Consider the following 57,083-nt stretch of genomic DNA (forward strand, 5'->3'; position numbering starts at 1 on the left):
GAGTCGGGCGACCCGGGTCAGGCCGGCGCGGAGCGCGGTCCACTGCCGGGCGGCGCCGACCAGCGCCAGGGCGATCTCCACCGCGGCCAGCGTGCCGACCGCCAGGACACCGACGAGCACCCCGCCCACTCCGGCGCGGAGCGCCACCAGCACCACGGCGGCGGCGGTCAGCCCGGCCACCAGTACCCCGGCGGCGTCGACGGCGAAGCCGCGTAGGGCGAGCCGGCGTTCCAGCCGGGCCAGCCGCCGGGCGCGGCGTCGGGCCGCGTCGAGGGCGTCCCCGGTCGCGCCGAAGGCGGCCAGGTCGGCCGCACCGTGGGTCAGGTCGACCGCGTCGGCGGCGAGCGCACCGCGCAGCGGCGCCACCTCGTCGGCGGCCCGTCGGGTCAGCGCGGTGGCCAGTGCCGGCAGGGCCACCCCGGCCACCAGCAGACCGACGGCGAGCACGAGCGCGGCCGGCGGCGAGACGAGCGCGGTCAGCCCGACCGCCAGGACGCTCACCAAGCCGGCCGCCGCGCCGGGCACCACGACCCGCAACAGCAGGTCCTGGACCGCCTCCACGTCGGAGACCAGCCGGCTCAGCGCGTCGCCGGTGCGTGGCGGGGCGCCGCGCCGGGCGGCCAGGGTGGCGAAGACCCGGGTCCGGACGTCGGTGACGAGGCGGAGCACCGCGTCGTGGCCGGCGAGCCGTTCGGTGTAGCGCAACACGCCCCGGCTGACGGCGAGTGCCCGCACCGCGACGATCGCCACGGTGAGCCGGTCCAGCGGAGGTTGACCGGCAGCCGCCATCAGCAGCCAGGTCGCCGTGGCCATCAGGGCCAGCCCGGCGAACTCGGTCGCCGCAGCGAGCAGCCCGGCACCGATCAGCCGCTTCAGATAGGGCCGGGCCAGACGCAGCACGGTCCGTTCCGGCGCCTCGTCGGGCGGCCGGGAGCCGGTCAGCTCGGGCCGCTCGTCGCTCATCGGCCCTCCCCGGTTGGTTGTGGTGTCAGCTCGGTCACCCGGCCGTCGTCCACCCGCAGGATGCGGTCGGCGTCGGCGAGCAGCGCCGGCCGGTGCGCGACCAGCAGCGCGGTGCGACCGGCCACCAGGCGGTGGGTGGCCGACAGCACCACCGCCTCGGCGGCGGTGTCGAGGCGGGCGGTGGGCTCGTCGAGCAGGACCACGGGGGCGTCCCGCAGGAACGCCCGGGCCAGCGCGACCCGCTGCCGTTGCCCGCTGGACAGGCCATGGCCGCGCTCACCGAGCAGGGTGTCCAGGCCGTCGGGGAGGGCGGCGATCACGTCGTCCAGGGCGGCGTCCCGTACCGCTGTGGCGACCGCGGTCGAGGACGCCTCGGGGGTGCCGAGCCGGATGTTGTCGGCCAGTGAGGCGGCGAACAGGTGGGCGCGCTGTGGCACCCAGGCCAGCTGCCGGCGCCAGCCGTCGAGGTCGGCCCCGGCGAGGTCGACCCCAGCCACGGTGACCCGGCCGGCGGTCGGGGTGACGAAGCCGAGCAGCAGGCCGAGCAGGGTGCTCTTGCCGGCGCCGCTGGGGCCGATGATCGCGATCCGTTCACCGGGCCGGATGGTCAGCGAGACGTCCCGCAGCGCGACGGTGCGGTCGTAGGCGACGGTGACCGCCTCGAACCGGATCTCGCCGCGCCCGTCCGGTAGCGCCCCGGTACGGGCTGTCGGGGCCGGCGCGGAGCCGGTGAGCGTGAACGCCTCGTCCAGCGCGGTGAGCCCCTCCATGCTGGCGTGGAACCTGCTGCCGGCCGCCCGCAACGGCAGGTACGCCTCCGGGGTGAGCAGCAGCACCAGCAGCGCGATCTGGAGCGTCAGCCCGCCGCCGAGCAGCCGGATGCCCACCGGCACCGCGACCAGCGCCACCGACAGGGTGGCGACGAGTTCCAGCACCAGGGCGGAGAGGAAGGCGATCCGCAGCGTCTTCATGGTGGCCACCCGGTGGCCGTCGGCCATCCGGCGTACCGCCTCGGTCTGCGCGCGGGCCCGGCCGAACGCGCGCAGCGTCGGCAGCCCGGCCACCATGTCCAGGAAGTGCCCGCCGAGCCGGGACAGCCGGCGCCACTGGCGTTCGGTGGCGGCCTGGGCCTGCCAGCCGAGCAGCGCCCCGAAGATCGGGATGAGCGGCAGGGTCAACGCGATGATCAACGCCGAACTCCAGTCGGCGAAGAGGATCCGGCCGAGCACCGCGACCGGCACGGTGACGCTGAGTATCAACTGCGGCAGGTAGCCGGTGAAGTAGGCGTCCAGGGCGTCCAGCCCGCGACCAGCGAGGGTGGCCAACTGCCCGGCCCGCTGCCCGGCGACCCAGCCGGGCCCGTGCCGGCCGACCGCGCCGAGCAGGTCGGCCCGCAGCTCCGCCTTGACCGTGGCGGCCAGCCGCGCCGACACCGTGCCCTGCGCCCAGACCAGCACCGAGCGGGCCGCGACGGCGGCGACGAAGCCGGCCAGAGCGGCCCGGTCCAGTCGCCCGCCGAACGCCGTGGCCAGCAGGGTGGCCAGGGCCGTGGCCTGCGCCACGATCAACCCGGCGGCGAGCACACCGAGCAGCGCGAGCAGGGCGAGGTCACCCCGCGCCGCGGGAACCCGGCGCAGTAGGCGCGGGTCGAAGGGGCGGCGATTCACCAGTACACCAGCGCCCTGCCGTCAGTCCGTCCCCGGAAAATCCACCAGCACATCGCCTGGAAGCCTAGTAGGGCCGGCAGCAGCGGCACCGCCAGCCAGCCCAGCAGGCGCAGCGTCGGGGCGCTGGCCGCCGCGTCGGTCACGGTCAGTGACGCGGCGGGGTCGACCGTCGAGACCAACACGTACGGCCAGAGGGTCGCCCCGACCAGCACGACCGGCAGGGCGAGCGCGGTGGCGGTGGCGACGAAGGCCATGCCGGCCCGCCGTCGGTGCAGCGCCGCCCATGCCACCAGCAGCGCCGCGACCAGCACCACGGCCAGCAGTACGCCGACCGCCGGTCGCTGCGCGGCGGCGCGTACCCGGTCGGAGAGCAGGCCCACGACGGCGGCGGTGCCGACCGCACCGACTGCGGCGAGGAGCAGTCGGCGGGCCAGCGGCCGGAGTTGGTCGGCTTCGGCGTCCGGCAGCCGCAGCGTGAGGAAGGTCGCGCCGTGCGCCGCGACCAGCGCGACCAGTGCCAGCGCCGTGGCGGCGGCGAACGGGCTGAACAGGTGCGTCACCCCGACGACGTGGCCGTCCGGGTGCAGCGGTACGCCCTGCAACAGCCCGGCCAGCACGACACCCCAGCCGAGCGCGGCGAGCAGGCTGCCGACCACGATCACCCGGTCCCAGCCGGCCCGCGCCCATCCGCTGGCCGGCCGGCTGCGCAACTGCACCCCGGCAGTGACCAGGATCACTCCGGCCAGTGCGCCGAGTACCGCCGGATAGCTGCCGGCGAGCAGTTCCCCCTCCAGGACGGGAAAGGCGCCGAACAGGATGCCGACGGCGGCCACCAGCCACACCTCGTTGCCGAGGAAGAACGGGCCGACGGCGTTCAGGGCCGCCCGTCGCCGGGCCGGGTCGGCGCCCCGGGCGAGCAGCAGCCCGACACCGTAGTCGTAGCCACCGAGCACCAGGTAGCCGGCGAAGAAGAGGCCGAGCAGGGCGTACCAGGCGAGTTCCATGAGGGTCTCCCTCTACACGAAGGCGGGCTCGGAGCGGCTGTCGTCGGCCGGTGGCTGGGTCGGCGGGCGACCGAGAGCGGGATCGGCCGCGCCTCGGGCGGCGTGCCGGGCCAGCAGCACCCAGTTGCTGACGGCGAGGGCGCCGAGCAGCAGGGTGAAGCCGGTCAGCGAGATGGCCATCAGCCACGGGCTGATCGGGGAGACCGCCTGCTCCACCGGCAGCAGGCCGTACGCCACCCAGGGTTGGCGGCCCACCTCGCGGGCGATCCAGCCGAGGATCAGGGCCACGAACGGCAGCGGCAGGGCGAGCATGAGCAGCCAGAGCGGGAACCGGAGCCGGATGATCCAGTCCCGCCAGAGCAGCGGGAGCAGGAGCCAGAGCAGTCCGAGGCCGAAACCAATGAGGATCATGAAGCCGAGCCCGACGTTGGCCAGTGTGGGCGGTAGGTAGTCACCCGGGCCGAACTGCTCGGTCCAGCCGGCGATCATCGCGTCGGCCTCCGGACCGCTGCCGAACTTGGTCGGCTGGATCGCACCCACCGACCCGAACTGGGCGAAGCCGAAGCCCTGGACGAAGGTGATCGCCAGGGCGGCGGTGACCACGCCGATCCGCAGCGAGGTGCGGAACAGGGCGAAGTCGGGGGTGCGCCGGCTCAGGTGCCAGGCGCTGACGGCGGCCATCAACAGCCCACCGGTGAGCAGCGCCGCCGACACCACGTGCCCGAGCGCCATCCACAGCGCCGGGTTGGTCAGCAGCGCGGAGAAGTCGGTCAGGTGGGCGATGCCGTCGCGTACCTCGTAGCCGACCGGGTTCTGCAACCAGGAGTTCGCCACCATGATCCAGAACGCCGAGGCGTACGCGGTGAGTGCGACCCCGTACAGCAGCGCGAGGTGTACGCCCCGCCGCAGCCGGTGCCAGCCGAAGATCCACATGCCGAGGAAGGTCGATTCCAGGAAGAAGGCGACCAGCGTCTCGATGGCCAGCGGGGCGCCGAAGACGTTGCCGACGTAGCGCGACAGCCCGCTCCAGTTCAGCCCGAACTGGAACTCCATCACGATGCCGGTGGCGATGCCGAGCACGTAGTTGATCACGTAGAGCTGGCCCCAGAACCGGGTGAGCCGCTCGAAGCGTGGGTTGCCGGTGAGCACCCAGGCGGTCTGCAACCCGACCAGCAGGGTGACCAGGCCGAGCGTGACCGCCACGAAGAGGAAGTGGACCGAGGCGGTCGCGGCGAACTGCAACCGGGCGAGGAGCAGGGTGTCCATGAGGCGGCTCCTGGGACGGGATCAATGCCTCAGGGAGCCTACAGGTAGCGAACCTACATATCAGGCCGTGCGGGGACGCAGCGGCCAGGATCAGGGTTAGATCAGGGTGCTCAGGTCGTCGGCTCGGTGGCCGGGTGGCTAGCTCAGGAACAGCGAGATGGGCAGGGCGGCGGCGGTGGTGGTCACCGCCAGTGCGACCGCGCCGAGCAGTCGCGGCGGGCGCTCGGCGACCAGCAGCCGCTGCACCCGTACGTCCAGATCCCGGTCTCCGAGGCCGAGCGTGCCGGCCGGGGTGATCCGGTGACCGGCGGCGGCGAACCGGCGCAGCGCACCGGCCAGCGGCACCTCCGCGTGCAGTTCCCGGGCCTTGTCGTCGGCGCGCATCTCGACCAGCAGGCCGACCCGTTCGTGCGCCTCCCGCACCCAGCGCAGCCAGGGCAACGCCCGGCACAACGCGGTGAACGGCAGCAGCACCAGGTCGTGCCGCTCCTGTGCGTGTGCCCGCTCGTGGGCGAGCACCGCCTCCAGTTCGGCCCGGTCGAGCAGGTCGAGCGTGCCGGCGCTGACCACCACCCGGGGCTTGACCCCGGGCAGGCAGTACGCCGCCGCACTCGGATGATCGAGCACCAGCGCGCCGGGCACCGCCGGATCGCGCCGGGCCACCAGGGTCAGCAGCTCCCGGTGCCGGCGCTGGGCGCGTACCGTCCCGTGGATGCTGCGTACCGTCGTGGTGAGCAGCACCGCGCCGATGCCGAAACCGACGCCGACCAGCCCCAGGTGCACCGCGCCCAGACCGGCCGGCAGGGTGCCGTGCCACAGGTCGTTCGTCAGCGCCAGCAGGGCGCTGCCGGTGCCGAGTCGGTACGGCGCCAGTCCGAGCGCGATCGGCAGGCCCATCGCGGACAGGCCGACCCCCAGGCCGATCGCCTGCCAACAGAGGATCGCCACCCGAGGGCTGCGCCATGTCCAGGTGGAGCCGGCCAGGATCTGCGCGATCAGCCAACAGGCCAGCATCGCGCCGGCGAAGTGCAGGGTGTGGGCCACGGCGTCGCCCCTACCGCTCCGCCGCCTCGCCAGCCCGGTCCGGGCGGGACGCCCGGTCGGCCGGCGGCGCAACCCGGTCGGTGAGTGCACCAGACCCGGCCGGATCGGACCGGCGATGATCACCATGCTGGCGGTGGCGCTGCTCGCCGTCGTCCCCGACACCGGGGCCGTCCGCACCCGGCGTCATCGCGGCCTCCGCCGCCAGCGCGGCGCGCAGCACGTCCGCCTCGGTGCCGGTGACCGACCGGGCGAACCGGACCAGCGCCGCGTCCCGGCTGCCGCCGAGGTCGAGCGCGTCGAGCATCAGCTGGGCGATGTGCGCCTCCCGGCTGGCCGCCGCCCGGTAGCGCCAGGCCCGGCCCGCCCGCTCGCGCTGCACCATGCCCTTGCCGGCGAGCCGGTCGAGCACCGTCATCACGGTCGTGTACGCCAGCTCGCGCCCGGCCAGGGCGTCGGCCACCTCGCGCACCGTGACACCGTCCGACGTGGCGGGCACCGTGTCCCACAACACGTCCATCACCGCACGCTCAAGATCCCCCAGCCGAGTCACCCCTGAATCCTACCCCCCGTAGTAGACCCACCCCACCCCCACCGCACCCACCAACCCACCCTCCGCCAGCCCCACACCCACCCCCTCACCAACGCCCGCCCCCGCCAGCCACCCAACACCTTCACGGATGTCCCGGCGTCACGCCCGCCCCACCCAGCACCTTCACGGATGTCCCGGCGTCACGCCCGCCCCCACCCAGCACCTTCACGGATGTTGCGGCGTCACGCCCGCCCCCACCCAGCAAGTTCAGGGATGTTGCGGCGTCACGCCCGCCCCCACCCAGCAACTTCACGGATGTTGCGGCGTCACGCCCGCCCCCACCCAGCAAGTTCAGGGATGTTGCGGTGTCACGCCCGCGCGAGGCAGCAAGTTCGGGGATGTTGCGTTGTCACCCTCGCGCCGCGCAGCAAGTTCAGGGATGTTGCGGTGTCGCGCCCGCGCGAGGCAGCAACTTCGGGGATGTTGCGGTGTCACGACCCGCGTCACCCCGTCGAGCGAGGAGCCGACGCTGGGCAGTACCCCGTGAGCCGTAACTCACGGGCGGGGCACGCGCGGGTCAGGGGTTCCGGGGGAGCCCACTCGCGCAGGGATCAAGCCTGACCGCCCGGAGCGAGTGGGCTCCCCCGGAACCCCCCAAGAGCGCCCCAAAAAACCAAGAAACCGAACTCAGATCCCCTTCGGATGCCACACGGTCTTCGTCTCCAGGAGGGCAGTCATCCGCCCCACCCCGGGATCCGAGGACCAGTCGTGATCATCCGGCACCGGCCGGAGCACCCGCTTGAGGTTCTCCGCCGCCCTGACCTCCAGGTCGGCCGCCAGCTCCGGGTCGGCGACCCCGGTCAGGTCGATCGCGTTGACGTCCATGTGCGCGGCCAGCGTCGGCACGGTCTCGGGTAGCCGGCCGGTGAGGATGTTGACCACCCCACCCGGCAGGTCGGAGGTGGCCAGCACCTCGGCCAGGGTCACCGCGGCCAGCGGCGCGGCCGGGGAGGCGGCCACCACCACCGTGTTGCCGGTGACGATCGCCGGGGCGATCACGCTGACCAGGCCGAGCAGCGCCGGTGCCTCGGGGGCCACCACCGCCACCACGCCGGTCGGTTCCGGCGCGGACAGGTTGAAGTACGGCCCGGCGACCGGGTTGGCGCCGCCGTACACCTGCGGCAGTTTGTCCGACCAGCCGGCGTACCAGACCCAGCGGTCGGTGGCGGCGTCGACCTCGTCGCCGGGTACGCCCAGGGCGACGAACTGCTCGCGCCGGCCCTCCAGCATCTCGGCGACCCGGTAGAGGATCTGACCCCGGTTGTACGCGGTCGCCCCGGCCCAGCCCTTCACGGCGGCGCGGGCGGCGACGACCGCGTCCCGCGCGTCCTTCCGGGAGGCGAGAGACACGTTCGCGGATTGCACGAGATACGACCGTCCCGACTCGCTACGCGGGAACTTCCCGCCGATGAAGAGCTTGTACGTCTTGCGTACCGCGACCCGCTCAGACATTGAGGTACGCCTCCAGCCCGTGCCGGCCGCCCTCGCGGCCGTAGCCCGACTCCTTGTAGCCGCCGAACGGCGAGGTCGGGTCGAACTTGTTGAACGTGTTGGCCCAGACGACTCCGGCGCGCAGCCGGTCGGCCATCCACAGGATCCGGGAACCCTTCTCGGTCCAGATCCCGGCCGACAGCCCGTACGGCGTGTTGTTTGCCTTCTCCACCGCCTCGGCCGGAGTGCGGAAGGTGAGCACGGAGAGCACCGGGCCGAAGATCTCCTCGCGGGCGATCCGGTGCGCCTGGGTGACGCCGGTGAAGATGGTCGGCGCGAACCAGAAGCCGCGGTCGGGCAGCTCGCACGGCGGCGACCAGCGTTCCGCGCCCTCGGCGGCGCCGGCCTCGGTCAGCTCCCGGATCCGGGCGAGCTGGGCGGCGGAGTTGATGGCACCGATGTCGGTGTTCTTGTCCAGCGGGTCGCCGACCCGGAGCTGGGCCATCCGGCGCTTGAGCGAGTCGAGCACCTGCTCGGCGACGGACTCCTGGACCAGCAGTCGGGAACCGGCGCAGCAGACGTGCCCCTGGTTGAAGAAGATGCCGTTGACGATGCCCTCGACGGCCTGGTCGACCGGGGCGTCGTCGAAGACGATGTTGGCGGCCTTGCCGCCGAGTTCCAGGGTGAGCTTCTTGCGGCTGCCGGCGACGGCGCGGGCGATGGCCCGGCCCACGTCGGTGGAGCCGGTGAAGGCGACCTTGTCCACGCCGTCGTGTTCGACCAGCGCCCGGCCGGTCTCACCGGCACCGGTGACGATGTTGACCACGCCGGCCGGCAGTTCGGCCTGCTGGCAGATCTCGGCGAAGAGCAGCGCGGTCAGCGGGGTGGTCTCGGCGGGCTTCAGCACCACCGTGTTGCCGGCGGCGAGCGCCGGGGCGATCTTCCAGGCCAGCATCAGCAGCGGGAAGTTCCACGGGATGACCTGCGCGGCCACTCCGAGCGGCTGCGGGTTCGCGCCGAAGCCAGCGTGCGGCAGCTTGTCGGCCCAGCCGGCGTAGTAGAAGAAGTGCGCGGCGACCAGCGGCAGGTCGACGTCGCGCGACTCCTTGATCGGCTTGCCGTTGTCCAGCGACTCCAGCACGGCCAGCTCGCGGGAGCGCTCCTGGATGATCCGGGCGATCCGGTACAGGTACTTGGCCCGGTCCCGGCCCGGCATCGGACCCCAGACCTTGTCGTACGCCTTCCGCGCGGCGCGGACCGCGCGGTCGACGTCCTGCGCGCCGCCCTCGGCGATCTCGGCGAGGACCTCCTCGGAGGACGGGTTGATCGACTTGAAGCTGCCGCCGTCGGCCGGGTCGACGAAGGTGCCGTCGATGAACAGGCCGTAGGACGGTTTGATGTCCACCACCGAGCGCGACTCGGGGGCGGGGGCGTATTCGAACATCGCGGTCAGTCCAGGGTGAAGTAGTCGGGGCCGGCGTAGACGCCGGTCGTCAGCTTGGTGCGCTGCATCAGCAGGTCGTTGAGGAGGCTGGAGGCGCCGAAGCGGAACCAGTCCGGGTCCAGCCAGTCCGGCCCGACGGTCTCGTTGACCATGACCAGGTACTTGATGGCGTCCTTGGTGGTCTTGATGCCGCCGGCCGGTTTCACGCCGACCTGCCGCCCGGTGGCGGCCCGGAAGTCGCGGACCGCCTCCAGCATCACCAGGGTCACCGGCAGGGTGGCGGCGACCGGGACCTTGCCGGTGGAGGTCTTGATGAAGTCGCCGCCGGCCAGCATCGCCAGCCAGGAGGCGCGGCGCACGTTGTCGTACGTGGCCAGCTCGCCGGTTTCCAGGATCACCTTGAGGTGGGCGTCCCCGCAGGCTTGCTTGGTCGCCACGATCTCGTCGTAGACCTCGGCGTAGCGGCCGGCCAGGAACGCGCCCCGGTTGATCACCATGTCGATCTCGTCGGCGCCGGCCTCGACGGCCGCGCGGGTGTCCGCGAGCTTGATCTCCAGCGGCGCCTGACCCGACGGGAACGAGGTCGCCACGCTGGCCAGGTGGACCTTGCTGCCGCGCAGCACCTCGGCCACGTACGGGACCATCGCGGGGTAGACGCAGACCGCGCCGACGTGCGGGCAGGACGGGTCGGCCGGGTCGGGGCGCAGCGCCTTGGCGGCGAGGGCCCGTACCTTGCCGGGGGTGTCCGCGCCTTCCAGCGTGGTGAGGTCGACCATTCGGATCGCGAGGTCGATCGCCTGTGCCTTGGCGGTGGTCTTGATGGATCGGGTGCCGAGTTGGGCTGCCCGCTGCTCCGCGCCGACCTGGTCCACGCCCGGTAGGCCGTGCAGGAAGGTCCGCAGAGCGGTCTCGGATCGTCCCAGCTCGGAGAGGTCCGACCGGGCCGACGTCGCTGTCGCCGTCATGCCCCGAAGTCTACGCAGACGAACGGCGAGTGATCTTGAGCACGGTGCCGGGTCGGAGCGCTCACGGGTGAGCGACGTCGCTGGTCCGGGCCGTGGTCCGCGCGCCGACACTCGGGCGGGGTAGGTTGACCGATCGTGGACGTACTCGTCATTGACCACCCGCTCGCCCAGTCCCGGCTGACCGCCATGCGGGACGAACGGACCGACTCCGCCTCGTTCCGGGCGGCACTGCACGAACTCACCACCATGCTGGTGTACGAGGCCGCGCGCTCCTTCCCGATCGAGACGTACCCGGTGCAGACCCCGGTGACCGCCACCGAGGGCACCCGGCTGGCCAACCCGCCGCTGCTGGTGCCGGTGCTGCGGGCGGGCCTCGGCATGGCGGACGCCGCGCTGGGGCTGCTGCCGGAGTCGTCCATGGGCTTCGTCGGGCTGGCCCGCGACGAGGAGACGTTCGAGCCGCGCGCCTACATGGAGTCGCTGCCCCGGGATCTGAGCGGTCTGCCGGTGCTGGTCCTCGACCCGATGCTGGCCACCGGCGGTTCGCTGGAACACTGCTGCCGGCTGCTCGCCGAGCGCGGCTGCACCGACATCACCGTGCTCTGCGTCCTCGCCGCCCCGGCGGGCATCGAGCGGCTGGAGCGTTCCGGCCTGCCGTTGCGCCTGGTCACCGCCGCCATCGACCAGGAACTCAACGACAGCAAGTTCATCGTGCCGGGGCTCGGTGACGCCGGTGACCGGCAGTTCGGCGGGATGCCCCGGTTCTGAGCCGCGATGCCGGTCCCAGGTCCGGGGCGCGCGTTTGTGCTGCGGGTGGTGGCGTCGAGCCACTAGCGTCTCGGGCCATGACTGGTGTTCCGCTCGCCGAGGAGCTGCTCCTGCTCGCGTACGACGACGAGACCGGCAAGGCGACGATGCCGCGGATCAGCCTCGACCTGGGGATGGCTGCGGCGGTGCTGATCGAGCTGGCCCTGGCCGGGCGGCTCGCGTACGCCGACGGGGCGTTGACGGTGGTCGACCCGACGCCGACCGGCGAGCCGGTCACCGACGACGTGCTCGCCCGGATCGCCGCCGACACCCCGCACAGCCCTTCGTCCTGGGTGCAGCGGCTGCGGCACGGCCTGCGCGACAAGATCCTCGGCGACCTGTGCGAGCACGGTGTCGTCCGCGACGTCGACGAGACGGAACTGGGCTTCATCCACGTGCACCGCTATCCGGTGGTGGACCGGTCGGTGGAGGCGGACACCCGGCAACGGCTCGCCGCCGCGCTGACCGGGACGGCCCCCGACGAGCGGACGGCGGCGCTGGCGACCCTGGTCGCCGTACTCCGGATGGAGTCCGCCCTCGGTGTCACCGGGGAGGCCGCCGAGCAGGCCCGCCGCCGGCTGGAGGAGATCGCCACCGGCGCCGGCTTCTCCGGTGAGGTCAGTCTGGACGACTCGGTGGTGCGTCCCTCGGTCGGCCTGGTGGTGGCCGCCCTGGGCCGGGCCGTCCAGGCCGCCCTCGGTCCTCGCCGCTGACCCGCCCACGTTCCGCTACGGCGTGCCCCGGCCCGGCGGCGCGGGGTGTGCGGACGTCAGTGGGGGAGTCGGTCGGTGCGGACGGCGGTGACGAAGGCGGACCAGGCGGCGGGGGTGACGGTCAGGGCCGGGCCGCGCTGGTCCTTGCTGTCGCGGACGCCGACGATGCCGGGCAGGTTGTCGGCGACCTCGACGCATTCGCCGCCGTTGGTGCCGCTGCGGGTGCTGGTGCGCCATCGGGCGCCGGTCAGGTCACTCATAGCACTCTCCCAGGATGGCGTCGATCAGCTCCATCGATTGTCCCTCCCCGAGCGCGGCGGACTCCAGCCCCTTCCACACCCGCTCGTAGGCGGCGATCTCGGCCGGCTGGTCGAGGTAGAGCGCGCCGGTGAGCCCTTCGACGTAGACGGTCGGTGGCTCGGACGGACCGCCGAGCGGTGACTCCGGAAAGTCGAGCAGGACGAAGGTGCCCGCCTCGGCGGCCAGCGGTGGCCCGGCGGCCAGCGGCAGGACCCGGATGTTGATGTTGTGTCGCTGGCCGACGGCGAGCAGGTGCCGGAGTTGACCGGCCATCACCGGGCGGCCGGGCACCGGGCGGCGCAGTACGGCCTCGCTGAGCATCACGGTCAGCTCCGGCGCGGGTGGGAGTCGCCGGACCAGCAACCCTTGCCGCTGGATCCGGAAATTCACCACCTTCTTCCGTTCCTCCTCGCTCAACTCCGGCCGGTTGTGCAGGAACAGCGCGGTGGCGTATTCGGGGGTTTGTAGAATCCCCGGCACCAGTTCGGCGTTGTAGTACCGCACGCTGTTGGCCACGTTTTCCAGCCCGACGTAAAGTGAGAACCAGGCCGGAATGGAACGGCCGTAGGCGTGCCACCAGCCCTCGGCCCTGCCGACCTCGGCCAGCCCGAGCAGCACGCTGGCCTGGTCGGGGGTGGCTCGATACAGCTCGCAGAGGACCCGTACGTCCGGGCCCCGCGCCGGCGTCAGGCCCCGTTCGATCCGCCAGACCTTCTGCCGGGAGCAGTCCAGCTGCTCGGCCGCCGCCTCGATGCTGACCTGCGCGTCCACCCGAAGTTGGGTGAGCAGCCTGCCGAGTTGCCGTCGCGGCACCGTCGAGCCGTTCGTTGCATGCACCGTGCAACACCCCTCTGTTCCAAAATGCAACCACTGGGCATCGGAGAGGAAACATCTCCCGGCATTTCCCGCTCGAAAGCGGGAAATGCCGTTGGTTGATGAGGTGATGCTATTTCCCGGCGCGCGGGGTGAGCAACCGTGAGCTGTTAATAGGGGGCCCTTCCTATACCGCAGGCGTTAATAAGGTGCCCTTCCTTACACGCCCAGGGCGTGCGCTGTCTCGGTGCGGAGCGCTGCTACGGCGAGCGCCGCGCGGGAGCGCGCCGCCGCGACGTCGCCGTCCGCGACCGGCTCCACCACTTCGAGGTACGCCTTGAGTTTCGGCTCGGTGCCGGAGGGGCGGATCACCACCCGGGCGGTGTCGGTGCGCAGGATCACCACGTCCGCCTCGGGGAGCAGGTCCTGTGCCTCGGTGACCGGCTGGCCGAGCAGGCTGGTCGGGGTGGCGGCGCGGATCCGGGCCATCGCGTCGGCGATCAGCCGCAGGTCGTCCACGCGCACCGAGAGCTGGTCGGTGTGGTGCACGCCGAACTCGGCGGCCAACTCGTCCAGCCGGTCGGTGAGGGTGCGGCCCTGTGCCTTGAGGCCGGCGGCCAGCTCCGCGATGGTCAGCGCGGCGGTGATGCCGTCCTTGTCGCGGACGTGTTCGGGGGCGACGCAGTAGCCGAGCGCCTCCTCGTAGCCGAAGACCAGCGGCTCGGCTCCGCCACCGGCCCGTACGATCCACTTGAACCCGGTCAGCGTCTCGTCGTACGGCAGGCCCCGGGCGGCGCACATCGCCCGCAGCAGCGACGACGACACGATGGTGGTGGCGTACAGGCCGGTCACCCCGCGTCGCATCAGGTGGTCGGCGAGGAGCGCACCCACCTCGTCGCCCCGCAGCATCCGCCAGCCGGGCCGTTCCGCCGCCGGGTCGCTGCCCGCCTCCGCTGGGCCGGCAACCCGCTCCCGGACCGCGACGGCGCAGCGGTCGGCGTCGGGGTCGTTGGCGATGGCCAGGTCGGCGCCGGTCGATTCGGCGAGCGCGACCAACCGGTCCACCGCGCCCGGCTCCTCCGGGTTGGGAAAGCTGACGGTGGGGAAGTCCGGGTCCGGTTCGGCCTGGTCGGGCACCACGCCGGGCACCGGGAAACCGGCGGCGGCGAAGGCCGCGGTGAGCACGGCCGCACCGACACCGTGCAGCGGGGTGTACGCCACGTTAAGCTCGCGCGGACCACCCACCGGCAGCACCTCGACCGCGCGGGCCACGTAGCCGGCGACCAGGTCGTCGCCGAGCAGCTGACCGGCCGGGCCGAGCGGCACCTTGGCGAGCGGCCCGACGGCCCGGATGGCGGCCTCGATGCCGGCGTCGGCCGGCGGCACGATCTGCGCCCCGGCGCCCAGCGCGCCACCCAGCTCGGTGCCGAGGTAGACCTTGTAGCCGTTGTCCTGCGGCGGGTTGTGGCTCGCCGTCACCATCACCCCGGCGACCGCGCCGAGTTGCCGCACCGCGTAGGCGAGCACCGGGGTGGGCAGCGGGCGGGGGAGCAGCAGGGCGAGGCGTCCCGCCCCGGTGGCCACCTGGGCGGTCCGCTCGGCGAACTGGCGGGAGCCGCGCCGGGCGTCGTACCCGATCACCAGCGGGCCGGTGCCGCCCTGGGCCGCGAGCCAGGCGACCAGCCCGGCGGCGGCCTGGGTGACCACCGCGAGGTTCATGCCGTTCGGACCGGCCCGCAGCGGGCCGCGCAGCCCGGCGGTGCCGAAGGTCAGCGGCCCGGCGAACCGGTCGGCCAGCTCCGGTGCGCTGGCCGGAAGCTGGTCGAGCACCGCCCGCAGTTCCGCCCGGTCGGCCGGGTCGGGGTCGTCGGCGAGCCAGCGCTCGGCCCGCTCGCGGATGGTGTCAAGGTCAGTGGTGTCCGCCGCCATTGGCTCTTGATAGCACGGCGACGGATCACCATGGGCGGGTGGCCTGCCTCAGCCGGCGTTGGTGAGCTGGAACGACTTGACCATTTCGTCGTAGATCGGCTTGCTCTCCGCGAACCGCGAGTCGTTCGAGGTGAGGTAGAACGAGTACATCCGTCCGTCGTGGGCCACCCCGTGCCAGACCCCGTGCCGCATCTTGTCGCCCTCGCCGCAGGTGTACTCGAACTCGGCCGACGCCTTGCCGGCCAGCTCCTTCTGCTCCATGGAGATCTGGGTGTACGGCTTGGCGCAGGAGTTCGACCTGGTCTTCAGCCCGTTCTCGGCGACCACTGCCCAGCGGGCAGACTCGCCGCGCCACGGCTCGTTGAGGATTCGTACCCGCCGGCCGCTGTCCTCCGGGTCGGTGTAGTCGACGTAGACGGCACCGTTGGGCGCGTTCTTCTTCCAGCCCTTGGGCACCATCAGCTGCACCCCGCGTCCCGAGTGCTCCTGCATCTCGATGCCGGGGCCTGCGTCGGCCGAGGTGGACGGGTCGGCGACCGGGGTGGTCTGTGGCTGGTCGTCGCCGCCGCCGGTCAGCACGACGATGCCGATCAGCAGGAGTACGACAAGGCCGCCGGCTGCGGCGAGCTGCATCTTGCGCGGCCAGCCCTTGACGGTGTCGACCAGCCGGGTGCCGGTTGCCTTCGCCTTGTCCAGCGGGCTGCCGCCGGTGGGCGTCGGTCGGGCGCCGTACGGCTGGCTGGGCGCCGCCGGCCACTGACCGCCGTAGTCACCGCCGATGCGCTGGGTGGCCTCCGGCTGCCCGGTGCCGTAGCTGAACGCCGCCGCCCCGACGCGTTGCGTCGCGTCCGCCCCACCGATGCGCTGGGTGGCCTCCGGCCCGCCGATGCGTTGGGTGGCGTCCGCGCCACTGATCCGTTGGGTGGCGTCCGCGCCGCCGATGCGGCGGGTGGCGTCGGCGCCGCCGATGCGCTGGGTGGCGTCGGCGCCGCCGATGCGTTGGGTGGCGTCGGCGTCGCCGATGCGTTGGGTGGCGTCGGCGCCGCCGTAGGTGCGGCCCACCGGCGGCGGGGACAGCGCACCGCTGTGCGCCGGCCGGGCCAGGGCGTCCGCGCTGGTGTCCTCCATCGCGGCGGCACTGGCCGGGGCGGCCTGACCGGGGCGCTCACCCCGACGCAGGGCGGCCAGCCGGTCGGTCAGCGACTCGCCGGGGCCGAGCATCGCCCGGCCGCCGATCTGGCCGGACGGCTTGGACTTGGCCGGCGTGGGCGGTGCGGTGATCGGCGCGGGCTGCGGCATCTGCATCACCGAGTACGGGTCGGTCATCGAGTTGACCGCGGCGGCGTTGCTGCTCAGTGGGCCGGCGAGCAGTTCGCGCAGCATGGCGCGGGCGGTGTGCACGTCGAGCCGGCGGGCCGGATCCTTCTCCAGCAGGCCCATCAGCACCCGGGTCAGCGCGCCGCTGCGCTGCGGCGGGGCCGGTGGGTCCTCGACCACCGCGTGCATGGTCTCGATCGGGTCACCCCGGTCGAAGGGCGGTCGCCCCTCCACCGCCGTGTAGAGCGTCACGCCGAGCGAGAACAGATCGCTGGGCGGGCCGAACTCCTGCCCCATGGCCCGCTCGGGCGAGATGAAGTGCGGTGAGCCGAGCACCATGCCCGGCGTGGTGAGCTGCACGTCGGTGGGCATCCGGGCCACCCCGAAGTCGGTCAGCACGCAGCGGCCGTCGGAGCAGATCAGCACGTTGGCCGGCTTGACGTCGCGGTGCAGCACACCGATCGCGTGGGCCACCTCCAGCGCGCCGAGCAGCGCGATGCCGATCTTGGCGACCACCCGCTGGGCGATCGGCCCGTCCTCGATCACCATGTCCGCGAGGCTGCGCGCGTCGAGCAGCTCCATCACGATCCACGGCCGGCCCGCCTCGGTGACCACGTCGTACACCTGGACCACCGCCGGGTGGGCGATGGCGGCGGCGGCGCGGGCCTCGCGCAGGGTGCGTTCGTACATCGCGTCGCGGTCGCTCGGGGCCAGCCCCGGCGGGAGGATGACCTCCTTGACCGCCACGTCGCGGCGCAGCAGCGTGTCTGTGGCTCGCCAGACCGTGCCCATGCCACCGTTGCCCACTGTCGAGCGCAACGAGTAGCGGTCACCGATGACGGTGCCGGGTGTCGCGCGTCCGTTGGTGGGAGTGCTGACTGGTCCGCCGCTCCACGTCGGGATCTGAGTCACAGAAAAGCCACCGGGGAAGTCGAGGGGGCTGGGACACAACCTCCCTATCTTGCTGGTTCAGACGCCCGATGCGAAAGCCGGCGCGACGGACGTTTACCGTACCGAACGGTACGTGTGCGGCCCCTCACCTCTCGTTGCCGCGCTGTCGACGGGGTGTGCGCCATCCCTCACCCCGCCGCCGGCCTGCGCGTCCTACCATCCGGTGATGAGTGAACGGCGGTTAAGCGAGTCCGGTTTTCCGATCAAGGACGTCTACACGGCGGACGACCTCCCCGGTGATCTGGATTCTCGACTGGGCGCGCCGGGCGAGTTCCCGTACACCCGTGGGGTCTACCCGACGATGTACACCTCCCGCCCGTGGACGATGCGCCAGTACGCCGGCTTCGGCACCGCCACCGAGTCCAACGCGCGTTACCACCAGTTGTTGCGGGCCGGCACGATGGGGCTGTCGGTCGCCTTCGACCTGCCCACCCAGATGGGCTACGACTCCGACGACCCGATCGCCTCCGGCGAGGTCGGCAAGGTCGGGGTCGCCATCGACTCCATCGAGGACATGCGGCTGCTCTTCGACGGCATCCCGCTGGACAAGGTCTCCACCTCGATGACGATCAACGCGCCGGGCTCGGTGCTGCTGCTGCTCTACCAGCTCGTCGCCGAGGAGAACGGGGTGCCGGGCGCGGCGCTCAACGGCACCATCCAGAACGACATCCTCAAGGAGTACATCGCCCGGGGGACGTACATCTTCCCGCCCAAGCCCTCGCTGCGGCTGGTCGCCGACACGTTCGGCTACTGCCGGGCCGAGGTGCCGAAGTGGAACACCATCTCCATCTCGGGCTACCACATGGCCGAGGCCGGTGCCTCGCCCGTGCAGGAGATCGCCTTCACGCTGGCCAACGGCGTCGAGTACGTGCGCGCCGCGATCGCCGCCGGGCTGGCCGTGGACGACTTCGCGCCCCGGCTGTCGTTCTTCTTCGTCGCCCGGACCACCCTGCTGGAGGAGGTGGCCAAGTTCCGGGCGGCCCGACGGATCTGGGCCCGGCTGATGCGCGACGAGTTCGGGGCGCGCAACCCCAAGTCGATGATGCTGCGGTTCCACACCCAGACGGCGGGCGTGCAGCTGACCGCCCAGCAGCCCGAGGTGAACCTCGTTCGGGTGGCGGTGCAGGGGCTCGGCGCGGTGCTCGGCGGCACCCAGTCGCTGCACACCAACAGCTTCGACGAGGCGATCGCGCTGCCCACCGAGAAGGCGGCCCGGCTGGCGCTGCGTACCCAGCAGGTGCTGGCGTACGAGACGGACCTCACCGGCACCGTCGACCCGTTCGCCGGCTCGTACGTGGTGGAGGCGATGACCGCCGAGATCGAGGCGGCGGCGGACGCGCTGATGGCCCGGGTCTTCGAGCACGGGTCGGCGGTGGACGCCATCGAGGCGGGCTTCCAGAAGCGCGAGATTGAGCAGTCGGCGTACCGGATCGCACAGGAGATCGACTCGGCTGAGCGGGTGGTGGTCGGGCTCAACCGGTTCGCCATCGACGCCGAGGAGCCGTACGAGCCGCTGCGGGTCGACCCGGCGATCGAGGCGGCGCAGGCCGAGCGGCTGGCCAAGCTGCGGGCCGAGCGCGACGGCGGCGCCGTGCAGCAGGCCCTGGCCGAGCTGCGGGCGGCGGCCACCGGCACCGGCAACGTGCTCTACCCGATGAAGGCGGCGCTGCGCGAGCGGGCCACCGTCGGCGAGGTGTGCGGGGCACTGCGCGAGGTCTGGGGGCTCTACCGGCCGACCGACCGGTTCTGACCGTCGTACCGCGCCCGTCGGCGGGCCGGCACATCCTCACCCGAGTCGGCTGACGCGCGCCGCCCGTCGCGCTGCGTGTCGGTGCGCCCGTCCGCGGGTATACCGCTCTGCGCGGTCTGCGGGCGCGATCTGGAACGCACACGGTGTCCGGTCGCGGGGTGGCCACCCGTGTGAACGTCCACGGTGCGCCCGTCGCCGGGTGTGGTCGGGTAATTGTCGTACGGTCAGTTGATCGAGCGACTAATGCGACAATTCGGAAACGGCGACGATGGTTCGCCGGACGATTTCCGGATCGTAGGCCCGATTACGCGTTGTAGGAGGTGAGGGGTGGATGACGGCGTTCAATGGCGATCTACCTGCTGTCTCGCTCCGCTACGGGCGCTCTCATCAGGGCAAATGTGACGCTGTGCGGTCTGACCATCACCGGAACGAGGTTGCGCAGAGTTACTATCGGCGGTCTACGCTGTCTGCTGTCCCCGATGATCCATCCATTTCTAGTGATCGAGAATTCGACGTGACGACTGCGTTGACGATGCCCACCGCCGAGCAGCTGGTGCCGTCCTGGCCCGAAGCGCCGCCGGCCGGCGGCCAACCCCTGCCCTCCGAGCTGGACCACCTGCTCGCCCTGCGGGTGCCGGGCCTGATCGCCACCCGCCGTCACATTCACTCGCACCCCGAACTGTCCGGCGAGGAGTTCGAGACCGCCGCGCTGATCGCCCGGGAACTCTCCCTGGCCGGGCTCAACCCGCGCATGTTGCCCAAGGGCAACGGGGTCATCTGCGACATCGACGGCCGCCCGAGCGGCCCGGTGATCGCGCTGCGCGCCGACATCGACGCGCTGCCGCTGACCGACGTCAAGGACGTGCCGTACCGCTCCACGGTGGACGGCGTCTGCCACGCCTGCGGTCACGACGTGCACACCACCGTCATGCTCGGCGTCGGCATGCTGCTCGCCCAGCTCGCCGACCTGGGTGAGCTGCCGGGCCGGGTCCGGTTGATCTTCCAGCCCGCCGAGGAGATCCTGCCCTGCGGCTCGCTGGAGGTGATCGAGGCCGGCGGTCTCGACGACGTGGTGCAGATCTTCGCGCTGCACTGCGACCCGAGCCTGCCGGTGGGGCGGGTCGGCCTGCGGGTCGGGCCGATCACCGCCGCCGCCGACAACGTCACCGTGCGGCTCACCGGGCCCGGTGGCCACACCGCCCGCCCGCACCTGACCGTCGACCTGGTCGACGCCCTCGGCCGGCTCATCACCGAGGTCCCCGCCCTGGTCAGCCGCCGGGTGCCGGCGAACAGCGGCTTGCTGCTGGTCTTCGGCCACGCCTCCGCCGGCACCCAGTACAACGTCATCCCCTCCGAGGCGTCCGCCTCCGGCACCCTGCGGGTGATGGACCGCGACGCCTGGGAGACCGCCCCGAAGATCGTTTCTCAGGTGGTCCGGGACGTCATCGCCCCGACCGGAGCCACGGTCAACGTCGAGTACCTGCGCGGCCGCCCGCCGGTCAGCAACGACGCCCAGGCCATCAGCGTGCTGACCGCGGCGACCATCGCCGCGCTCGGCCCGGAGGGTGTCGCGGAGACCCCGCAGAGCATGGGCGGCGAGGACTTCTCCTGGTACCTGGAGTACGTCCCCGGGGCGCTGGCCCGGCTCGGGGTCGGCCGTGCCGGGCCGAACGTGGACCTGCACCGGGCGTCGTTCGACGTGGACGAGCGGGCCATCCCGGCCGGCATCCGACTCATGGTGCAGACCGCGCTTCAGGCACTGGCGGCGCAGCGCTGACCGCGCCCGGCGCCGCCGCCAACCCGGGCGGTGGCGCAGCGCCCAGCGCCGGCTCCGTGGACCGGTTCCGGCGCCGCCGGTGCCACCACCAGAACAACCCCAGCGGTACGCCGAACACCAGCACCCACGGCAGGATCGCGCCGAGCACGGTGAACAGGACGGTCATCGAGGCCAGGAAGACCTTCCAGCCGCCGCTGAGCCCGACCAGGAAGCCGAGCTGACCCTCCTCCTGGGCGGTGCTCGCGTCCGGGCCGATCAGGGTGACGGTGATCGTGGACAGGGCGGTCAGGTCGGCCAGCCGCCGCTTCTTCGCCTCCAGCGAGGCGAGGTCGGCCTCCCGGCGCGCCAGTTCGTTCTCCAGGGTGATCAGATCGCCGATCGAGCTGGCCTGGGCGAGCAGTCGCCGGGCACTGTCCACCCGGGCCCGTTGGCTGGTGATCCGCGCGTCCAGGTCGATGGTCTCCTCGGTGACGTCCTGGGTGTCGATCTGCCGACGCTGCTGGCTGCCCAGCCGGGCGAGTTCCTCCACCACCGGGTAGAACCGGTCGGCCGGCACCCGTAGCTGCAATTCCGCGACCGCGTCGGCAGCGGCGCTACGGCGCTGGTCACCGCCGACGAAACCGCCGGCTCGGGTCGCGGCGGCGACGGCGTCCCGGGCCGCGGCCTCCACATCGTCCACCTTGACCTCAAGCGAGCCGGTGTAGACGATCGCCCGCTGGTCGACCCGGGTGTCCGTCGCCGTACCCGCGCCGCCCTGCGCCGGCTCACCGGCGGCATCGTTCTCGGCGAGGGCGGGCCCGGGGGCGCCACCCGCCTCGGAGGTGGCCGCCTGGTCGCTTCCGCTGCCGCTGCCGCATCCCGCCAGCATCAGCAGCGCGAGCAGTGCGCCCGCCGCCGCCGTCCGCCGCCGGGTCCTTCGCTGTCCCATCCCCGTTCCCCTTTCCTCGCCCCGCAGCGGGGTGATAGCTCGGACGTCCCGCGTCACCCCACGGGTTCCGGCAGACTGCGCTCAGGACGTCACGATTCGATATGGGAGGCATCACGATGCGGCTCACCAAGTACGCCCACTCGTGTTTGCGGATCGAGCACGACGGGGCGGTGCTGGTCGTCGATCCGGGAATGTTCAGCGAACCGGCCGTGGCGCTGGACGGCGCCGACGCCGTGCTGATCACCCACGAGCACCCCGACCACGTCGACGTCGAGGCGGTCAACCGGCAGTTGGCGCGGCGTGCCTTCGTCATCCACGGCCCGGCTTCGCTGGCCGGCACGCTGGGCGACGCCGCCGAGGCGCTGCGCCCGGTCGACCCCGGCGAGTCGTTCACCGCCGCCGGGATGGCGGTCCGCGCCTACGGCGGCCGGCACGCCGTGATCCACCCCGACATCCCGGTGGTGGACAACCTCGGTTACCTGTTCAACGACGTCGTCTACCACCCGGGCGACGCGCTCCACGTGCCGCAGGACGTGCCGGTCGACACCCTCTTCGCGCCGATCCACGCGCCCTGGTCGAAGTTCTCCGAGGTGGTCGACTTCATCCGCGCGGTGGCCCCGCGTCGGGTCTTCGCGCTGCACGACGCCCTGCTCAACGCGAATGGCTACGCCGTGCTCGACCGGCAGTACACGGCGTTGTCGGGCAGCGAGTACCGACGGCTGGAGCCGGGCAGCCGGATCGACGGCTGAGCCGATGACCGAACCGGCGCCTGACCTCGTCGAGCAGCTCTACCGGACGCCGCCGGACCGGTTCGTCGCCGCCCGGGACGCCGCCGTGGCCGAGGCACGCCGTGCCGGCGACCCACGCCGGGCTCGGGAGATCGCCCGGTTGCGTCGGCCCACCGTCGCCGCCTGGCTGGTCAACCTGCTCGCGTGGGACCGGCCCGAACTGGTGGCCGACCTGGTGCAACTGGCCGACGCCCTGCGCGTCGCCCAGCGCGAGTTGCGCGGCCCGCGCCTGCGCGAGCTGTCCGCACAACGGCGGGCCGTGGTCGGGGCGCTCGTCGCCGAGGTACGCCGGCTGGCCGCCGGAGTCGAGGGGGCGCCGTCGGCCGGGAAGCTGCCGCTGGCCGAGGTCGAGGCGACCCTGAACGCCGCCCTGTCCGACGTGCGGGTCGCCGAGCAGGTACGCGCCGGACGGCTGCTGCGGTCCGCCCACTACGCCGGGTTCGGCGAGGTGCCCCGGCCGCAACTGCGCCTGGTGACCGGCGGAGAGGAACCACCGCCCGCCGTACCGACCCGGGAACAGCCGGGTCAGCGCGGCGCGCTGCGCGCCGAACAGGCCCAGCGAGCGGCCAGTGCCGAGCGGGAGCGCCGCCGCCGTGCCCTCGCCAAGGAGCTGACGCGGGCCCGTACCGACCAGGAACAGGCCGAGAACGAGCTGGCGGACGCGGCGGCGGCCGAACGGGACGGTGCCGCCGCGCTGGACGCGATCGAAACGGAGCTGGCCGAACTGGAGCGCCGACGGGCCGTCGCCGAGCAGGAACTCAGCCGGGCCCGGCTGGCCCGCCGGGCGGCGGAACGGGCCGCCGGCGCCGCCCGACGCCGCACCGGCGAGGTCGAAGCGGCGGTCGAAGCGTTGGACGCCGAGGAGGAGGATGCCGGCGCGGGCGGCGGCGGGGCAGACTGATCCTCCATGGACGGACCTTCGGTCGGATCCCGCACCGGCGGCCCCTCGGAGGGCCGGTGATGACTCCGGAACAGGTGGCCGCAGCCAGCAAGCCGGCGGTGCTGGTACTCGGTGAGGCGTACAACCGGTGCCCCACCACTCTGCGTCGGGCCCGGCTGCTCGGCATCTCGGGTTGGGCCTTCTACGTCACCGGGCGGGCCGGCGCCCTCGGCGACGTACGGGCCGAGACGGTGGCTGCCGCGCTCGGTTTCATCGCCCCCGACGCGGTGGCCGACGGCTGGGACGCCGCGGCACGCACCGTACGGCCGCTGGAGGTGGCCACCGCCAGCCTGGCCGAGTGCTGCCGCTGGGGCGACGACCAACTGGCCGAGCTGCCTCACCTCGATCGGCTCGTCGAGCTGGTGGAGCGGTCCGTCGCGGCGGCCGACGCCAGCGCGATGCCGTTGTTCGCGGCCTGGCGGGCCATGCCGTCGCTCGCCGCGACGCAGGGCGCTCGGCTGGCCGCCGGGCTGCGCCTGCTGCGGGAGCACTTCACCGGCGCGCACCTGGTGGCGGTACGCGCCAGCGGGATGACCCCGCTGGAGGCGGTGCTGGCCGGGCCGGAGGGGGAGAGCGGCGCACTCGCCTGCGGGTGGCCGCCGCCGTACCCGCCGATCGGTCCGCTGGTGCGGCGACGGCTCTGGGCCGAAGCGGTTACCAACCGCCTCGTGGCGCCCGCGTTCGCGGCGCTCGGCCCGGCCGGCGGTGCCGAACTGGTGGAGCTGCTCGCCGCGACCCGGGCCCGGATCGAGGGCTGACCGGGCGGATCGACCTGGATCGTGCCCGGTCGGGCGGCGGTGGGGTGGAAACCGGTCTGATCCGTGACGGATCACCCGGGTTCCGGGGTCGGCGCCCGGCGCGATGGGGCCCGGTAGCAGACTGAGGGGCGTGGGAGACGCGCTACGCCGACGCGGTGCCGGTAGGGCGGGACCGCAGTTCGATGACGTAGTCGTCCGGCGCGCCCGCCTTCTCGGCGGCGTTCGCGATCTCGGACACGTACCACGAGGTGGGCAGCCCGCCCTCGTAGCCGTCGAAGACGTAGACCCAGGCCGTCACGTCGCCGTCCAGCGTCGACACCCGGACGGTCAGCTTCCGGTACGTGCCGGAGGTGACGCCCTCGATCTCGTCGAGTTGGGCCGCGTCGTACGGGTGGATGTCGTAGAGCGCCACGAACACGCGGTCGCCGGGCGACTCGACGACCGTGCTGACCGCGCCCTCCCAGCCGATGACGTCCTCGCCGGCGAAGGTGAGCCGCCAGCCCTCCAGCCAGCCGATGCCCACCATCGGCGAATGCGGGCAGTAGGCGCGCATCCGAGCGGGGTCCAGGTTCGAGCCGTAGGCGGCGTAATGACGCACGGCGATGACGATAGCCCGGCCGACGCCCGGGGGAGAATACGACGGTGCGTGTCGGGCGTGCCGGGGAGAAGAAAGTCACTGTGAGCATGGACGAGGGGCGGTCGTGGTGAGCCGGATCGTGATCATCGGCGGAGGGCCGGCGGGCTACGAGGCGGCACTGGTGGCAGCCCAGCTGGACGCCGACGTCACCGTCGTGGAGGCCGAAGGTGCCGGCGGCGCCTGCGTACTGTCCGACTGCGTACCGTCGAAGACGTTCATCGCCAGCTCCGAGGTGGTGACCGGGTACCGCGACACCGAGGTCTTCGGGGTGCACTCCGATGGCCTGGAAGCGGTCACCGTCGACGCCCAGGCGGTCCACGAGCGGGTCAAGCGACTCGCCCTGGCACAGTCCGCCGACATCCACGCCAAGCTGGTCAAGGCCGGGGTCACCTTCGTCTCCGGGCGGGCCAGGCTGGGCGAGGACACGCTGGGTCACACGCACCGGGTGATCGTCACGCCGGACGGCGAGGAGGCCGCGTACGCCATCGGCGCGTCGACGGTGCTGGTCGCCACCGGTGCCACCCCCCGGCAGCTACCCACCGCCGTGCCCGACGGCGAGCGCATCCTGACCTGGCGGCAGGTGTACGACCTGCCCGAGCTGCCGGACCACCTGATCGTGGTCGGTTCCGGGGTGACCGGCGCCGAGTTCGCCAGCGCCTACCTGGCCATGGGGGTCGAGGTGACCCTGGTCTCCAGCCGCGACCGGGTGATGCCGCACGAGGACGCCGACGCGGCGCAGGCGATCGAGCGGGTGTTCCGGGCCCGGGGCATGAGCATCCTGAACAACTCCCGCGCCGAGGGCGTACGCCGCACCGACGACGGCGTCGAGGTCGAGCTATCCGACGGCCACAAGGTGTACGGCTCGCACGCGTTGATCGCGGTCGGCTCGATTCCCAACACCGCCGAGCTGGGGCTGGCCGAGTACGGCGTCGAACTGGCCCGGGGCGGCTACGTGACGGTGGACCGGGTGTCCCGTACCAACGTGCCCGGCATCTACGCGGCCGGCGACTGCACCGGCGTGCTGCCGCTGGCCAGCGTCGCCGCCATGCAGGGTCGGATCGCCATGTGGCACGCGCTCGGTGAGGCGGTCCGGCCGCTGCGGCTGCGTACCGTCGCGGCGAACGTCTTCACCGACCCGGAACTGGCCACCGTCGGCGTCTCGCAGGACGAGGTGGACGCGGGCAAGGTGCCGGCCCGGCAGGTGATGCTGCCGCTGGACGGCAACGCCCGGGCGAAGATGGACGAGGTGGCCGACGGTTTCGTCAAGCTGTTCTGCCGCCCGGCCAGCGGCCAGGTGATCGGCGGCGTGGTGGTCGCCCCGAAGGCCAGCGAGCTGATCCTCCCCATCACCATGGCGGTGGAGAACAACCTCACGGTCAACGAGTTGGCGCAGACCATCACCATCTATCCCAGTCTCTCCGGCTCGGTCACCGAAGCCGCCCGCCAACTCATGCTCCACGAACTGGAGTGACCACCCGCCGCCGCTCGTCGGCCACGGCCTGCTGGCGGTCGACCGGTGCCGCTTCGTGGTCGTCGCCGGGCCGGATGACGCCCGGCCCGGTCCAGCGGGCGCGGATGGGCAGGGCGGCGGCGATGACGGCGAGGAGGGCGACCTCGGTGAGGATGAGGGCGCGCTCGATCAGGCCGTAGAGGGCGCGGTCGCCGGGGTAGGCGGACCAGACCTGGGCGGCGGCCAGCAGCAGGCTGGCCACGGTGAGGATGCGCAGCCAGTGTCGGGCGCGGGCGCCGGTGGGTAGTCGGGCGGCGAGGAGCCAGCCGGCGATCGGCAGGGCCAGGAAGGCCACCACCGAGGCGTACCGGTGCACGTAGGCGGCGGTGCCCATGTCGGTGCCGGGTGGGTTGGTCGGCACCAGACCGGCCAGCAGCAGCCCGCCGGCCCACGCGGCGAGCAGCAGTTGGGCCGCGCCCAGCCGGCCGGCACCCGACCGGGCGTCGGGCACACCGAGACGGCGCAGGGCCGGTACGAGGAGAGCGGACGCCACGGCCAGCGTCAGCATCGCCAGGTGGATGACTCCGCCGGAGTCGGAGACGGCATAGTCGCTGACGGTGAGGCTTACCGGGTCCAGGTCCCGTACGCCGAGGTGGCCGATGACGGCGAGCAGCGCGGCGAGAGCGATTCCGCCGAGGGCCAGTGCACCGTTGTTCCGGATTCCAGGCATGTCTCAGCCTGTCGCCAGACACACCCCAGGCGGATCCGGGGCGAGCACCGAAATCGGACCCCGGGTCGACCCCGACCGGTTATCCGGCATTACCCCCGGGTGCCGGGTCGGCCGGCTGACTCGGCGGGCGGTTCGCCGACCGGTTGCCGGAGTGAGTAGTTCGCTGCCCTCTGTCACTTCCCGTGGCGGACCGGACGGATACGTACCGACCCCGGACGATGTGTCCGGGGTCACCGAGGGCGGTCCGGTGCCGTCGTGACCAGCGGCATCCGTCGTCTGGCGACCGGGTGAACGGATTCGACCGGCGAATATCGAAGTCGATTACTGTGTGCTGGCGGTCGCCGGAATGTCTCTCGGCGGCGTACCGTTGTCGGCGCGCGGCCCGACAGCGCGTCAGGTCCCCCGTTCCTGACGTCCGGGCCGCCGCCGGGCCGCTGACAGGTCCCGTGTCAGCGGCCCGGCCACCAGAATCGGGCCTCACGCGGGCACGGCCACCTGGTCGTCGCCGCTGACCGCCTGCTGGAACTGCGACTGGTAGAGCCGGTGGTAGGCACCGCCCGCCGCGAGTAGTCCGGCGTGCGTGCCCTGCTCGACGATGCGGCCGTTCTCCATCATCAGGATCAGGTCGGCGTCGCGGATGGTGGAGAGCCGGTGCGCGATGACGAAGCTGGTCCGCTCCGACCGCAGAGCCGCCATCGCCCGCTGGAGCAGCACCTCCGTACGGGTGTCCACCGAACTGGTCGCCTCGTCGAGGATCAGCAGCGAAGGCTCGGCGAGGAAGGCTCGCGCGATGGTGATGAGCTGCTTCTCGCCCGCGCTGACGTTGCTGCCCTCCTCGTCGATCACCGTGTCGTAGCCGTCGGGCAGGCTGCGGACGAACCGGTCCACGAAGGTGGCCTGGGCGGCGGCGAGGATCTCCTCCTCGGTCGCGTCCGGCCGCCCGTAGGCGATGTTGTCCCGAATGGTGCCGCCGAACAGCCAGGTGTCCTGAAGGACCATGCCGATGCGGCCCCGCAGGTCGTCGCGGCGCAGGGTGGTGATGTCCACCCCGTCGAGCGTGATCCGACCGGCGTCCAGCTCGTAGAACCGCATGATCAGGTTGACCAGGGTGGTCTTGCCGGCACCGGTCGGCCCGACGATGGCCACGGTGTGCCCCGGCTCGGCGACCAGGGAGAGGTCGGAGATCAGCGGCTTGTCCGGGGCGTACCGGAACGAGACGTGCTCGAACTCGACCCGGCCGTGCGGGTCGGTCACCCGGGCCGGCGTCGCCGGATCCGATTCCTGCTCCTCGGCGTCGAGCACCGCGAAGACCCGCTCGGCCGAGGCCACCCCGGACTGGAGCAGGTTGGCCATCGAGGCGACCTGGGTGAGCGGCTGGGTGAACTGGCGGGAGTACTGGATGAACGCCTGCACGTCGCCGAGGCTCATCGAACCGGAGGCCACCCGCAGCCCGCCGACCACCGCGATCGCCACGTAGCTGAGGTTTCCGATGAAGAACATCGCCGGCATGATGATTCCGGAGATGAACTGCGCACCGAAGCTGGCCTGGAACAACTCCTCGTTCTTGGCGCGGAAGGCGGCCTCCACCTCCCGCTGCCGACCGAAGACCTTCACCAACTCGTGGCCGGTGAACGCCTCCTCGATCTGACCGTTCAGCTCGCCCGTGTGGGTCCACTGCGCGATGAACCTGCGCTGCGACCGCTTGGCGATCTGCCCGGTCACCAGCACCGACAGCGGCACCGCGACCAGCGCCACCAGGGCCAGCAGCGGGGAGATCCAGAACATCATGCCGAGTACGCCGACCACGGTGAGCAGCGAGGTCAGCAGTTGACTCAACGTCTGTTGGAGGCTCTGCGAGATGTTGTCGATGTCGTTGGTGACCCGGCTGAGCAGCTCACCGCGCGGCTGCCGGTCGAAGTACGGCAACGGCAGCCGGTTGAGCTTCTCCTCGACCTCGGCGCGCAGGTGGAACACGGTCCGCTGGACCACCCCGTTGAGCAGCCAGCCCTGCCACCACATCAGCACGCTGGCGGCCAGGTAGAGCAGCAACGCCAGCAGCAGCACCCGGCCCAGCGCGGTGAAGTCGATGCCCATGCCGGGCACCACGTCCATCCGGGCGAGCATGTCGGCGAAGTTCTCGTTGCCGGCCGCCCGGGCCGCCGCCACCGCCTGCTCGGCGCTGGTGCCCGCCGGAAGCTGCTGGCCGATCACCCCGCTGAAGATCAGGTCGGTGGCGTGCCCGAGCACCTTCGGCCCGATCACACTCAACCCGACGCTGACCACCGCCAGCGTGATGACCGCGGCCAGGTGCAGGCGGTGCGGACGCAGCCGGCCCAGCAGGCGACGGGCGCTCGGACCGAAGTTCATCGAGCGTTCCGCGGGCATGCCCGCACTCATCCAGGGCGGGCCGCCGCGCTGGCCGCCGGGAGGCAGCCGCTTCGGCGTACGCCCACCGGCGGCCGGCTGCTGCGCGGGGATGGCAGCGGCGGGCTGACGCTCGGCCCCCCGTTGAGCTGAGGTATCACTCATGCCGGCACCTCCGTCGTGCGTTGGGACGCCACGATCTCGGCGTACGTCGGGCAGGTCGTCAACAGGTCGTCGTGGCGGCCCATCCCGACCACCCGTCCGTCCTCCAGCACGATGATCTGATCGGCGTCGATGATCGTGGAGACGCGCTGCGCGACGATCACCACTGCCGCGTCGGCGGTCACCGCCCGCAGGGCCGCCCGCAGCCGCGCGTCGGTGCCGAGGTCGAGCGCGGAGAACGAGTCGTCGAAGAGGTAGATCTCCGGCTGGCGGACCAGCGCACGGGCGATTGCCAGCCGCTGCCGCTGCCCGCCGGAGACGTTCGTGCCGCCCTGCGTGATCGGCGCGTCCAGCCCTTCGGGCACGGCCTCGACGAAGTCCCGGGCCTGGGCGATCTCCAGCGCCGTCCAGAGTTCCTGGTCGGTGGCGTCCGGGTTGCCGTAGCGCAGGTTGCTCGCCACCGTGCCGGTGAACAGGTACGGCTTCTGCGGCACCAGCCCGATCCGGCGCCACAGTTGCTCCGGCGCCAACTGCCGGACGTCGACCCCGTCGACCAGCACGGCACCGGCGGTCACGTCGACCAGCCGGGGGATCAGCGAGAGCAGGGTGGTCTTGCCGGCACCAGTGCTGCCGATGATCGCCGTGGTGGTGCCCGGCGTCACCCGGAACGAGATGTCCCGCAGCACCGGCTCGGCGGCGCCCGGGTACTGGAAGCGCACGTCGCGCACTTCCAACTCGGCGCGGGTGGTCACCTCGACGACCGGATCCGGGGCGGGGACCACCGAGGAATCGGTGTCCAGCACCTCCCCGATCCGCTCGGCGCAGACCGCCGCGCGCGGCACCATCATCAGCATGAAGGTGGCCATCATGACGGCCATCAGGATCTGCATCAGGTATTGCAGGAAAGCCGTCAGCGCGCCGACCTGGATCGCCTCGTCGGCGACCCGCTGGGCACCGAACCAGAGCACCGCCACGCTGGAGACGTTGAGCACCAGCATCACCACGGGGAAGATCAACGCCATCAGCCGGCCGGTGCGCAGGGCGGTCGCGGTCAGGTCGGCGTTGGCGGTGCCGAAGCGTGCTGTCTCGTACGGCTCCCGAACGAACGCCCGGACCACCCGGATGCCGGTGATCTGCTCCCGCAGCACCCGGTTGACCGTGTCGATCCGGGTCTGCATGAGCCGGAAGCCCGGCACCATCCGCCGGATGATCAGGCCCAGCGCGATCGCCAGCACCGGTACGCAGACCAGCATCAGCCAGGAGAGCCCGACGTCCTCGCGCAGCGCCATCACCACGCCGCCGACGCTCATGATCGGGGCGGCGACCAGCATGGTGCAGCTCATCAGGACGAGCATCTGCACCTGCTGCACGTCGTTGGTGTTGCGGGTGATCAGCGACGGGGCGCCGAAGCGGGCGACCTCCCGGGCGGAGAAGCTGTTGACGTGCCCGAACAACTCGGCCCGCAGGTCCCGGCCGAAGCCCATGGCGATGCGGGCGCCCAGGTAGACCGCCGCGATCGAGCAGACGATCTGCACCACGCTGACCGCGAGCATCCACCCACCGGTACGCACGATGTAGTCGGTGTCGCCCCGGGCCACCCCGAGGTCGATGATGTCGGCGTTGAGGCTCGGCAGGTAGAGCGAGGCCATCGTGCCGACGAACTGGAGCAGCACCACCGCGCTCAGGGGCCGCTGGTACGGGCGCAGGTTTTCCCGCAGTAACCGGATCAGCATGTCGGTCCTCCCGTGGTGGCCCCGGGTCCCTCGTCGTTGCCGATCACTTCGAGTAGGAACTGCCGGATCACGGCGGCCTTCGCCGGATCGGCGTCGACCGAGGTGAGTGGGCGCCGGGCCCGGATCATGGCGGTGAGGGCCGCCACCCGGTCCCGGCCGGCCGGGGTCAGGGTGAGTTTGACGCTGCGCCGGTCGCTGCCGTCGCGGCGCCGTTCCACCAGGCCGTCGCGTTCCAGCGTGTCGACGATGCCGGTGAGGGTGGCGGGGCGGACGAAGCACAGCTCGGCCACCGCCCGGTGCGGCAGCTCACCGTGCTCGGCCAGGGCCATCAGGGCGACCATCCCGGCCTGGGTGAGGTTGTGCTCGTCGGCGAGGTAGCGGTTCCAGCGCTGGCCGGTGAGGTGCCCGGCGACCACCAGCAGCCGGCCGAGCGGCACGTCCCCGAGTTGGAACAGTCTCATGGGCAAGACATTAGCGCCCTGATAGTCAGGGCCCAAACTATTTTTGCCCCGGCTTCACCAGCTGGTCGGCAGCGGCATCCCCTCGGTGTAACCGGCGGTGCTCTGCACCCCGACCAGCGCCCGCTCGTGGAACTCGGGCAGCGTACGGGCACCGGCATAGGTGAACGCGCTGCGTACCCCGGAGATGATCTCGTCGATCAGATCCTCCACCCCCGGGCGGGCCGGATCCAGGTACATCCGGGCCGACGAGATGCCCTCCTCGAAGATCGCCTTCCGGGCCCGGTCGTACGGGCTGTCCTCCCCGGTACGCGCGCTCACCGCCCGCGCCGAGGCCATCCCGAAGCTCTCCTTGTACCGCCGGCCGTCCTCGTCGGTGTACAGGTCACCGGGCGACTCGTAGGTGCCGGCGAACCAGGAACCGATCATGACGTTCGACGCCCCGGCGGCCAGCGCCAGCGCCACGTCCCGGGGATGCCGCACCCCGCCGTCGGCCCAGACGTGCCGGCCCAGCGCGCGTGCGGCGCTCGCGCAGTCGAGCACCGCCGAGAACTGCGGCCGACCCACCCCGGTCATCATCCGGGTGGTACACATCGCACCCGGTCCGACGCCGACCTTGACGATGTCCGCACCCGCCTCGACCAGATCGCGTACGCCGTCGGCGGTGACCACGTTGCCGGCCGCCACCGGCACGGCCGGATCGAGCCGCCGCACGGTCCGCAGCGCCGAGATCATCCGTTCCTGGTGGCCGTGCGCGGTGTCCACCACCAGGGTGTCCACCCCGGCGGCCAGCAGCGCCGCCGCCTTGCCCGCCACATCACCGTTGATCCCCACCGCCGCCGCGATCCGCAGCCGGTCCTGGTCGTCCACCGCCGGCTTGTACAGCGTCGCCCGCAGCGCGCCCTGCCGGGTCAGCACCCCGACCAGTCGCCCCTCGCCGTCGACCACCGGGGCCAACCGCCGCCGCCCGGCGGAGAGCCGGTCGAAGCCGGTACGCGGGTCCGCGCCCGCCGGCACGGTGTGCAGCTCGGTCGACATCACGTGTTGCAGTTGGGCGAAACGGTCCACGCCGACGGTGTCCGCCTCGGTCACCACCCCCATCGGCCGGCCCGCCTCGTCGACCACGATCACCGCTGCGTACGCCCGCTTCGGCAACAGGTGGATCGCGTCGCCGACGGTGTCCGTCGGGCCGAGCGCGATCGCCGTCTCGTGCACCAGGTGCCGCTGCTTGACCCAGCCGACGACCTCGGCCACCACGTCGATCGGGATGTCCTGCGGGATCACCACGATGCCGCCCCGACGGGCCACCGTCTCGGCCATCCGTCGGCCGGCGACCGCCGTCATGTTGGCCACGACCAGGGGGATCGTGGTGCCCGTACCGTCTCCGGTGGCCAGGTCGACATCGAGCCGCGACCCCACCTCCGAGCGGGCCGGGGCCATGAAGACATCGTTGTAGGTCAGGTCGTACGCCGGGGTCACACCGTTGAGGAACCGCACCCGGCCATCATTCCTGCCGGTGGCCCGTCGCGCCGCCGGTGGTAAGCGAAAACACCCGCTCAGCCCAGCACCAGCGCCGCCGCCACCACGACCATCACCACCGCGATCAGGCCGTCGAGGACCTGCCAGACGCGGGTACGCGCGAGCAGCGGGGCGAGCCGGTAGGCGCCGGCGCCGAGCGCGGTGAACCAGCACACGCTGGCCAGCGCGGCGCCGACGCCGAACCACCAGCGGTGCTGGTGCTGCTGGGCGATGCCACCGAGCAGCAGCACGGTGTCCAGGTACACGTGCGGGTTGAGGTAGGTGAAGGCCAGGCAGGCCGCCAGCGTCGCGCCGAGCCGGGCCGGTGGCCGCTGCGCGGGGGTGAGGGCGCCGGGGCGTAGCGCGCGGCGGGCGGCGAGGACCGCGTACCCGAGCAGGAAGGCCGCGCCGCCCCAGCGGATCGCGGTGAGCAGATCGGGTCGGGCGGCCACCACCGACCCGACCCCGGCGATCCCGACGCCGATCAGCAGGGCGTCCGACAACGCGCAGGTCAGCACCACCGGCACCAGGTGTTCGCGGCGTAGGCCCTGGCGGAGCACGAAGGCGTTCTGCGCGCCGATGGCGACGATCAGGGCGATGGACAACGAGAAGCCAGCAACGGCCGAGGTGAGCACGGGGTCGACGGTAGGAGGGCGCCGATGACCAGTCCAGCTAAAGATTCTTCAGGAGGCTAAGCTCAGCTTCATGGACGGCCTGGACTCCACCCAGCTCCGTACCCTCGCGGCGGTGGTCAGCGAGGGCAGCTTCGAGGCGGCGGCCCGCCTGCTGCACGTCACCCCGTCGGCGGTCAGCCAACGGATCAAAGCCCTGGAGGAGACCGTCGGGCAGGTGCTCGTACGCCGCCAGCGGCCCTGCGACGCCACCGAGGCCGGCCGGCCGCTGCTCCGCCTCGCCGGTCAACTCTCGCTGCTCGAACGCGAGGCGCTGGCCGACGCGCGCGGCCCACTCGGCGGCGACCCCGGCCGTACCCGGGTCGCCGTCGTGGTCAACGCCGACTCGCTCGCCACCTGGTTCCCGGCGGCCCTGGCCCGGCTGCCCGAGCAGCCGGAACTCTCCTTCGACATCCGCCAGGACGACCAGGACCACACCGCCGAGCTGCTGCGCGACGGCGTGGTGACGGCCGCGGTGACCGCGCAACGCGAGGCGGTGCAGGGCTGTCGGGTGCGGCGGCTCGGCGCGATGCGATACCGCGCCCTGGCCGCGCCGCCGATGGTCGACCGGTGGTTCGCCGACGGCCTGACCCCGGAGGCGGCCGCTGCCGCGCCGGTGATGGTCTTCGACCGCAAGGACCAGATCCAACACCGCTTCCTGCGTACGCTCACCGGACGCACCCTCGACCCGCCCGTGCACTACGTACCGTCGGTGCCGGCGTTCAACGAGTCGATCCGGCTCGGCCTCGGCTGGGGACTGGTGGCCGAGCAGATCGCCGACGCCGACCTGGCCGCCGGTCGCTGCGTGGACATCGCCCCCGGCCGGGTGCTGGACGTCCCGCTCTACTGGCAGCACTGGCGGCTCGACTCCCAGGTGCTGACCGCCCTCACCGCCGCCGTCAGCGCCGTCGCCACCGAGTCACTCCGCTGAGACCGGCCGTGCGGTCGACGCCAGCCGCGCACCGCCGCCCGCTGCGCGGTTAGGAAGGGGCCCTTTTAGAGCGACCGGCAATAGGCCGACACGTCCTGATAGCCAGCCCGCCACCCTGGGCGGGGAAGATCTTGGTACGAATCTGCCCCTTGAGGGGCGCACTCGTGCCAAGATCTCGGATGCCTTGGCGGGGCAGCGAGCCTGCCAGATGGTTGCCTGGGGTCAGTGACGGGCCCCTGGGCATGTGCCGCGTCCGCTTCCGGCCGCTCGACCTCCCGCTGCGTCACCACCACCAATTGCCGGCCGCTCTTAATACACCAGGCGTTAATAAGGTGCCCTTCCTTGCACCTCAGGCGATGGTGCAGATCGCGGCACCGGCGGTGATCACCGCGCCCACCTCGGCGGACAGGCCGCTGATCGTGCCCGCCTTGTGGGCGTGCAGCGGCTGCTCCATCTTCATCGCCTCCAGCACCACCACCAGGTCACCCTCGGCGACGGTGTCCCCGTCGGCGACCGCGATCTTGACGATGGTGCCCTGCATCGGCGAGGTGAGCGCGTCACCGCCGGCCGCCGTGCCGACCGTGGCGCCACCACCGCGACGGGCGGGCTTGCGGGCGGCCGGTGCCGCGCCGGCCGAAGCGGCGCCGAGACCGGCGGGCAGGCTCACCTCCAGCCGCTTGCCACCCACCTCGACCACGACCGTCTCGCGCTCGGCCGGCCCGGCGGTGGCGTCGGCGGCGCCGGTGAACGGCGGCACGGTGTTGTCGAACTCGGTCTCGATCCAGCGGGTGTGCACGGCGAACGGCTCGGCGGTGAAGGCCGGGTCGCGGACCACCAGGCGGTGGAACGGCAGCGCGGTGGCCATCCCCTCGACCACCATCTCGGCGAGCGCCCGGCGGGCCCGTTCCAGTGCCTCGGTACGGGTCTCCCCGGTGACGATGAGCTTGGCCAGCAGCGAGTCGAAGTTCCCGCCGATCACGTCACCGGCCGAGATGCCGGTGTCCACCCGTACGCCGGGGCCGGTGGGCAGCCGCAGCGCGGTGACCGTGCCGGGGGCGGGCAGGAAGTTGCGACCCGGGTCCTCGCCGTTGATCCGGAACTCGATGGAGTGCCCGCGCGGCGTCGGGTCCTCGGTGAGCCGCAGCTTCTCGCCGTCGGCGATGCGGAACTGCTCGCGTACCAGGTCGATGCCGGCGGTCTCCTCGGTGACCGGGTGTTCCACCTGGAGGCGGGTGTTGACCTCCAGGAAGGAGATGGTGCCGTCGTTGCCGACCAGGTATTCGACCGTGCCCGCGCCGTGGTAACCGGCCTCCCGGCAGATCGCCTTGGCGCTGTCGTGGATCTGGGCCCGCTGCTCGGCGGTGAGGAACGGTGCCGGCGCCTCCTCGACCAGCTTCTGGTGCCGGCGCTGCAACGAGCAGTCCCGGGTGCCGACCACGATCACGTTGCCGTGCTGGTCGGCCAGGACCTGCGCCTCGACGTGGCGGGGCCGGTCGAGGTACCGCTCGACGAAGCACTCGCCCCGACCGAACGCGGCGACCGCCTCCCGGGTGGCCGACTCGAACAGCTGCGGGATCTCCTCCATGGTCCGGGCCACCTTCAGGCCGCGCCCGCCACCACCGAAGGCGGCCTTGATCGCCACCGGCAGGCCGTGGTCGACGGCGAAGGCCATCACCTCGTCCGGGCCGCCGACCGGGTCCGCCGTGCCGGGCACCAGGGGAGCGCCGGCCCGCTGGGCGATATGCCGGGCGGTGACCTTGTCACCGAGGTCGCGGATCGCCTGCGGGGTGGGACCGATCCAGGTCAGCCCGGCGTCGATGACCGCCTGGGCGAAGTCGGCGTTCTCGGCGAGGAAGCCGTAGCCGGGGTGCACCGCGTCGGCGCCGGAGCGGGCCGCCACGTCGATCAGCTTGTCGATGCGCAGATAAGTATCCGCAGCGGTGTCGCCGCCCAGCGCGTACGCTTCGTCGGCGAGCGTGGCGTGCAGGGCATCCCGGTCGGAGTCCGCGTACACCGCGACACTGCCCAGGCCAGCGTCCTGGCAGGCGCGGATCACCCGGACGGCGATCTCGCCCCGGTTGGCGATGAGTACCTTGCGCACCTTGGTGGCTCCTCCCGGAGGTTACTGAACGGGAGTTTATCGGCCACCAGGGAAACCCTAACGATCGCTCAGTGTGGGATGCCGCACTGGCGGTCTCGCTTCGGTCGGCGTGGTGTCGTACCGATGTGATCGGGTGCCGGTGACGATGATGGCCGACAGCGGCCACGAGCGGGGAGAAATGATGATCGAGACCAGAGGGCTGCGCAAGTCGTTCCGCAGCCGGGCCGGTCGGGAGACGAAGACCGTCGACGCGGTGCGCGGCGTCGACCTGGATGTGGCGGCGGGTGAGATTTTCGGGTTCCTCGGCCCGAACGGCGCCGGCAAGACCACCACCCTGCGGATGCTGGCGACGTTGATCGAGCCGGACGGCGGCCAGGCCACCATCGCCGGTGCCGACCTGCTCAAGGACCCGGGCGAGGTCCGCCGCCGGATTGGCTACGTCGCCCAGGGCGGCAGCACCTGGGACGAGTCCACCGCCCGGGAGGAACTGGTGCTCCAGGCCCGGCTGTACGGCATCAGCAAGGTGGAGGCCCAACGCCGGGCGGTACGCGCGCTGGAGGCGTTCCAGCTCACCGAGTTCGCCGACCGCAAGTGCAAGACGTACTCCGGCGGCCAGCGCCGCCGGGTGGAGATCGCGCTCGGCATCATCCACGAGCCGAAGATCGTCTTCCTGGACGAGCCGACCACCGGCCTCGACCCGCAGAGCCGGGCGCACATGTGGGACGAGATCCGGCGGCTGCGTACCGAGGGGATGACCGTCTTCATCACCACCCACTACCTCGACGAGGCCGACGCGCTCTGCGACCGCATCGCGATCATGGATCACGGCGAGGTGGTCGCCGAGGGTACGCCCGCCGACCTCAAGCGCGAGATCTCCGGCGACGTGGTGCAGGTCGGCCTCGACCTGGTCGCCACCGGTGAGGCGGAGAAGCTGCTCGCCGCCGAGGAATACATCAGCCGGCTGGAACGGCTGGACGAAGGTGGCCTGCGGCTCTTCGTGGACGAGGGCGCCACCGCCATTCCGCGCATCCTGCGCCGCGTCGACGGCGCCGGGCTCGACCTCAAGTCGATCGAGTTGCACCGCCCCAGCCTCGACGACGTCTTCCTCACCAAGACCGGCCGCTCGCTGCGCGAGTCCTGATCCGACCAGGAGATTTGATGAAACTCGCCCGCGACACGTGGCTGATCTTCCAGCGCCAGCTGCACCTGCTGCTGCGCAACCCGGTGTGGGTGTTCGTCGGCGTCTTCCAGCCGGTGATGTACCTGTTGCTGTTCGCCCCACTGCTCAAGCCGGCACTGAACGCGCCCACCCAGGCCGAGGCGTACAAGATCTTCGTACCCGGTCTGCTGGTGCTGCTGGCCATCTTCGGCGGCCTGTTCCAAGGCTTCGGCCTGATCGCCGAGCTACGGGCCGGCGTGATCGAGCGGTCCCGGGTCACCCCGGTCAGCCGCCTCGCTCTGCTGCTCGGTCGCTCGCTGCGCGACGTGGTGTCGCTGCTGGTCCAGGCCGTCATCATCACCCTGCTGGCGCTGCTGTTCGACCTGCGCGTGTTCATCGGCGACCTGCTGCTGGCGTACCTCCTGCTCGCCCTGATCGCGCTGATGACCTCGGCGGTCTCCTACGGCGTCGCGCTCAAGGTGAAGAGCGAGGACGCGCTGGCGCCGCTGATGAACACGGTGGCCCAGCCGGTGCTGCTGCTCTCCGGCATCCTGCTGCCGCTGGCCTTCGCGCCCGGCTGGTTGCAGGGCATCGCCAAGTGGAACCCGTTCTCCTGGGCGGTCGACGGCACCCGGGCGCTGTTCTCCGGCGACATCAGCAACGACCGGGTCTGGCAGGGGCTGACCATCATCACGGTGCTCGCCGCCGCCGGTGTCTTCTGGGCTGCCCGCCAGTTCGCCCGCAGCGTCCGATGAAAGGAAGGGCACCTTATTAACGCCTCCGGTAGAGCAGGGGCCCCTTCTTAACATCCGAAGGTGCAGGTGAGGGAGAGTTCGCTCTCACCGTGGGCCGGGCCACGCCACCCCGCTTGTAGCGTCAGGCGCATGCCCCGCCTCGTCCACGACCGGATCACCTGGTTGGCGTACGCCCAACTCGGCCTCTGGGGCTTCTTCCTCTACGGCTTCGGCCCGGTGGTGCCGCTGCTGCGCGACGAGCAGGGCACCACGGCCGCCGTCGCCGGCCTGCACAGCACCGCCCTCGCGGCCGGCGCCCTGGCCGGCGGCGCGCTGTTCGCCCCGGTCGCCCGCCAGCTTGGCCGAAGGCCGACGATCTGGCTGGGGCTGGCCGGCGTCGCCGCCGGGGTGACCGGGCTGGCGCTGCTGCGCCCGTTACCCGCCACACTCACCGTCGTCATGGTGATCGCCACCGCCGGGACGCTTGTGGTCAGCGGAGTGAACGTGGTGCTCACCACCCGGCACGGGCGGGCCGCTCCAGCGGCGTTGGCCGAGGCCAACGCCGCCTGCGCCGGCATGGGCATCCTTGCCCCGCTGGTGATCGGGTTGAGCGTGAACGCCGGCTGGGGGTGGCGGCCGGGTATGGCCGTCGTGGTCGCCCTGATCGCGCTCGTCGCCGTCGCAACCCTGACCCCGGGCGTACGCCGACCGCGCGCCACCGCCACCCCAGCACCCCGTACGCGGGTGACGGTTGCCCGGGGCGCGCGTCGGCTGCCGAAGGCGTACTGGATCGCCTGGGTGCTGATGGGCGTCACCGGCTCCATCGAGGTGTGCCTGTCCCTGTGGACCGCCGACGTGCTGCGCTCGCACGCCGGGATGGCCCCCGGGGCCGCTTCGGCGGCGGTCGCCGCGATCGTCTGCGGCATGTTCGTCGGCCGGCTCTTCGGCGGTCGGGTGGCCCTCCGCCTCCGCCCGGTACCGCTCCTGCTCGCCGCGCTGGGGGTGTCGCTGGCCGGGTTCACCGTGTTCTGGGTGGCCTCGGCGGGCTGGTTGGCGATCGTCGGCCTGGTGGTGTTGGGTCTCGGCAACGCGTTGCACTATCCGCTGGCCATCTCGCTCGCCCTCGCCGTGGCCGGTGACGCCACGGATCAGGCGGCGGGCTGGTCGGCGTACTCGATGGGGGTGGGTTTCGGGATCGCGCCGGTCGCGCTCGGCTGGGTGGCCGACGGCGTCGGAGCCCACCTGGCCTTCCTGCTGTTGCCCGGCTTCATCGCGGTGGCCGCGCTGCTCGCGGTACGACTCGGCCGCGCCCTGCCGGCCCCGGCCCCCGCCGAACAGCCGACCCCCACCCCCGTCTGACCCGCCGCGCGTCCGACGGCGGGCACCTGGTTCCGCGGACCGCCTGGCGGCTTGGTCAGTGCACCCGGGCGAGAGTCAGACCGTCCGCGATCGGCAGCATCACCGCATCCACCCGCACGTCGGCCAGGACGTCGTCGTTGAACGCGGCGATGGCCCGATCGTCGGCGCTCTGCGGTGCGATCACCCGGCCGTGCCGCAGCACGTTGTCGACGGCGATCACCCCGCCCGGCCGCATCCGGGGCACCAACTCGGCCCAGTACACCGGGTAGCCGGTCTTGTCGGCGTCGATGAACGCGAAGTCCAGGTACCGCTCGTTCGGCAACTCCCGCAGCCGGTCACCGGCCGGGCCGATCCGCAGATCGATCCGGTCGGCCACACCGGCGCGAGCCCAGTACCGGCGCGCCACGCTCGTGTACTCCTCCGAAATGTCGAAGCAGGTCAACCGCCCGCCGTCGACCAGCCCTCGGGCGACCGCCAGCGCCGAGAGCCCGGTGAACGTGCCCACCTCCACCGCGTGCCGGGCACCGAGCAGCCGGGTCAGAAAGGTCAGGAAGGCGGCCTGCTCGGGTGCGACCTGCATCGCCGCATGTTCCGGCAGCAGGGCCAGCGTCTCCTCGGCCAGGTCGCGGACCACCTCGTCGGGAGGGGCGCCGTGCGCGACCAGATAGCCGTGCAGTTCGTCGGTCAGCGGGATCGATTTGAGCGTCATGTCCGGACGTTAACCGAGTGGCTCGACCGACTGGTTACCGGGCGCGACCTTCGTCCACAGATCGGTGATCCGCAGGTCCAGTTCGGCGAGCAGCCGCCGCAGCAGTGGTAGGGACAGTCCGACCACCGTGCCCGGGTCGCCCTCGATCCGCTCCACGAACGGCCCGCCCAGACCGTCGATGGTGAAAGCGCCGGCTACGGCGAGCGGCTCACCGGTCTCGACGTACGTGGCGATCTCGTGGTCGCTGATGTCGGCGAAATGCACCACCGTGGAGGCCACCGCCTCCGCGCGGCGCCCGGCCGTGATGTCGACCAGACAGTGCCCGCTGTGCAGCACCCCGCTGCGCCCACGCATCTCCTTCCACCGCCGAGTCGCCTCGGCCGCGTCCGCCGGCTTCCCGAGGATCTGCCCGTCGAAGGCGAGCACCGAGTCGCAGCCCAGCACGAGCGTGCGCTGGTCATCGGTCGGCCGCAACCGGGTCAGCACCGCCTGCGCTTTCATCCTGGCCAACTCCAGGCAGAGGTCCTCGGCCCGCTCGGTCACCACCAGCGACTCGTCGACCCCGCTGACCAGCACGTCCGGCTCGATGCCGGCGGCCCGTAGCGACTTACGGCGGGCAGGGCTCGCTGAGGCAAGCACCAGACGAAGCGGCATGAGTTCAGGCACCCCGCCGACGTTACCGGTTGCCGTGACCGGCAACGCGCCACGCCACCCGCCATCCCGCGCCGACGACCAGCCGGACATCTCCTCGATCACCTTCGTCAGCGACTGATCCGAGGCGGTGGATCATCGGACCGCCGTCGGCGACGAGCGAACACAACCCAGGCACCGCCCGCCGCCACCAACACCCCCAGCGTGACCAGCCCACGCACCGTCGCTGCCCGCTCGCCATCGGCCCGAGGCCGCTCGGCCGCCGCCGTGGTCGGGCCAGCCCCGCCCGGCGCGCTCGCCGACGCCGACCCAAACCCCCTTGGCGGTACGTCTGCCGTCAGCGCCGCCACCAGATCGATCACCCCATAGCCGTACTGGTCATCACGCCCAGGCGGCCCCTTGTCGATCGCAGTAGCCGTCAACCGATGCGCCACCTCATCCGCCGGCAGATACGGATACTTGGCCCGCACCAACGCCGCCGCCCCCGCCACAATCGCCGTAGCACCAGACGTGCCAGTACCGACCCGGTATCTCCCCCCGATGCTCGTGCTGTAAATCTCCACAGCCGGTGCCACGACGTCGATTTCCGCACCGCTAACCGAGATTTTGGCCGGCCTTCCCTGATGATCGATCCCGCCGACGGCAACTACATTCGGATATGCCGCAGGAAAACCCACCTGCCTATCGTCTGGCTGATTTCCAGCTGCGGCTACGAGAACAATGTCTGCTTGAGCTGCTTCTTGAATTGCCTGCTGCATTCCAACATCGGGAGCGCCGGTGGACGAAATGCTTATTACTCGTGCTCCGTTTCGGGTGGCGTATTTAATGGCCTCCCTAAGTCCATCTGCGGTTCCCTGTGGGCCATCTCGCTTGAATCGAACAGGCAGAACGTTTGCTTGTGGTGCAATTCCCAGTGCTCCATGCCTTAGTGATTGTCCGTGAGCGGCGATTATGCCAGCCATGCCGGTTCCGTGCCCATCCCGATCTTGTCGGCCATCCCCGCGCCCCTCGTCGGTCAGGTCTGTACCGGAGAGTAGGTTTTCTTGAAGATCGGGATGTGGGTAAACGCCGGTATCCAATACTGCGACGGTGATGCCAGAGCCGGTGCTGATCTTGTGGGCGTCCTCGATCTTGAGATATCTCAGGTGCCACTGCTCACTGCGGACGTTTTGCGGGTCTACCGTCGGTGGCTGCGCCGCCGCTTCGGCATTTAGAGGGGGTGTCGGTAGAAGTGTAAGAAGGGGTGTGGTTAGCAGGGCAAAGCGGGCGACCAGCCTACTTGTCTTCACCGGTCGATGCCGATTGCCGGGCCTGGGTCTATAGGCCCTCCATCGTCGGGTGGCCGGACTACTGGGCTGACACCTTTATCTGTCTCCCAGGGGTGGTCCGGATCCCATCGACGTGGCTTCTCGGGATCGTCTTTGTGTTGGTCCGTTCGACTGACGGTGCTGCCTTTTGAGGCAGGAATGGATGTGCCCGAATTCGACGGACTGAAAATGGGTGGAGGCATCATGTGGGAGCCGCTGATTCCTCGGCCGATTCCTGGCCGAGAGCCAGCCGCGCCTTTTGGGGTGGTTCCTGCTCCGCCTCCTCCGATTATTCCGCCGATTGGGTTTATTCGCCGGGGCTCGCCGCCACTCGCCGCCGCTCGGCTAGGAGCGGAGGCTGGGACTCCTCCGATCAGTCCCCCGTGTTGCATCGGACGTGGCGTCGTGTTCGGACTGACGCCGTTTGAGCGACCAATCTGCCCGGATGGCGTCTGCCCTGGTCCTAAAATTGGAGGCTGTACTCCTAAAGGCGATGACTGTGCTGTTGGGCCAGGGCTGGAGGGTAGTTTTTGTCTATCTGCTGCTGCGGGCGGGTTAGCCGGAAGTAGCGCCGGCTGTGTCCTGCCGAGCACTGGGCCGACCCTGGGTTGGTCTGTTTGGAAAACTGGCCGGGTTGGCAATGACGGCGATCTAGCTGGTGTCGTGCCGGCCGATGAAGTTAGCGGCATAGGCACGATGGGAGGGATGATCGGCGCGGCATTTCCGCCGGAGGCGTGTCCCTCAGGTGAGGGCTGGTCCCTAGCAGATTGAATGCGAGTCGGTGGAGGGGGTTGGCGGAGCATTGTTTGGGCTTGTTGGAGTTCGCTGCTGAGGCCGTACATGATGCCGCGTGCCTGGATGTTGAGGCGTTCGAGGTCGGCGTCGGTGACCGGCGGTTGGCTGGTGCGGCTGCCGGCGGCGGCTTTGGGGTCGGCTGCCGTTTGGTCCCAGGCGCGCTTCTGCTGGAGTTTGCCCGCGTACTCCTCGTAGATTTTCTTGAGTTCGGCGCGGGTGCTGGTGATGGCCTGGGTGGCGGCCGACAGCGCGGTCTGGTTGGCGGCGGCGGCGTCGTGCGTACGCTGCACCTGCTTGATCAGGTCGTCCAGTTCGGTGACGTACGCGCGGGCGGCGGCGTTGGTTTCCGGTGGCCAGGCGCGGGCCAGGCCGTCGCGGTACGCCCTGAGTCGGGTGAGGTGCTGACCTGCCAGGTCGCAGACCTTGCGCCAGCCGGCGACGTGTCGCCAGTGCTGTTCGGTGTGGTGGTCCTGCACGCACGCCCACATGTCGGCGACGTTCATCAGGTACCAGTCGGTGAGGCCCCCGCTGCGGCCGACGCCCACGTCTCTCATGGCAGCACCACCGGTCCGGCCTGGTCGGGGCCGGTGGGGTCGGCGAGCGACGGTGACGGCATGGGCGGGACGGGCGTCGTGCCGGGCCGGCCGAGGGCGTGCTGGATGTCGGCGACTCGGGCGGCGGAGAACGCGTCGACGTCGCCGTAACGCACCGCGACCTGGTGGGCGGCTTCCGCCAGGTGGCCGGTGCTGTGGCCGAGGCCCCAGACGGCGTTCGCCGTGGCCTGCTGGGTTTCCCAGTGGGCGCGCATGAACTGCACCAGCTCGATGAACGCGTCGGCCGGGTTGGACACCTGGGTCAGCATGTCGCTGGCGATGTACCGCAGATGAGGCGTGTAGTTGCTCTCCACCTCGGCGCGCAGCCGGTCGGCGAACTCTCGCATCTGTCGGATGTCCGCCTCGACGCTCCGGCTTCCGCCCAACCAGGACGCTGGTCGGTCCTCCTCAGGGATCATCGGCCCCTCCCAACCGTCACGGCCCGGTTCCCCAGAGTGAGGTTAGTGGGTGTACGCCGCCCCCGGCAGCCCCGTACCCGGCTCGTCGCGTCCGGGTCGGAGACGGAGGGTCAGCGCGGTAGACCGGCGGCCCGCCAGGCGCCGGGACCGGGCCTGTGCTGGGCGTTGTTCGGCCGGCCGCTGCGGGCCCAGGCCGACGTCGGCGCGGGGGCGGGTCCGGCGGCGGGACGGGGGCGGGCGACGATCGCGCCTACCAGCGCGGCCAGTTCCTCGGCGGTCGGTACGCCGCGCACGATCCGCAACAGCGGCTCTTCCCCAGACATGCTCCTCAGCGTACGCGTCGTGAGCTTGACCTTAGTCGCACAGTGGCGTGCCGGCGGTGTGGCTGTCGGCGCTGCCGGGTACCGTCTCAGCGATGTCAGACGCTGCCCCCTCCCAACTTGTCGCCGACCGGTACCGGCTCATCTCGCCGCTCGGTCAGGGTGGCATGGGTCGGGTATGGAAGGCGCGTGACGAGGTGCTGCACCGCGACGTCGCGATCAAGGAACTCGTACCGCCGCCGGGTCTGACCAACGACGAGCGCCGCGAGATGCGGGAACGCTCGCTGCGCGAGGCGCGGGCCATCGCCCGGCTCAACAACATCAACGTGGTACGCATCTTCGACGTGCTCCGCACCGACGGCGACCCGTGGATCGTGATGGAGTACGTGGCGTCGCGCTCGTTGCAGGACACCATCGCCGAGGACGGCCCGGTGTCGGCGGCGCAAGCAGTGCAGATCGGGTTGGGCGTGCTGAACGCCCTGAACGCGGCGCACAAGGCCGGCATCATGCACCGCGACGTCAAGCCCGGCAACGTGTTGCTGGGCAATGACGGCCGGGTGGTGTTGACCGACTTCGGCCTGGCCACGATTCCCGGCGACCCGAACGTGACCCGCACCGGCATGGTGCTCGGCTCACCGGCGTACATCGCGCCGGAGCGGGCCCGCGACGGCACCGCCGGGCCAGAGGCCGACCTGTGGTCGTTGGGCGCCACGCTCTACGCCGCCGTGGAGGGCAAGTCGCCGTACGCGCGCCCGTCGGCGATCAGCACGCTGGCCGCCCTCGCCACCGAACCGGTGCCGCCGGCCCGCAACGCCGGGCCGCTCAAGCAGGTACTCGCCGGGCTGCTGCGGAAGAATCCCGAGGAGCGGATCACCGCCGAGTCGGCCGAGAAGATGCTGCGTCGCGCCAGCGGCCGGCGGGCGCGGGGCATCTCGTTGCTCGACGGCGTACGCCGGCCGGGGCCGAACGGGCCGCGTGAGCCGCGTCCGCCGCTGGTGCCCGCGCCCCGCCCGTCCGGTGAGCGGCCGACCCCGCCGGTCACGCCGCCCGCGCCCCGTACGCCTCCGGCTGTCGGCCCCCTGGCGGCGGGCGCTGCCGTCGGGGCGACCAGCGGTGCCGACCGGAACCCGTCGACGGGAACGCCACCGGCGTCGGACGCCGCTGCGACGGCGAAGGTCGCCACGGGTCCGGACGCCGACCCGACGACGAAGGTGGACACCGGTTCCAGTGCGGATCCGGGGAGGACGGCCTCGGGTACCGGCTCGGACGCGGCGCCGACCGCGAAGGTGGACGCTACCGGCCCGGATTCGGGGTCTTCGGCGACGTCGAGCACAGGTTCGGACGCGGCGCCGACCGCGAAGGTCGACGCCGCTGGTACGGCCTCGGCAGCCGAGGCGGGCGCGACCGCCCCGGGGGCCGGAGTGGCGGGCACGCCCGCCGGTGCGGCCCCGGCGGCGGCAGCCGAGGACGGTACGGCGGACGGGCAAGTCGTCACGGACAGCACGCCGGCCGTGTCGGACGGGGCTGACCCGAACGAGCGGGCCACCACGCCGGGCGAGGGTGCCGGGCACGGCGAGCAGACCGGTGCGGCGACTGCTGCGGCAGGTGGGTCGGCGGGTGCTGCGGACGTGACGGCCCCGTTCGGCGGGCCGACGTCCGACGCGACGGCCAAGGTGGGCCAGTCCATGCCGAGCGGGTCGACCCGCTTCGATCCGCCGACATCGGCGAAGGACGCCACGCGGGTCGCGCCCCAGCCGACCTCGCTGATGCCGTCGGCGCTGGTGAGCCCGGCACCTGCCCGGGGGGCCGTCTTCACCTCGGGTTTCCTGCGCTCGGAACGCAACCGGCGCGGTCTGCTCGTCGGCGCCCTCGTCGCGGTGCTGCTGCTCGGCCTGGTGCTGGCGGTGCCACTCCTTACCGCCGACGACGGGGACGACGGCGGTAAGCCGCAGGATACGGCCGGCAGTTCCGACGCCTCGCCACCGGCGACGGGTGACCCGACCACGTCGCCCAGTGCGACCCCGCCCAGCCCTTCCGTTTCTCCCAGTCCGTCCGTCTCGCCGTCGGCCTCGGCCAGCCCGTCCGCGTCGGCCGGTGGCCTGCCCGCCGGCTGGACGCTGCGGAACGATCCGGTCGGTTTCAAGGTGGCGGTGCCGGACGGCTGGCGGCGCAGTGCCAGCGGCACGTCGGTCACCTATCGGGAGCCGAACGGGGTACGCGAACTGCTCATCGACCGGACCGACACGCCGAAGCGGGATGCCGCCGCCGAGTGGCGGAGGATCGAGTCCGGCCGGAAGAACGTCGTGCGGAACTACGAGTACATCGACATCTGGTCGTTCGACTGCAAGTGGCGGACCTGCGCTGACTGGGACTGGCGGGAGACCCGGGACAACACGCGGATCCGGACCCGGAACCGAGCCTTCGTGACTGCCAGCAACCGTGGATTCGCTCTTCGGTGGGAGGTGGCGGACCGGGAGTGGGAAGCCAATCTCGACAACTTCGAGATGATCTTCCGGGAGTTCGTGCCGGACCGTCAGGACTGATCCAGGCATGGCCACCCGCCGTTCGGGGTAACTGATCTCGAACGACGAAGGGAGGCCCGAGATGGGTTACCGACGAAGGGATGCCCGGCCCCGACTGGCACTGTGGACCCTCGTGGTGCTCGGCAACGTCGTACTGCTGCTCGCCGCCTTCGGAGTCGCGGTGCTGGCCACTCTGCTCAGTGTCGTGGTGCTCGCCGGGGCCGCGTACGCGGGCTGGAACCTGACCCGCCGGGGGAGCGTCACCCGCCGGGGTGGCATGGGTGTGCCGGTCGCGTTGACCGCCCGACGCCGCGCCTGATCGCCGCGTTTGCGGTGGTCGGCCGCGCGGGCCGCGGGGCCTGGGTGCGGGTCAGGTCGCATGTTCGGTGACGGCACGGGCGGCGGGCCGGCGTCCGGCAGGAACGGGGACGTGGGCCCGCCGTCGTGGCGTACGTCAGGTGTTGTTGGCCAGGGCGATCAGCCGGCTGCGGTCGCCGTTCCAGTAGTTGCGGTCCACGGCGCCGCTGATGCCGGAGACGCTGCCGGAGTCGGTGTACTGCCAGAAGCTCCAGAACGGTGCGCCGGCCGGCAGGGCGCCCACGGTGGACGACCAGCGGGCGATCCAGAGCGGGTGGTTGTTCCACGGACCGCTCCAACTGCCGGTGCACTGGTTCCAGAAGCTGGTGGTGGTGTAGATGACCGCGTAGCGGCCGGTGCGTGAGCGGTAGGTGTTGAGGAAGTCCTGCACCCAGTTACGCATCGCGGTGGTGCTCAGGCCGTAGCAGTAGCCGCCGCTGTACGGGTTCGCCTCCAGGTCCAGCGCGGCGGGCAGGGTGCGGCTGTCGGCCGACCAGGCGCCGCCGTTGGATGCCAGGTAGTTGGCCTGGACCGCGCCGGAGGAGATGTTGGGCCGGGCGAAGTGGTACGCGCCCCGGATCACCCCGGCGTTGTACGCGTTGACGTAGTTGGTGTTGAAGTTCGGGTCCTTGTAACTCGTACCCTCGGTGGCCTTGATGAAGGCGAACTCGATGCCGGCGTTGCGGACGCTGGTCCAGTTGATGCTGCCCTGGTAGCGCGAGACGTCGATGCCGGCCACGGTGGCCGCTGCGGCGGGGGTCGCGGTGGCGACGAGCCCGGCGGCGGTCGCGAGCACGGTGAGCGCGGCGGCGGTCAGCCGGCGCAGCGGTGATCTGGTCCGACCCATGGCGTCCTCCTGAGACGACAGTCGATTGACAGTCATCTTTGAAGGTGGTCGCCCGTCAGGGCAATAGGGGTTAAGGAAACTTTCAGGGTACGGGTTGGCCCGGAAGTGACACCGCAACGCGGGCGGTAGGCTCCCGCCCCATGGTGTCGATCGAGGGCATGACGGAGTTCTGGGACCGCCTGTTCGGCGCGCAGCCCGACCCGCCTCCACTGCTGGTGCTGCTCACCGGCCTGGTCGCGCTGTTGGTGGTCGTCACCCGACTGCCGTGGCGGATCGCCCGCAACGCGATCACCATCGCCCACGAGGGCGGTCACGCCCTGGCCGCGTTGCTCACCGGGCGCAAACTACGCGGCATCCGATTGCACTCGGACACCTCGGGGCTGACGCTCTCCGCCGGCCGCCCCACCGGCCCGGGCATGGTGCTCACCCTGCTCGCCGGCTACCTCGCGCCGCCCCTGGTGGGGCTGGGCGGGGCGTGGCTGCTGGCCGGCAACCGGATCACGCTGCTGCTCTGGGTCGCGGTGATCCTGCTGCTGGGCATGCTGGTCATGATCCGCAATCTGTTCGGGGTGCTGTCGTTGCTGGTCACCGGCGGGGTGGTGCTCGCCGTCTCGTGGTACGCCAGCCCGCAGGTGCAGGCCGCCTTCGCCTGGACCAGCGTGTGGTTCCTGCTGCTCGGCGGCGTACGACCGGTGATCGAGTTGCAGCGACTGCGTACCCAACGTGGGATGCCGGCCTCCGACGCCGACCAGTTGGCCGGCATCACCGGGCTACCGGCGTTCTTCTGGGTCGTCCTGTTCGGCCTGGCCAACCTTGCTGTGCTGGTCGTCGGCGGCCTGATGCTGGCCGGTCCGCTGCTTTCGGAGGCCGGCATCACCTGGTGACCCGACGGGTTGGCGCGCTGCGGCAACCGCGTACACCCCCTGGTGCGTGTCCTCTACGACCCGCAGGGAGGTAGCAGGTGCCGGACGTCGACGGGTTCGACGAGTTCTACCGGGGGAGCCGACAACGGCTGCTCGGCTTCGTCTACGTGCTGACCGGTGACCTCGCCGAAGCCCAGGACGCCGTCCAGGAGGCGTACATCCGGGCGTGGCAGCGTTGGTCCACCGTGGCCGGCTACGACGACCCCGAGGCGTGGATACGGGTGGTGGCCAGCCGGCTCGCGGTGAGTCGCTGGCGCAGCCTGCGTAGCCGGACTCGGGCGTACCTGCGGCACGGCGCCGTGGAGAGCGTCCCCGCCCCGGGTACGGATACCGTCGAGGTGGTCGCCGCCCTGCGCCGGCTGCCCGAGGAACAGCGGGTCGCGATCGCGCTGTACTACCTGGTCGGGCTGCCCGTCGCCGAGGTGGCGCGGCAGACCGCGGCCCCGGTCGGCACCGTCAAGGCCCGTCTTTCCCGGGGGCGCACCGCGCTCGCCGGGCTGCTCGCCGTCTCTGATCTCGAGGAGGCACCCGATGCGTGACGAGTTGGCGTTCGTCGAGCGGCTGCGCAACGACCTGCGGGACGTCCGGTGGCCGGAACCTGCGGTGCTGCGTGCGCGGGCCCGCCGTCGGCGCCGCCGGGCGGTGCTGGGCGCGGCGACCGCGGTGCTGGTCCTGGCCGGTGTGCCCACGATCGTGGGGATGCGTCTCGTGGCGCCGCCGGTCTTCGCGCCGCAGCCGTCACCGTCGGCGTACGCCGAGATTCCACACGAGGCGCTGGTGCAACCGGAGGACCTGACGGCGAAGACCGACCCGCCGCTCGGCCAAGCGGGCCTCGGTGAACCGGTGCAGGTCGACTTCCTGGTGCAGGTCTGCCTTGAGGAGCTGGGCCGGACGGCGAGCTGGGACACGTCGCGGTACTCACGTTCGCAGACCCTGCTGCGAGCGAACGAGGACGGCAGCCCTCGGCTCGCCGAACTCGCCTTCAACCAGGATGTCTACCGAATCGCACCGGAGCGAGTCGCGGACTTCTTCGTGCGGCTCGACGCGCTGCTCGCACCCTGCGCGAACTGGCGATCGACGGGTGAGGTCCCGTGGGGGGATCGGCTGGTGCGGGCCGAGGCGGACCACCGGTGGGAGGTCGTCGACCGCGACTTCGCCGGTGACGAGGCGAGGCTGATCCGGCACAACGTCACGGTGACCCGCGATCTGGACACCGGTCGGAGCCGGGAAGCGGCACCCCCCGAGACGACTGCGGTGCTTCGGGTCGGCGACCTGGTCACGGTGCTGACGCTCGGCGCCGATGGCACCGAGTCGGAGTTGCGCCAGGTCGCCACCGTCGCGGCCGGCCGACTCTGCGTGGCCGCCAACCCGCCCTGTTGACGCCGGCTGCGTGCGGCGCTGGCTACGCGGCGCTGGCTACGCGGCGCTGGACGCGCGGCGTTAGCTGCGCGGCGTTAGCTGCGCGGCGCTGGCGGCGCGGCGTTGAGCGGCGTTGGCTGCGCGGCGTTGGGCGGCGTTGGCTGCGCGGCGTTGGGCGGCGTTAATAGGGGGCCCTTCCTATGCATCAGGCGTTAATAAGGTGCCCTTCCTTGCACCTAGAGCGGGATGTTCCCGTGCTTCTTCGGCGGCAGGGTCTCCCGCTTGGTGCGCAGCACCCGGAGGGCACGGACGATCTGCGTACGGGTCTCGTGCGGCGCGATCACCGCGTCGACGTACCCGCGTTCGGCGGCGACGTACGGGTTGGCCAGGGTGTCCTCGTACTCGGCGATCTTCTCGGCGCGGACCGCCGCGGGGTCCTCGGCGCCGGCCAGCTCCTGCCGGTAGAGGATGTTCACCGCACCCTGCGCACCCATCACCGCGATCTGTGCGGTCGGCCAGGCGAAGTTGAGATCCGCCCCGAGGTGCTTGGAGCCCATCACGTCGTACGCCCCGCCGTACGCCTTGCGGGTGATCACGGTGACCTTCGGCACGGTGGCCTCGGCGTACGCGTAGATCAGCTTGGCGCCCCGACGGATGATGCCGTCCCACTCCTGACCGGTGCCGGGCAGGAACCCGGGCACGTCCACGAAGGTCAGCACGGGGATGTTGAACGCGTCGCAGGTACGCACGAACCGGGCCGCCTTCTCGCTGGCCGCGATGTCCAGCGTGCCGGCGAAGTGCATCGGCTGGTTGGCCACCACGCCGACCGGCCGGCCCTCGACCCGGCCGAAGCCGACCACCATGTTCTGCGCGTAGAGCGGCTGGACCTCCAGGAACTCCCCGTCGTCCAGCACGTGCTCGAGCACCCGGTGGATGTCGTACGGCTGGTTGGCCGAGTCCGGGATCAGCGTGTCCAGCTCGCGGTCGGCGTCGGTGACGGCCAGCTCCGCTGGGGCGTCGAAGACCGGTGGCTCGTCCAGGTTGTTGGACGGCAGGTGGGACAGCAGCGCCTTGACGTAGTCGACCGCGTCCTCCTCGTCGGCGGCGAGGTAGTGCGCGTTGCCGCTGCGGGTGTTGTGGGTGCGGGCGCCGCCCAGTTCCTCCATGCCCACGTCCTCCCCGGTGACCGTCTTGATCACGTCGGGGCCGGTGATGAACATGTGCGACGTCTGGTCGACCATCACGGTGAAGTCGGTGACGGCGGGGGAGTAGACCGCGCCACCCGCGCACGGACCCATGATGAGCGAGATCTGCGGGATGACGCCGCTGGCCCGGACGTTGCGGAAGAAGATCTCGCCGTACAGCCCGAGCGAGGCCACACCCTCCTGGATGCGGGCGCCACCGGAGTCGTTGATGCCGATGACCGGGCAGCCGATCTTCATGGCCAGGTCCATCACCTTGACGATCTTCTCGCCGAAGACCTCACCGAGGGAGCCGCCGAAGACCGTGAAGTCCTGGGCGAAGACGCAGACCTGCCGGCCGTCGATGGTGCCGTAACCGGTGATCACACCGTCGCCGTACGGGCGGGTGCGGTCCAGGCCGAAGTTGCTGGACCGGTGCCGGGCGAACTCGTCCAGTTCGACGAAGGAGCCCTCGTCGAGCAGTAGGTCGATCCGCTCGCGGGCGGTCTTCTTGCCCCTGGCGTGCTGCTTCTCCACGGCTCGGGCCGACCCGGCGTGCACCGCCTCGTCCACCCGGCGGGCCAGGTCCGCCAGCTTGCCCGCGGTGCTGTGCAGGTTGCTCCCGGTCTCGGTAGTCACCCACGGAATATAACGATGGTTCAGGTCGGTGGCCGCTGTGCGGTACGCCTCACTGTGGCGAACCGTAGGCTGACGGGATGCCGGGTTCGCCGTACACCGATCTGGACCGCCCGCCGCTGTCGGCGGCGCGGCTACGCCGGGCGCTGGTCGCGCCGTACGGTCCGTGGGCGCGTCTGGAGTTGCGCGCCGAGACCGGCTCGACCAACGCCGACGTCGCCGAGGCGGCCCGCGACGGTGAGCCGGAGGGGCTGGTCGTGGTGGCCGAGCGGCAGACCGCCGGCCGGGGGCGGCGCGGCCGGGTCTGGCAGTCGCCGCCGCGTGCCGGCATCGCGACCAGCGTGCTGCTGCGGCCCGGGGACGCGGCGCCGGAACGCGGCTGGCCGGCCGCACCACCGGCAGGGTACGGCTGGCTGCCGCTGCTGGCCGGTGTGGCGCTGGTGGAGGCGGTGACCCTGCTGGCCGAGTTGGACGCCAGCCTGAAATGGCCGAACGACCTGCTGGTCGACGGCGCCAAGTGCGCCGGCATCCTCGCCGAGACGGTGCCCGGCCCGGCCCTCGGTGACCCGCCGGCCGTGGTCCTCGGCATCGGGCTGAACGTCACGCTGCGCGCCGACGAGCTGCCGGAGAATCCGACCGGCCTGCCGGCCACCTCGCTGCAACTGGCCGGCGCGGCAGCCACCGACCGGGATCCCCTGCTGCGTGCCCTGCTCCGCTCGCTCGCCGACTGGTACGCCCGCTGGCGGGCCGCTGGCGGCGACGCGAGCGCCAGCGGCCTGCGCGACGCGTACCTGAAGGTGTGCGGCACCGTAGGCCGCGAGGTCCGTGCCCTGCTCCCCGACGGCACCGCCCTGACCGGCACCGCCACCACCGTCGACCCCGACGGCCACCTACTCCTCACCACCCCCACGAACCCCACCCCCCACCACATCCCCGCCGCCGACCTCCTCCACCTCCGCTAACCCCCCACCCCCACCCCTCCCTCCCTCCCTCCCTCCCCACCCCCGGCGCGTCGATCTTGCAGTTACGGTCGGGGCGAATGGGTGCATAACGGGCGCATCGGCGACCGGAAGTGCAAGATCGGCGGAGGTGTCGGGCAGGGGGTGACCGCGTGGTGGATGTGGTGGGGTGGCGGTGGGGAGTTACGGTCTGCGCGTCCGTTCTGCGAGGAGGTTTCCGTGGCGTTCCCCGAAGACGTGCTCACCGAGGACGAGCACGTCGTGCTGCATCTGCATCCGCACTGGAAGGCCCTGATCCGGCCGCTGGCGGTGCTGGTGCTCGCCATCGCCGCGGTGGCGGCCGGTGTCGTGTTCCTGCCCTCCGGCGGGGGCGGCTCCATCACCCTTGCCGTGATCGGCGGACTGGCGGTGCTGGGCGTACTGGTCCTGGGGCTGTGGCCGTACGTCGTCTGGCGCACCACGCACTATCTGTTCACCAACGAGCGGGTGGTGCTCCAGCACGGGGTGTTCTCCCGGGAGCGGCGGGACATCCCGCTCAGCCGGGTCAACGACCACTCGATGAACCAGCAGTTCGTCGGGCGTCTGCTGGGCTACGGCACGCTCACCATCGAGTCGGCCGGCGAGCGGGGCCAGTCCGTGCTGCCCGACGTGCCGAAGGTCGACCGGGTCCAGACCAAGCTCTACGAGTTGGTCGAGGCGTTCCACGACAAGCACTCGTTGGGTGACGGCGAGCTGCGCGAGATCCTCGCCGAACGCGACAACAAGTCCGGGCTCTGACCAGCGGCATCGGTTGCACCACAAACGCCCGCCAGCCGCAGCTGGCGGGCGTTTCGGCGGTCCAGGCTCAGCGGCGCCGGAAGCGGCGGGGCGCCGGGGCGGGCTGAAGTTCGGCCGCCAGCTCGGCCTCCAGTTCCTTGTCCAGGGCTGCGGTGAGTTCGGCCTCGCTGCTCAGCGCGGCAGCGCGGGGCTGGAGTGGTCGGGGCATGAGGTCCGGCGGCCGGGTGGCCGGTGGTTCCTCTTCCTCCAGCTCGGTGATGGATTCGGCGAGTTCGGCCACCGGATCCATCTCGGCCATCGTGTCCCACTCGTCGCGGGGCAGGCCCTGCCAGGTTTTCGCCGACTCGGCCGGCGCGGCGGGCTGGAAGACGAAGGTGCGGTACGACCAGAAGCGGAACAGGGTCGCCAGCACCACGCCGCCGGTCTTGGCTATGTTCAGCGCCAACAGGCCGGTCACGCCCAGCCCGTACTTCGCGGCGGCGAGTACGCCGAGTTCGATCAGCAGGCCAACCCCGTTGAAAAAGAAGAACAGGGCATATTCCCGCCGCATGGCAGATTTCGGGCGATCCCGGTACGTCCAGTGCCGATTCATCAGATAGGACGTGATCGTCGCCACGATGGTGGCGATGACGGTCGCCTTCAGTTGGCCGTCGACAAAAACGGTGAGTGCGAGGGCATTGAACACCGCGTAATTGATGACGGTGTTCACGCCGCCGACCAGGCCGAATTTGAGCGCCTCATGGATGAACTTCTGCCAGCGCTCAGGCAGCAGACGGACAAGAGGCATGGGCAACACCTTAGGGCAGTGGGCTCGGGCCGGCAGGCTCCGGCCGGACGGGTGGGCGGCAGGTCACGCCCCGCGGTCCCGGTTCACATCCGCAGCGACTGGGGTTCCCGCATCCACGAAGACGAACCGTCGGTACGACCAGAATCGGAACAGCGTCCCGAGCCCGGTGCCCACGACGAAGCTGGCGATGTTGTCGGCCAGCCGGGTCTGGAAGACCTCCGGCCAGATGCTGCCCAGCCCGTAGCGGCTGATGGCCAGGCAGGCCACCGCGATGCCCAGGCCCACCGCGTTGAAGAAGAAGAACAGGGCGTACTCGCGGGCCGGATTGGTGCGCTTGCGGTGTCGCCACGTCCAGAACCGGTTGCCCAGGAAGGCGAAGGTCGCCGCGATCACCGTGGCGATGATCTTCGCGGTGAGCTGCTCCACCCCGCCCGGACCGATCAGGTAGTTGAACAGGGCGAAGTCGACGAGGAAGGCGACCCCACCGACGGTCGCGAACTTGCTCAACTCCCGCAGCAGGTGACCGAAGCGGTCGAGCAGGGAGTGGACCAGACCCGATCGGGTCTGCGGGGAGCCTGGCTCCCCGGTCATCGTGGCGGCCACCGTGCGAGCGTACCGGTTGGCGGCCCCCCGAACGGGGAGCAACGGCATCCGGGGTCCACCGGCGCGGCGGTGCGGACGGGCACGAACAGAGCGTAACCGGATCTGTTCAATCCGGAGTTGTTTTCCGCTACCGCTCATCCGGTGGAAAAGCGGCGCCGCCGGGTGGGGTGACCGGAGGTCCGCCGCAGGATTTGCGTGAAACTGCGCGCGAAAGCGGGTAAAGGTCCGTGAAGCCGCAGCGTGCCCGTACCTTGTGCAGTTCTTCACAACCAGTCCCACTGACTGGCGAGGTCCATCGGTTTACGCTGAGCCCAATCCCAGGTTTCCACGAAGGCGACGCATCGCGGCGCCAAGACTCGTGCACTCCATAGACCGGTCAGCGTCGACCACAAGGAGATGTGTCATGGTTGCTCCGGCCACCGTTCGGGGTATCGATCAGGCCCCGACGTCCCACCCCAAACTGCTCGCCTGGGTTCGTGAGGTCGCTGAACTGACCACCCCTGACCAGGTGGTCTGGGTGGACGGGTCCGATCAGGAATGGCGTCGCCTCACCGACGAACTGGTCGAGGCCGGCACCCTCGTCCGGCTCAACCCCGAGAAGAAGCCCAACTCGTTCTACGCGCGAACGGACCCCACGGACGTCGCCCGGGTCGAGGAACGCACGTTCATCTGCTCGGTGGACGAAGCGGACGCCGGTCCCACCAACAACTGGATGGCGCCGGCCGAGATGAAGCGGACGATGACGGAGCTGTACCGCGGCTCGATGCGCGGTCGGACGATGTACGTCATCCCGTTCGTGATGGGCCCCGTCGAGGCCGAGAAGCCCATGTTCGGTGTGGAGATCACCGACAGCCCGTACGTGGTCGCCTCCATGCGGATCATGACCCGGATGGGTGCCAAGATCCTGGAGGCGATGGGCGACGACGCGGAGTTCGTGCACGCCCTGCACTCGATCGGTGCCCCGCTCGCCCCCGGCCAGCAGGACGTGTCCTGGCCGTGCAACGAGACCAAGTACATCTCGCACTTCCCGGAGACCCGCGAGATCTGGTCGTACGGCTCCGGTTACGGCGGTAACTCGCTGCTCGGCAAGAAGTGCTACTCGCTGCGGATCGCCAGTGTGATGGGGCGCGACGAGGGCTGGCTCGCCGAGCACATGCTGATCCTCAAGATCACCTCGCCGGAGGGCA

The 57,083-nt window shown here is 71.4% G+C and carries 49 protein-coding genes and 3 pseudogenes (2 of these 52 only partly in view); 20 read left to right on the top strand and 32 right to left on the bottom strand.

Annotated elements, in window-relative coordinates:
• The 9 genes and pseudogenes from cydC to deoC form a co-directional block, all read right to left on the bottom strand.
• Positions 1–963, bottom strand: the 5' portion of a protein-coding gene (gene cydC, locus E0H26_RS04335) for a thiol reductant ABC exporter subunit CydC (RefSeq protein ID WP_131301035.1). The gene continues 930 nt to the left of window position 1, outside the view; 963 of the gene's 1,893 nt are visible here — the first part of the coding sequence; its start codon is at positions 961–963; its stop codon lies off the left edge, out of view.
• A complete protein-coding gene (gene cydD / locus E0H26_RS04340) occupies positions 960–2,630 on the bottom strand; it encodes a thiol reductant ABC exporter subunit CydD (RefSeq protein ID WP_131301037.1) in 1,671 nt (556 codons plus the stop codon). The genes cydC and cydD overlap by 4 nt, the downstream gene beginning before the upstream one ends.
• Positions 2,627–3,634, bottom strand: a complete 1,008-nt coding sequence (locus E0H26_RS04345; protein ID WP_131301039.1) for a cytochrome d ubiquinol oxidase subunit II — start codon at positions 3,632–3,634, stop codon at positions 2,627–2,629. The genes cydD and E0H26_RS04345 overlap by 4 nt, the downstream gene beginning before the upstream one ends.
• Positions 3,635–3,646: 12 nt before the next feature.
• Positions 3,647–4,900, bottom strand: a complete 1,254-nt coding sequence (locus E0H26_RS04350; RefSeq protein WP_131301041.1) for a cytochrome ubiquinol oxidase subunit I — start codon at positions 4,898–4,900, stop codon at positions 3,647–3,649.
• Between the two features lie 138 nt (positions 4,901–5,038).
• Positions 5,039–5,944: a M56 family metallopeptidase gene (locus tag E0H26_RS04355; RefSeq protein WP_131301043.1), complete on the bottom strand. Its 906-nt coding sequence runs from the start codon at positions 5,942–5,944 to the stop codon at positions 5,039–5,041.
• Positions 5,945–5,954: 10 nt separating this feature from the next.
• Positions 5,955–6,494 (bottom strand): annotated as a pseudogene (locus E0H26_RS04360) (BlaI/MecI/CopY family transcriptional regulator).
• Between the two features lie 666 nt (positions 6,495–7,160).
• Positions 7,161–7,985, bottom strand: a complete 825-nt coding sequence (locus E0H26_RS04365; RefSeq protein WP_131301045.1) for an aldehyde dehydrogenase family protein — start codon at positions 7,983–7,985, stop codon at positions 7,161–7,163.
• Positions 7,978–9,408 carry an aldehyde dehydrogenase family protein gene (locus E0H26_RS04370; RefSeq protein WP_131301047.1) on the bottom strand — a complete coding sequence of 477 codons (1,431 nt, stop codon included), beginning with the start codon at positions 9,406–9,408 and terminating at the stop codon, positions 7,978–7,980. Before E0H26_RS04370 ends, E0H26_RS04365 begins: the two co-directional genes overlap by 8 nt.
• Before the next feature lie 5 nt (positions 9,409–9,413).
• A complete protein-coding gene (gene deoC, locus E0H26_RS04375) occupies positions 9,414–10,373 on the bottom strand; it encodes a deoxyribose-phosphate aldolase (RefSeq protein ID WP_131301049.1) in 960 nt (319 codons plus the stop codon).
• A 135-nt stretch (positions 10,374–10,508) separates the two neighbouring features.
• Between deoC and upp the strand changes: the two genes are divergently transcribed.
• Together upp and E0H26_RS04385 are read left to right on the top strand one after the other, a co-directional pair.
• On the top strand, positions 10,509–11,141 hold the full coding sequence (gene upp, locus E0H26_RS04380) for a uracil phosphoribosyltransferase (RefSeq protein ID WP_131301051.1): 633 nt from the start codon (positions 10,509–10,511) through the stop codon (positions 11,139–11,141).
• A gap of 77 nt (positions 11,142–11,218) precedes the next feature.
• On the top strand, positions 11,219–11,893 hold the full coding sequence (locus tag E0H26_RS04385; protein WP_131301053.1) for a GOLPH3/VPS74 family protein: 675 nt from the start codon (positions 11,219–11,221) through the stop codon (positions 11,891–11,893).
• A 56-nt stretch (positions 11,894–11,949) separates the two neighbouring features.
• On the opposite strand, the gene E0H26_RS04390 is transcribed toward E0H26_RS04385, so the two are convergent.
• The 4 genes from E0H26_RS04390 to E0H26_RS04405 form a co-directional block, all read right to left on the bottom strand.
• Positions 11,950–12,153 carry a DUF397 domain-containing protein gene (locus E0H26_RS04390; protein WP_131301055.1) on the bottom strand — a complete coding sequence of 68 codons (204 nt, stop codon included), beginning with the start codon at positions 12,151–12,153 and terminating at the stop codon, positions 11,950–11,952.
• Positions 12,146–13,030: a helix-turn-helix domain-containing protein gene (locus tag E0H26_RS04395; RefSeq protein ID WP_240742003.1), complete on the bottom strand. Its 885-nt coding sequence runs from the start codon at positions 13,028–13,030 to the stop codon at positions 12,146–12,148. The genes E0H26_RS04390 and E0H26_RS04395 overlap by 8 nt, the downstream gene beginning before the upstream one ends.
• A 195-nt stretch (positions 13,031–13,225) precedes the next feature.
• On the bottom strand, positions 13,226–14,935 hold the full coding sequence (locus tag E0H26_RS04400) for a phospho-sugar mutase (RefSeq protein ID WP_131301059.1): 1,710 nt from the start codon (positions 14,933–14,935) through the stop codon (positions 13,226–13,228).
• 48 nt (positions 14,936–14,983) lie between these two features.
• Positions 14,984–17,164, bottom strand: a complete 2,181-nt coding sequence (locus tag E0H26_RS04405; RefSeq protein ID WP_131301061.1) for a serine/threonine-protein kinase — start codon at positions 17,162–17,164, stop codon at positions 14,984–14,986.
• A 205-nt stretch (positions 17,165–17,369) separates the two neighbouring features.
• On the opposite strand from E0H26_RS04405, the gene E0H26_RS04410 reads away from it, so the two are divergent.
• Complete coding sequence (locus E0H26_RS04410) at positions 17,370–18,953, top strand: acyl-CoA mutase large subunit family protein (protein ID WP_131301063.1); 1,584 nt, start codon at positions 17,370–17,372, stop codon at positions 18,951–18,953.
• 514 nt (positions 18,954–19,467) lie between these two features.
• Positions 19,468–20,730 carry an amidohydrolase gene (locus E0H26_RS04415; protein ID WP_131301065.1) on the top strand — a complete coding sequence of 421 codons (1,263 nt, stop codon included), beginning with the start codon at positions 19,468–19,470 and terminating at the stop codon, positions 20,728–20,730.
• Here E0H26_RS04415 and E0H26_RS04420 read toward each other — a convergent pair.
• Positions 20,687–21,658 (bottom strand): DUF4349 domain-containing protein, encoded by a 972-nt coding sequence (locus E0H26_RS04420; protein WP_131301067.1) that lies wholly within the window; start codon positions 21,656–21,658, stop codon positions 20,687–20,689. The genes E0H26_RS04415 and E0H26_RS04420 overlap by 44 nt on opposite strands.
• A gap of 116 nt (positions 21,659–21,774) precedes the next feature.
• Between E0H26_RS04420 and E0H26_RS04425 the strand changes: the two genes are divergently transcribed.
• Genes E0H26_RS04425 through E0H26_RS04435 form a run of 3 tightly spaced genes read left to right on the top strand, consistent with a single transcriptional unit; the run spans position 21,775 to position 24,144 of the window.
• Positions 21,775–22,407, top strand: a complete 633-nt coding sequence (locus E0H26_RS04425) for an MBL fold metallo-hydrolase (protein ID WP_131301070.1) — start codon at positions 21,775–21,777, stop codon at positions 22,405–22,407.
• Between the two features lie 4 nt (positions 22,408–22,411).
• Positions 22,412–23,347 (top strand): hypothetical protein, encoded by a 936-nt coding sequence (locus E0H26_RS04430; protein ID WP_131301072.1) that lies wholly within the window; start codon positions 22,412–22,414, stop codon positions 23,345–23,347.
• A gap of 59 nt (positions 23,348–23,406) precedes the next feature.
• Positions 23,407–24,144: an SCO6745 family protein gene (locus tag E0H26_RS04435; protein ID WP_131301074.1), complete on the top strand. Its 738-nt coding sequence runs from the start codon at positions 23,407–23,409 to the stop codon at positions 24,142–24,144.
• Between the two features lie 142 nt (positions 24,145–24,286).
• Here E0H26_RS04435 and E0H26_RS04440 read toward each other — a convergent pair whose 3' ends face one another.
• Positions 24,287–24,742, bottom strand: a complete 456-nt coding sequence (locus E0H26_RS04440; protein WP_131301076.1) for a gamma-glutamylcyclotransferase — start codon at positions 24,740–24,742, stop codon at positions 24,287–24,289.
• Positions 24,743–24,848: 106 nt separating this feature from the next.
• Between E0H26_RS04440 and E0H26_RS04445 the strand changes: the two genes are divergently transcribed.
• Complete coding sequence (locus E0H26_RS04445; RefSeq protein WP_131301448.1) at positions 24,849–26,252, top strand: NAD(P)H-quinone dehydrogenase; 1,404 nt, start codon at positions 24,849–24,851, stop codon at positions 26,250–26,252.
• On the opposite strand, the gene E0H26_RS04450 is transcribed toward E0H26_RS04445, so the two are convergent.
• The 6 genes from E0H26_RS04450 to E0H26_RS04475 all read right to left on the bottom strand — a co-directional run bounded on the left by E0H26_RS04450 (position 26,230) and on the right by E0H26_RS04475 (position 33,831).
• Positions 26,230–26,961 carry a DUF998 domain-containing protein gene (locus E0H26_RS04450; RefSeq protein ID WP_131301078.1) on the bottom strand — a complete coding sequence of 244 codons (732 nt, stop codon included), beginning with the start codon at positions 26,959–26,961 and terminating at the stop codon, positions 26,230–26,232. The genes E0H26_RS04445 and E0H26_RS04450 overlap by 23 nt on opposite strands.
• 477 nt (positions 26,962–27,438) lie before the next feature.
• The gene (locus E0H26_RS04455; RefSeq protein ID WP_240742017.1) at positions 27,439–29,358 is read right to left on the bottom strand and encodes an ABC transporter ATP-binding protein; all 1,920 of its coding nucleotides are present in this window, start codon (positions 29,356–29,358) and stop codon (positions 27,439–27,441) included.
• Between the two features lie 128 nt (positions 29,359–29,486).
• A complete protein-coding gene (locus tag E0H26_RS04460) occupies positions 29,487–31,220 on the bottom strand; it encodes an ABC transporter ATP-binding protein (RefSeq protein ID WP_131301080.1) in 1,734 nt (577 codons plus the stop codon).
• Positions 31,214–31,681, bottom strand: coding sequence for a MarR family winged helix-turn-helix transcriptional regulator (locus tag E0H26_RS04465; RefSeq protein WP_131301082.1), 468 nt, complete (start codon positions 31,679–31,681; stop codon positions 31,214–31,216). The genes E0H26_RS04460 and E0H26_RS04465 overlap by 7 nt, the downstream gene beginning before the upstream one ends.
• 54 nt (positions 31,682–31,735) lie before the next feature.
• Positions 31,736–33,175, bottom strand: coding sequence for a GuaB1 family IMP dehydrogenase-related protein (locus E0H26_RS04470; protein ID WP_131301084.1), 1,440 nt, complete (start codon positions 33,173–33,175; stop codon positions 31,736–31,738).
• Between the two features lie 59 nt (positions 33,176–33,234).
• Entirely contained in the window at positions 33,235–33,831 is a 597-nt protein-coding gene (locus E0H26_RS04475; RefSeq protein ID WP_131301086.1) for a LysE/ArgO family amino acid transporter, read from the bottom strand.
• 70 nt (positions 33,832–33,901) lie between these two features.
• On the opposite strand from E0H26_RS04475, the gene E0H26_RS04480 reads away from it, so the two are divergent.
• Positions 33,902–34,798, top strand: coding sequence for a LysR family transcriptional regulator ArgP (locus E0H26_RS04480; RefSeq protein WP_131301088.1), 897 nt, complete (start codon positions 33,902–33,904; stop codon positions 34,796–34,798).
• A 349-nt stretch (positions 34,799–35,147) separates the two neighbouring features.
• Here the strand turns inward: E0H26_RS04480 and E0H26_RS04485 are convergent, their stop codons facing one another.
• The gene (locus E0H26_RS04485) at positions 35,148–36,899 is read right to left on the bottom strand and encodes an acetyl/propionyl/methylcrotonyl-CoA carboxylase subunit alpha (protein WP_131301090.1); all 1,752 of its coding nucleotides are present in this window, start codon (positions 36,897–36,899) and stop codon (positions 35,148–35,150) included.
• 181 nt (positions 36,900–37,080) lie between these two features.
• Between E0H26_RS04485 and E0H26_RS04490 the strand changes: the two genes are divergently transcribed.
• From E0H26_RS04490 to E0H26_RS04500, 3 genes are all read left to right on the top strand, one after another.
• Entirely contained in the window at positions 37,081–38,040 is a 960-nt protein-coding gene (locus tag E0H26_RS04490; RefSeq protein WP_131301092.1) for an ATP-binding cassette domain-containing protein, read from the top strand.
• Positions 38,041–38,057: 17 nt separating this feature from the next.
• The gene (locus E0H26_RS04495; protein WP_131301094.1) at positions 38,058–38,813 is read left to right on the top strand and encodes an ABC transporter permease; all 756 of its coding nucleotides are present in this window, start codon (positions 38,058–38,060) and stop codon (positions 38,811–38,813) included.
• Between the two features lie 129 nt (positions 38,814–38,942).
• Entirely contained in the window at positions 38,943–40,151 is a 1,209-nt protein-coding gene (locus E0H26_RS04500) for an MFS transporter (protein WP_131301096.1), read from the top strand.
• 55 nt (positions 40,152–40,206) lie between these two features.
• Here E0H26_RS04500 and E0H26_RS04505 read toward each other — a convergent pair whose 3' ends face one another.
• The 5 genes from E0H26_RS04505 to E0H26_RS04530 all read right to left on the bottom strand — a co-directional run bounded on the left by E0H26_RS04505 (position 40,207) and on the right by E0H26_RS04530 (position 44,948).
• Positions 40,207–40,860 carry an O-methyltransferase gene (locus E0H26_RS04505; protein WP_131301098.1) on the bottom strand — a complete coding sequence of 218 codons (654 nt, stop codon included), beginning with the start codon at positions 40,858–40,860 and terminating at the stop codon, positions 40,207–40,209.
• Between the two features lie 9 nt (positions 40,861–40,869).
• Positions 40,870–41,514: a Maf family protein gene (locus E0H26_RS04510; RefSeq protein ID WP_420812781.1), complete on the bottom strand. Its 645-nt coding sequence runs from the start codon at positions 41,512–41,514 to the stop codon at positions 40,870–40,872.
• Positions 41,515–41,621: 107 nt separating this feature from the next.
• Positions 41,622–42,800 carry a type VII secretion-associated serine protease mycosin gene (gene mycP / locus E0H26_RS04515; RefSeq protein WP_240742004.1) on the bottom strand — a complete coding sequence of 393 codons (1,179 nt, stop codon included), beginning with the start codon at positions 42,798–42,800 and terminating at the stop codon, positions 41,622–41,624.
• Positions 42,801–44,163: 1,363 nt separating this feature from the next.
• Positions 44,164–44,625, bottom strand: coding sequence for a hypothetical protein (locus E0H26_RS04525; protein WP_131301104.1), 462 nt, complete (start codon positions 44,623–44,625; stop codon positions 44,164–44,166).
• 110 nt (positions 44,626–44,735) lie between these two features.
• Positions 44,736–44,948, bottom strand: coding sequence for an acyl-CoA carboxylase subunit epsilon (locus E0H26_RS04530; RefSeq protein ID WP_131301106.1), 213 nt, complete (start codon positions 44,946–44,948; stop codon positions 44,736–44,738).
• Positions 44,949–45,040: 92 nt separating this feature from the next.
• Between E0H26_RS04530 and E0H26_RS04535 the strand changes: the two are divergent.
• Together E0H26_RS04535 and E0H26_RS04540 are read left to right on the top strand one after the other, a co-directional pair.
• Positions 45,041–46,420, top strand: a pseudogene (locus tag E0H26_RS04535) (serine/threonine-protein kinase); the annotation flags it as partial.
• A 1,129-nt stretch (positions 46,421–47,549) separates the two neighbouring features.
• Entirely contained in the window at positions 47,550–47,786 is a 237-nt protein-coding gene (locus E0H26_RS04540; protein ID WP_131301109.1) for a hypothetical protein, read from the top strand.
• A 135-nt stretch (positions 47,787–47,921) separates the two neighbouring features.
• Here E0H26_RS04540 and E0H26_RS04545 read toward each other — a convergent pair whose 3' ends face one another.
• Positions 47,922–48,671: a GH25 family lysozyme gene (locus tag E0H26_RS04545; protein WP_131301111.1), complete on the bottom strand. Its 750-nt coding sequence runs from the start codon at positions 48,669–48,671 to the stop codon at positions 47,922–47,924.
• A gap of 140 nt (positions 48,672–48,811) precedes the next feature.
• Between E0H26_RS04545 and E0H26_RS04550 the strand changes: the two genes are divergently transcribed.
• From E0H26_RS04550 to E0H26_RS04560, 3 genes are all read left to right on the top strand, one after another.
• A complete protein-coding gene (locus E0H26_RS04550; RefSeq protein ID WP_131301113.1) occupies positions 48,812–49,555 on the top strand; it encodes a M50 family metallopeptidase in 744 nt (247 codons plus the stop codon).
• Positions 49,556–49,632: 77 nt separating this feature from the next.
• On the top strand, positions 49,633–50,133 hold the full coding sequence (locus E0H26_RS04555; protein ID WP_131301115.1) for a SigE family RNA polymerase sigma factor: 501 nt from the start codon (positions 49,633–49,635) through the stop codon (positions 50,131–50,133).
• Positions 50,126–50,974, top strand: a complete 849-nt coding sequence (locus E0H26_RS04560; RefSeq protein WP_131301117.1) for a hypothetical protein — start codon at positions 50,126–50,128, stop codon at positions 50,972–50,974. Before E0H26_RS04555 ends, E0H26_RS04560 begins: the two co-directional genes overlap by 8 nt.
• Positions 50,975–51,189: 215 nt before the next feature.
• Here the strand turns inward: E0H26_RS04560 and E0H26_RS04565 are convergent, their stop codons facing one another.
• On the bottom strand, positions 51,190–52,773 hold the full coding sequence (locus E0H26_RS04565) for an acyl-CoA carboxylase subunit beta (RefSeq protein WP_131301120.1): 1,584 nt from the start codon (positions 52,771–52,773) through the stop codon (positions 51,190–51,192).
• Positions 52,774–52,850: 77 nt separating this feature from the next.
• Between E0H26_RS04565 and E0H26_RS04570 the strand changes: the two genes are divergently transcribed.
• Both E0H26_RS04570 and E0H26_RS04575 read left to right on the top strand, forming a co-directional pair.
• On the top strand, positions 52,851–53,732 hold the full coding sequence (locus E0H26_RS04570) for a biotin--[acetyl-CoA-carboxylase] ligase (protein ID WP_131301122.1): 882 nt from the start codon (positions 52,851–52,853) through the stop codon (positions 53,730–53,732).
• Positions 53,733–53,948: 216 nt separating this feature from the next.
• On the top strand, positions 53,949–54,506 hold the full coding sequence (locus tag E0H26_RS04575) for a PH domain-containing protein (RefSeq protein ID WP_131301124.1): 558 nt from the start codon (positions 53,949–53,951) through the stop codon (positions 54,504–54,506).
• A 67-nt stretch (positions 54,507–54,573) separates the two neighbouring features.
• Here E0H26_RS04575 and E0H26_RS04580 read toward each other — a convergent pair whose 3' ends face one another.
• From E0H26_RS04580 to E0H26_RS30545, 3 genes and pseudogenes are all read right to left on the bottom strand, one after another.
• Positions 54,574–55,293: a GtrA family protein gene (locus tag E0H26_RS04580; protein WP_131301126.1), complete on the bottom strand. Its 720-nt coding sequence runs from the start codon at positions 55,291–55,293 to the stop codon at positions 54,574–54,576.
• 63 nt (positions 55,294–55,356) lie between these two features.
• The gene (locus E0H26_RS04585; protein WP_240742005.1) at positions 55,357–55,944 is read right to left on the bottom strand and encodes a GtrA family protein; all 588 of its coding nucleotides are present in this window, start codon (positions 55,942–55,944) and stop codon (positions 55,357–55,359) included.
• A 137-nt stretch (positions 55,945–56,081) separates the two neighbouring features.
• A pseudogene (locus E0H26_RS30545) lies at positions 56,082–56,163 on the bottom strand (GtrA family protein); the annotation flags it as partial.
• A gap of 136 nt (positions 56,164–56,299) precedes the next feature.
• On the opposite strand from E0H26_RS30545, the gene E0H26_RS04590 reads away from it, so the two are divergent.
• Positions 56,300–57,083, top strand: the start of a protein-coding gene (locus tag E0H26_RS04590; RefSeq protein WP_131301130.1) for a phosphoenolpyruvate carboxykinase (GTP). It continues 1,067 nt past the right edge of the window; the window shows 784 of its 1,851 coding nt (coding positions 1–784); it begins with the start codon at positions 56,300–56,302; the stop codon falls past the right edge of the window.

Source organism: Micromonospora zingiberis (genome assembly GCF_004331455.1).
GTDB classification, from domain to species: Bacteria; Actinomycetota; Actinomycetes; order Mycobacteriales; family Micromonosporaceae; genus Micromonospora; species Micromonospora zingiberis.

Excerpts from the sequence above, each read along its gene's own strand:
- E0H26_RS04345 (WP_131301039.1), bottom strand. The coding sequence starts at position 3,634 with ATGGAACTCGCCTGGTACGCCCTGCTCGGCCTCTTCTTCGCCGGCTAC.
- E0H26_RS04350 (WP_131301041.1), bottom strand. The coding sequence starts at position 4,900 with ATGGACACCCTGCTCCTCGCCCGGTTGCAGTTCGCCGCGACCGCCTCG.
- E0H26_RS04365 (WP_131301045.1), bottom strand. The coding sequence starts at position 7,985 with ATGTCTGAGCGGGTCGCGGTACGCAAGACGTACAAGCTCTTCATCGGC.
- E0H26_RS04370 (WP_131301047.1), bottom strand. The coding sequence starts at position 9,408 with ATGTTCGAATACGCCCCCGCCCCCGAGTCGCGCTCGGTGGTGGACATC.
- deoC (WP_131301049.1), bottom strand. The coding sequence starts at position 10,373 with ATGACGGCGACAGCGACGTCGGCCCGGTCGGACCTCTCCGAGCTGGGA.
- E0H26_RS04385 (WP_131301053.1), top strand. The coding sequence starts at position 11,219 with ATGACTGGTGTTCCGCTCGCCGAGGAGCTGCTCCTGCTCGCGTACGAC.
- E0H26_RS04390 (WP_131301055.1), bottom strand. The coding sequence starts at position 12,153 with ATGAGTGACCTGACCGGCGCCCGATGGCGCACCAGCACCCGCAGCGGC.
- E0H26_RS04400 (WP_131301059.1), bottom strand. The coding sequence starts at position 14,935 with ATGGCGGCGGACACCACTGACCTTGACACCATCCGCGAGCGGGCCGAG.
- E0H26_RS04410 (WP_131301063.1), top strand. The coding sequence starts at position 17,370 with ATGAGTGAACGGCGGTTAAGCGAGTCCGGTTTTCCGATCAAGGACGTC.
- E0H26_RS04420 (WP_131301067.1), bottom strand. The coding sequence starts at position 21,658 with ATGGGACAGCGAAGGACCCGGCGGCGGACGGCGGCGGCGGGCGCACTG.
- E0H26_RS04425 (WP_131301070.1), top strand. The coding sequence starts at position 21,775 with ATGCGGCTCACCAAGTACGCCCACTCGTGTTTGCGGATCGAGCACGAC.
- E0H26_RS04430 (WP_131301072.1), top strand. The coding sequence starts at position 22,412 with ATGACCGAACCGGCGCCTGACCTCGTCGAGCAGCTCTACCGGACGCCG.
- E0H26_RS04435 (WP_131301074.1), top strand. The coding sequence starts at position 23,407 with ATGACTCCGGAACAGGTGGCCGCAGCCAGCAAGCCGGCGGTGCTGGTA.
- E0H26_RS04450 (WP_131301078.1), bottom strand. The coding sequence starts at position 26,961 with ATGCCTGGAATCCGGAACAACGGTGCACTGGCCCTCGGCGGAATCGCT.
- E0H26_RS04455 (WP_240742017.1), bottom strand. The coding sequence starts at position 29,358 with ATGAGTGCGGGCATGCCCGCGGAACGCTCGATGAACTTCGGTCCGAGC.
- E0H26_RS04460 (WP_131301080.1), bottom strand. The coding sequence starts at position 31,220 with ATGCTGATCCGGTTACTGCGGGAAAACCTGCGCCCGTACCAGCGGCCC.
- E0H26_RS04465 (WP_131301082.1), bottom strand. The coding sequence starts at position 31,681 with ATGAGACTGTTCCAACTCGGGGACGTGCCGCTCGGCCGGCTGCTGGTG.
- E0H26_RS04480 (WP_131301088.1), top strand. The coding sequence starts at position 33,902 with ATGGACGGCCTGGACTCCACCCAGCTCCGTACCCTCGCGGCGGTGGTC.
- E0H26_RS04490 (WP_131301092.1), top strand. The coding sequence starts at position 37,081 with ATGATCGAGACCAGAGGGCTGCGCAAGTCGTTCCGCAGCCGGGCCGGT.
- E0H26_RS04495 (WP_131301094.1), top strand. The coding sequence starts at position 38,058 with ATGAAACTCGCCCGCGACACGTGGCTGATCTTCCAGCGCCAGCTGCAC.
- E0H26_RS04500 (WP_131301096.1), top strand. The coding sequence starts at position 38,943 with ATGCCCCGCCTCGTCCACGACCGGATCACCTGGTTGGCGTACGCCCAA.
- E0H26_RS04505 (WP_131301098.1), bottom strand. The coding sequence starts at position 40,860 with ATGACGCTCAAATCGATCCCGCTGACCGACGAACTGCACGGCTATCTG.
- E0H26_RS04510 (WP_420812781.1), bottom strand. The coding sequence starts at position 41,514 with ATGCCGCTTCGTCTGGTGCTTGCCTCAGCGAGCCCTGCCCGCCGTAAG.
- E0H26_RS04525 (WP_131301104.1), bottom strand. The coding sequence starts at position 44,625 with ATGATCCCTGAGGAGGACCGACCAGCGTCCTGGTTGGGCGGAAGCCGG.
- E0H26_RS04530 (WP_131301106.1), bottom strand. The coding sequence starts at position 44,948 with ATGTCTGGGGAAGAGCCGCTGTTGCGGATCGTGCGCGGCGTACCGACC.
- E0H26_RS04540 (WP_131301109.1), top strand. The coding sequence starts at position 47,550 with ATGGGTTACCGACGAAGGGATGCCCGGCCCCGACTGGCACTGTGGACC.
- E0H26_RS04545 (WP_131301111.1), bottom strand. The coding sequence starts at position 48,671 with ATGGGTCGGACCAGATCACCGCTGCGCCGGCTGACCGCCGCCGCGCTC.
- E0H26_RS04550 (WP_131301113.1), top strand. The coding sequence starts at position 48,812 with ATGGTGTCGATCGAGGGCATGACGGAGTTCTGGGACCGCCTGTTCGGC.
- E0H26_RS04560 (WP_131301117.1), top strand. The coding sequence starts at position 50,126 with ATGCGTGACGAGTTGGCGTTCGTCGAGCGGCTGCGCAACGACCTGCGG.
- E0H26_RS04570 (WP_131301122.1), top strand. The coding sequence starts at position 52,851 with ATGCCGGGTTCGCCGTACACCGATCTGGACCGCCCGCCGCTGTCGGCG.
- E0H26_RS04580 (WP_131301126.1), bottom strand. The coding sequence starts at position 55,293 with ATGCCTCTTGTCCGTCTGCTGCCTGAGCGCTGGCAGAAGTTCATCCAT.
- E0H26_RS04585 (WP_240742005.1), bottom strand. The coding sequence starts at position 55,944 with ATGCCGTTGCTCCCCGTTCGGGGGGCCGCCAACCGGTACGCTCGCACG.